Genomic DNA, 57,671 nt, shown 5'->3' with positions numbered 1-57,671 from the left:
CAAAAATTGCCACATATTTGGGGTTATCGTTGACCAATCCTTGCATAAACTTGACGAGGGAATAATTTACTGAGTCGAGGAATTTAGAGTTATTCTCAGGAACCATGCAAGCAATTCCTTCTCGTGAATAGGGACGAGGGGGAACAATAGCAAAACTATCTTGATTTTTTGCTGTTTGCAACCATCCCTCTAAAAGAATGCTATCCGATGCAAAAGCGTCAATTTTCCCTTCTTCCAAAGCAGCAAATCCTTCTGGTCTAGTTTTCAAATATACAAGCTTGGCTTGGGGTTGTATATGCTTGATTGCTTGTTCGTTGGTAGTTCCAGCCATCACACCCACACGCTTGTCAATGAGAGATTCAGGCGAACCTAAATTACTATCCTTTTTAATTAATATTTGTGTACCTGTTACACCATAGCTAACCGAAAAATCAACCTTTTTATCTCGCTGCCAAGTAAAGCTACTAGCATCACAGACAATATCAACTTCTCGGTTAATTATCTTGGAAATGCGTTCTGCTGGTGTCACTCCAACTAATTTCAGTTTGATTTTTTTGCCTAATTCTTTCTCTAACTGCTTCTGAATCAAAGTCAGCATATCCACAGAATAACCAGTAAATTTTCCTTGACTGTCAGCATAGGCAAAGGGTAAAGCATCTCTACTCGTACCAGCAGTTAATACTCCTGTCCGGGCTACTTTTTGCATCACAGTCTCTGCCCCTGCAACACCAGGCATTAAAGCTGGTAATATCAAACCGAATATCACAGGCGCAACATTTCTATATATCTTCGACTTAGTAACAGCAGGTAAACACGAGAAATTTATTTTGGTATTGACAAACATATTCAAATCTTTGGGCATCCACAGCATCAAAATAAAGAAATTATCTCTATCAATTGCCAAATCAGCAGTTCTAGAAATAATTCTTCACATTATAGTTCTGATTTGTGAGTAAGTATGTATATAGGATTAAGTATTGACAACTTCAAGTGCTATTTAATGCAACCAGTTGTAAAATCTTCATAACCGAAAAAACCACAAAATTATGAAGATTTTAATACAAGGTTATCGCTGGGTTTCAGGTATTTGCTGGACAAATTCAGCCACACAATGCAGTTATTTTTGTGACTGATGGTTTGCGGCCGATGACTGTCAATGCTACTGACACTCCAACTTTACAAGCCATTCGAGAACAGGGTGTTAATTTTCTTAAATGAGGCTTTGCATGGTGGTATAAATAATGTAAGTTTTCAGTCTCATATTTTAGAATCTGCACCGGCTGAAAATGGCTTAAAGACGGTTTTAAAATATTAAACTGAATACTCGTTACTTTGATGTTGCAGGATTTGTTGGTAGGACTTTGGGGTTGTAATTGTCTGAATCCTGATTCTGACAAGCTTTAGTAAAATCCGTTACAAAAAAATAACCATCTATACATTACCTGCTGAATAGAGATAAAATTGATAAGTATCCGGCATTTGCCCTCACGGAGATTGTAGCCTGATGTTGCTGTGCCTCAGAATTGAGAATTTTGCCCTTATTGACCAACTAGAGTTGGATTTTGGCGCTGGTTTAAATGTGTTGACAGGGGAAACCGGCGCGGGAAAGTCGATTATTTTAGATGCGATTGATGCGGTTTTAGGTGGTAAAGTTTCTAGTCGTGTGATTCGGACGGGGACTAGTCGCGCTTTGGTAGAAGGGACTTTTAGTATCAATCCTTTCCTGGCTGCTTGGTTGAATGAACAGGAAATTGATTTAATTGATGATAATGCTGTAGTTATTAGTCGAGAAATTGCCGTTACTACCAGTAATATTCGCAGTAGATCGCGGATAAATGGGGTGTTGGTAAATCGGCAAATTATGGGAAATTTGCGCGATCGCTTGGTAGAAATTACCGCCCAAGGGCAAACTGTACAAGTGGGACAATCTGCACAAGTCCGCGATTGGTTAGATGTATACGGTGGTGATTCTTTAATTCAACAACGCCAAAAGGTGGCTGTTGCTTTTAGTGCATATCAACAAGCACACCAAACTTTAGAAAAACGGCGCACTTCGGAACGGGAACGTTTACAACAACTCGATTTACTCACCTATCAAGTTCAAGAATTGAGTGCAGCGAATCTCGATGATCCGCAAGAAATGGAACAATTAACTCAGGAAATGCAACGCCTCAATCATGTTGTTGATTTACAACAAATGAGTTACAAAGTTTATCAAGCTTTATATCAAAATGAAGATGAAACTCCTACTGCTGCTGATTTATTGGGAGACAGTGAAACAATCTTAAATCATATTGTCGAGTTTGATTCTCGAATGCAACCGATGTTGGAATTGGTGAGAGATGCAGTAGCAGCAGTGATGGAAGTAGGCAGACAAATTAGCATTTATGGGGAAAGTTTAGAAGCTGACCCGCAGCGGTTGGAGGAAGTTGAGGAACGGATTCGGGAATTAAAACAAATTTGTCGCAAATATGGTCCAAATTTGGGAGAGGCGATCGCTTATTTTGAACGCATCCAAATAGAGTTAGCAGAACTTAATAACCATGAACAATCAATTGAGACTTTAGAACAACAAGAACAAGTTTGTTTACAATATCTCAATCAAGTTAATCAACAATTGACCCAACTGCGTCGTCAAACTGCGGCTAATTTAGAATCTCATTTATTGGCTGAACTCAAACCTTTAGCAATGGAAAAGGTAAAATTTCAAGTTGAAATTGCGCCTAGTTCCCCAACGGCTATGGGTGCAGATAAAATTACCTTTATGTTTAGTCCTAACCCCGGTGAACCAATACAACCGTTAACAGAAATTGCCTCCGGTGGGGAAATGAGCCGATTTTTACTAGCTTTAAAAGCTTGTTTTAATCAAGATGATGGCGCAGAAACAATGATATTTGATGAAATTGATGTGGGTGTTTCTGGAAGAGTTGCCCAAGCTATTGCTGAAAAATTACACCAACTGAGTCAAAATCAGCAAGTATTATGTGTAACTCACCAACCGTTAATAGCAGCAATGGCAGATCGACATTTTCGGGTGGATAAACAGGTGATTAATAAAAATGGTAATGCTGAACAGCGGACAGTTGTGAGAGTTACCTGTTTGGATAATTTAAGTACCCGCAGAGAAGAATTAGCACAGTTGGCAGGTGGAAAATCTGCAAATCAAGCGATCGCATTTGCCGAATCTTTATTATTACAAGCTGCTAACCACCGTCGTCAAGAACAAAGTTACACCAGGGAATAGGAAATATGGATAAATTGTGTTTATTGCGTAAGTCTTGCAGCATATTCCATTCAAATGAGGTACAAACTTGAATAATAAAACTCTTGTGGTGTGGGCATCTTGCCCGCTAGATGTGTACGCAAACTAATAGCTAATAGACATCAGATGGTAATTAAATGTGCATAACCTGAAACCCTTGTAGGGACAATTCATGAATTGTCCCTACACCTTTTTCACCAGAGGTCTAATAACTAGCCAATAAATACTTACTTGAGAATTGCAAAGATATTTGACAAATAGTAACTCTACTTACGACTTTTCTTAGAATAAAGATAATCAGAAAAATTCTGAAGTTTTTGAATTTTGAATTTTGAATTGGTATTACACAATTTTGAATCAATTTTCATCATCATCTTCAAAAAATGAGGTGTAGACAATGACTATCATTGCTCCACGTCGAGAAGAATTCGATTTCTTTGAACTATGGGATCGTTTTTGCGCTTGGATAACTAGCACAGAAAATCGTCTATATATAGGCTGGTTTGGCGTTTTAATGATTCCCACTCTATTAGCTGCCACCACTTGTTTTGTAATTGCTTTTATCGCTGCACCAGCGGTAGATATGGAGGGAATTAGAGAGCCAATTCGAGGTTCTCTCATGGATGGTAACAATATCATTACAGCCGCAGTAGTTCCAACTTCTGCTGCAATTGGTCTGCATTTTTACCCAATTTGGGAAGCAGCTTCCATTGATGAATGGCTTTACAACGGGGGACCATATCAACTAATAGTGCTGCATTTTTTGATTGGGATTTGGTGCTATTTAGGTCAATTATGGGAGTTAAGTTACCGTTTGGGTATGCGTCCTTGGATTTCCATTGCTTATTCTGCACCAGTCATAGCAGCTACATCAGTATTGCTAGTTTACCCAATTGGTCAAGGTAGCTTTGCTGACGGTTTACCCCTTGGGATAGCAGGTACATTTCACTTTATGTTGGCATTCCAAGGAGACCATAATATTTTGATGCACCCCTTCCATATGTTGGGAGTTACAGGAGTATTTGGTGGTGCATTATTAAGTTCCTTACATGGTTCGTTAGTAACATCTACCTTACTGCGAACAACGGACGAAAATGAACCTCCCAATGCTGGATATAAGTTAGGTCAACGTCACGTAACCTATAGCTATTTAGCGGGACATTATGGTTATTTAGGTCGCTTGTTGATTCCTTGGTTTGCAAGTCGAAATCACCGCTCCTTTCATTTTTTACAAGCTGCATTACCAAGCATTGGTATTTGGTTTGCCGCAGCCGGGGTAGTGAGTATGTCCTTTAATTTGAATGGTTTCAACTTCAATCATTCAATTTTAGATAGCCAAGGTGCAGTAATTAGAACGAATGCGGATATACTCAATCGAGCTAATATTGGTATTCAAGCAATGCACGCTCCTAATGTCCATAATTTCCCAGTTATTATGTCTAGCGGTGAGCCTATTCCTGTTAGCTAAGAGGGTGACTAAAAAACCTCTCTCCTTGCAAGAGAGAGGCTTTGAAAACCCTTTTTTCTAAGTCATAAGTTTTCAAACTTCCTGCAAAACTTGTAAAAATTGATTAATTTCTTCCCCAGTATTATAGTGTGCTAATCCAATTCTCAGAAAGCCCCCAGATGTTTCTACACCTAATCTTTCTGTGAGTTCAATAGCATAAAAATTACCATGCCAAGTAAAGATGCCTTTTTCTCCTAACATCTTCGCTACATCTACCGATGTTTTTCCCTGAATGCGGATAGAAACTGTTGGAGTTCTCCACACAAAACGGCTAGGTTCAGTAATACCATAAACCGTTACATCAGGAATTTCTAACAACCCAGAAATCAGCTTTTTACTTAATTCTCTTTCATATTGTTGAATAGCTGACATTGCAGCTACTAAAGCCGCACGACGACTGTGATAAGCAGATGCTAATTCATGGCTTGGTTGTTCAGGTGAAGTCAGAAACCGGGGACAATGAAAAGTAGTTAAACCTTCTCTATCCGCTTCTATTAAAGAATCAAGTAATTCATTATCTAAAGTTGGAGATACGTGACAACCTAACTTTGCTAAATAATTAATTGTTGCTACCAATCCCGCTAAACCTTCATGATTTAAAGTTCCAGTTTCCCATTTTGATGGAACTTCATTAGATGCAGGTCTAACTTTATCAGGAGAAAATCTCTCTAAATGTTCTCTTTTTCCATATAAAATCCCAACGTGGGGAGCAAAGAATTTATAAGCGGAACAAACTAGAAAATCACAATCTAAATGATGGACATTAATAGGTGCATGGGGAGCATAATGCACAGCATCCACAAAAACCAAAGCACCAACAGCATGAGCTAATTTAACTATTTTGGCGATATCATTAATTGTTCCTACAGCGTTAGAAGCATAAGTCACCGCTACTAATTTTGTGCGGGGATTGATTTTTGCTGCTAAATCATTTAAATCTAGGGTGCAATCATCAACATTAATATCCACAACGCGAACATTTACACCCTTTTCTTCTAAAGCATACCAAGGGGAAACATTAGCTGCATGGTCAAGTTTGGTAACAAGAATTTCATCACCTGGTTGCAGTTCTCTAGCAATAGCACGACTCACACTAAAAGTGAGAGTAGTCATATTCGCACCGAATACCACCTCATCATTATCGCATCCTAAAAAATCTGCGATCGCTGCTCGTGCAGAATTAATTACCGCATCAGTTCGCGCACTGGTAGCAAAATACCCATGAGCATTAGCATTCGACCTAACTAAATAATCACTGATCCCATCTAACACCGCACCCGGTACTTGAGTTCCACCAGGACCATCGAAAAAAATAGCTGGTTGTCCGTTAATGGTTTGAGTTAACGCTGGAAATTGAGAACGAATCCATTTTATATCTAGAGATTCCATATTATTTACCTACAATACGCTGTATCTCCATTTCTAGAATAACCTCTACCTCTACAATCGGCATCCTTATTTTTCGGTAAATTGCCAAACACCATCCCAATTTTCTGGCTTACCATTTTGTATCATATAATTCACCCGACTTAAATATAAATCTGCGGTTTTATCAACAGCATTTATGGCTAAAACTTTCTCAAAATAATCTTTGGCTTTCTCAAAATCCCCTTGACGATAATATTCTAAACCATGCTCAAAATCCGGCTGAGTTTGCAGTTTCACAAATCTCACTGTATCAATCTCTGCATCTAATACTTCATAAACAGAAATTGGTTCACTTCTACCTTTAACAACTACCCGATCTAAAAAGCGAATTTGATATTTATCAGAGTTACTAAGATTGTCTAATGCTTGTTCAGAAATCAATAAAGAGACACCATAAAATTTTGTCAATCCTTCCAAACGAGCAGTTAAATTCACATTATCAGATAAAGCATCACCCTGGATTCTGCTTTCTTCCCCAACCATTCCTAACATCATATTTCCCACATGAATACCAATGCCAATTTTAATAGGCAAATAGCCCTTTTTTACACGGTTTTTATTATATTCTTCTACCTGTTTTAGCTGAGAAATACTAGCAGCTATAGCATCATCAGCACCATCAGGAAAAACAGCCATCATTCCATCACCTAAAAATTTTACTATCAGTCCGTAATTGTTGCGAATTTCGGGACTAACTCGTTTTAGGTAAGCATTAACAAAATTAAAGTTATCCTGGGGTGTCATTCCTTCAGCAAAGGTAGTAAAAGAACGAATATCACTAAACATGACAGCCATAATTTTACTAACATGATCACCCAGTTGCACATCGGTAATGCTTTCTTTACGGAGAAAACGTAGATATTCATGAGGTACAAACCGCCCGTAAGCTTTTAATAAAGACTCTAACTGGCTGTTAGCCTTAGTGAGTTCTTTTTCCCTAGTTTTGACTGTTTTTACCATATTAGTAAACACTCTGGCTAATTGTCCTAGTTCGTCACTACGTTTAACAACTTCTTCTAAAATATCTGGTTGAAAAGCATCTCTTTCCACATCAAAAGCGGCAGTTGTCACCTTGCTAACCTGCTCAATATATGCTGCTTGACGCATAATTTCGGCTTTAAATAAAGCTTCGGCTTCTTGACGTTTAAGAAAGTTAACATAAGCCTTGGAATGATAACGAATACGGGCTATTAATTCCATTGCATTGGGCAATTTGACCAAGTAATCATTTGCCCCTAATTCAAATGCTTTAGCTTTAATGGTCGGTTCTTCTTTGCTGGAAAGAACAATAAGAGGAATATTGGCGGTATGACAATCTCTAGAACGTAAAAACTTGACTAATAATAACCCTTCCATTTGTGGCATTACTAAGTCTTGAAGAATGACTGTAGGTTGACATTCTTTAGCAACTTTAATGGCTTTGGTGGGGTCGTTACAGTAGTGAAAAATGATATCATTTTCTGGCTTGAGCATTCGATGAATAGCTTCACCGATGATAGATTGATCGTCTATTAATAAAACTGTAATTTTTTCTTCCATATTCCCTTCTTACTGTCACCTGTAATTTATCATCTGTCACCTATTCCCCATTCCCTGAAACTTGAAATCGAGAAGTTTCTGCTTTTAATAATTGTGCTGCATCTTCTAATTCTTCTAAAGCATTATTAGTTTCTCGCAGTGCATCAACTGTTTGCTCATAAGCTTCGCTTAATTGTGACATGGCTTCACTAATTTGTATTGCTCCTTGAGACTGTTCTTCCATACTTTCACAGACTTGTTCAAACTGTGGTGGTAAGCTTTCAACTTGATTAATAACTTTACCAATTTGATTACTAATTAAATTCACTTGTTTCGCACTATTATTAACTGAGTTAGTAAATTTATCCATTTCCATTACACCTACATAAACTGCTGTTTGCATATCTTTAACGATTTGGTCTATTTCTAAAGTAGCGATCGCAGTTTGATTTGCTAAACGCCGAATTTCTCCCGCTACCACTGCGAAACCTGCACCATATTGACCTGCTTTTTCTGCTTCTATGGCTGCATTTAATGATAAAATATCTGTTTGAGTAGCAAATTTATTAATTGTGACTACGACGTTATTAATATTACTAGCTTTTTTATTCATAATATCTAATTTAGAAGTGAGAGAATTGGTAGCGTCTATCAACTGCTGCATAGTAATTTTCATTGCTTGTAATTCATCTCTGCTTTGACTAGCGGCAGTGGATGTCATTTTAGTTATATCTTGGACTTTGTTGATCATGTTGAGTAAATATCTGGAGGTAGCAGCAATTTCTTGAGCAGTAGCAGCCACTTCATTTGTAGATGCTAATTGTTCGGTAACTGTTGCTTCTAATTGTTTACCAGAAGCGGCAATTTGTGTACTGGAGGTTGTAATTTTTACGCCTGAGTTTTGAATACTAAAAATTAAGGAATTTAAATCTTTATTCATCATATAAAAAGCATTTTGGAGTTTGCTAATTTCATCTTTAATTTCTGATAATTCAATTGGTGTAGTTAAATCACCATCGGCAATTTTTTGGGAAATATTCACTAATTCGGAAATTTTATGGGCGACTGTTTGAAAAGCCGTTTGTAGTTTAACTATTTCATTTTTCTCTTCAGCTTGCTGTTGGTCATAGTCCCTATTAGCTATGGTTTTGGAGACCTTGACTAATTCTTCAATAGGTTTAACAAACTGATTGGCAATAAAATTAGCTAAAAGAGCAACTATTAATGATAAAATTGCAGTAGCCATTAATAATACTTGTTGTAAATTATAAATGGGTTGATATGCTTCAGATAAATCTTTTTCGGAAATAATCGCCCAATTTATACCTTCAATTTTCAAAGGTGCGTAAGAACTAAGAACGGTTTTACCTTGATAATTTTGCTCAATAATCAGTGTACCTGATTGTTTTTTAATAGCTAATTTAGCAGCTTCTGTATTAATTTTTTGCAAGAAAATTGAAGTTTCTAGCTGTTCTACTAAACCGATAGTATCATCTGATATCCCCTGTGTTTTTAAGATATTGATATAAGCTTGCCTATCTTCTAGTAAAAGGCGGGAATTTGAACGCATGAATAAATCATCACCTATCATATAGGTTTCACCGGTATTTCCTAAACCATCATTTTGCCAGTTTTTATTACTAGTCAAAACTCGGTTAATTTGATCTATAGGTAATTGGATTGCTAGGATACCTACCAAATTTTCACCGTTGTAAATAGGTGCAGCAACAAAAGCAGCAGGAGCCATGTAAGATGCTTGATAAGGTTGATAATCTACTATATGAACTACACCCCGATTTGGATTTTCTTTAACTGTATTTACTAATTTAGCAAAGTTACTTTCTGCCAGTTTACCTGTATTTAAACTTGCACCAAAATCAGTTTCTTTATAAACTGTATAAACAATCTCATTAGTATAAGAATCAATCAAGAAGAAATCATAATAACCAAATTTTTTAATCAGATTTTGAAATAGTTGATGATATTTACCATGAATCTTACTATACTCACTTCCATCTGCTGCGGCTAGGAGTTGATCCTTTTTACCTACTGGATAGGGATTATTGGCTAAATAATGATATTGTAAATAACGAGCTACGTTAGTAGATGGTTTATATGCCGATAAATCAAGTTCTTTCAAGAAGGATTTCCTAAGGCGGGGTAAAAATTCATTTTGATAAAAACTACTGTTTTTATTATCCCATTCTGGGGAAATACTTTGTTTTTTAATGTCTTTAAAAGCCTGAGCCAATTCAATCATGGCTTCTACAATCATTCTATCTTCAGATAGAGTTTCTACATGGTGACGCAGGGTTTGAAAATAAAATTCTATCTGGTAAGATTTAGAATTTCTAACACTAGTTAATTGATTAAAAATTTGTGTTTTTAGAGATTCTCTTGCCCAACTTAAGCCTAAACAGCCAACCATAAAAATTGAGCCAAAGCTGACAAGCAAGAGTATTATTTGTAATTGAAATTTAGTGCTTAAATGCTTAAATTGTTTCATGTTAGTAATAGTTGTTTTATAATTTTAACTCCTATGTGATTTGATGGCAAAAGTTTGTAATAAGTTCGCTGCAATAGATTCCAAAGACAATATCTGAACAGCAGCATTCAACTCTACAGCAGCTTTGGGCATTCCGTACACAATGCAACTTTCTTGATTTTGGGCAATGGTATGCCAACCTTGGATTTTTAAAGCATTTAACCCTTCTGCACCATCTTTACCCATCCCTGTAAGTAAAATTCCCGTTCCTTTATTTTTCCAATGTTGGCCAAGACTTTTGAAAAATACATCAACAGAAGGACGATAAGGATAATCAAGAGGATTTTTGGTATACGCTAATGTTAAATCTGGTTTTAAATAGAGATGATCATTTGTTCCCGCTACTAAAACGATGCCTTTTTGTAAGCGATCGCCTGGTACGGCTAATCTAACTGGTAAGGGTGTTTGCTGGTTTAACCAGTCAGCAAAACCGCTGGAAAAATTGCCATCAACGTGCTGCACAATAGCGATCGCAGCATTAAAATTAGCTGGTAGTTTTGATAAAATAGCTGCCAGTGCTTTTGGTCCACCAGTGGAAGAACCAATTGCTACTATTTGCATAGATGTCAATAGTTTATTTTGAGATTCTAACTTGATTTTGCTGGGTACGGAACTTGTCTTGATTAACTTAGCAATTCTCGCTATTTTCCCCAGTAACTTATCAGTCATTTCGGGAAAGTTTTCTGTATCTATAACTGGAGTATCAACCGCATCTAAAGCCCCGTAACCCATTGCTGCATAAACTTTAGAAATATTATCTTGTGTATTTTTAGTAACAATAAGAATTGCACAAGGTGAATTTTTCATAATCTGGTGGGTTGCTTCTACCCCATCCATCATTGGCATCACCAAATCCATTAATATTAAATCAGGAGGATTTACCTGACATTTACTAATAGCTTCATGACCATTTTTAGCCGTCCAAATTAATTGATAATATGGTACAGCTTGGATAATCCGCCGTAGGGTATTTAATGCGACTAATGTATCATTGACAATGGCGATTTTCATATAGGGGATTGGGGATTGGGGATTGGGGATTGGGGATTGGGGACTGGGGATAAATAAATTCAAAATTCAAAATTAACAACTCTTGCCTTTTGCCTTTTGCCTTTTCCAACTGACAACTAATTAATGACTAATAACTAATGACTACTGACCAATTAAATCAATCACCGCATTAATCAAGGTGTCATCATGAAAACTACTTTTTGTCAAGTAATAATCTGCACCAGCTTCTAAACCCTGAATTCTATCTTCTTCCCTGTCACGATAAGAAATAATAATCACAGGTAAGTAATTTAAACGAGGATTACTTTTGATTTGCTTAACTAATTCAATTCCATTCATCCTGGGCATATCAATATCACTAACTACCAAATCATATTGATTAGTTCGTACCGCATTCCATCCTTCCACACCATTAACAGCCGTATCTACTTGATAACCACGATTTTCTAATAATTTGCGTTCCATTTCTCGGACAGTAATAGAATCATCTACTACCAAAATTTTGCGGCGTTGATTTATAGTTTCTAATTCAGCTTGCATCATCACCTTAGATAACTTTCCTCCTTTGAGGATGGCATCCATAGAACGCACAATATCGGAAATATCAACTATCAAAATGGGTGAACCATCTCCTAATAAAGCAGTAGCACTAATATCTGGAACTTTCCCCAAACGCGGATCTAGCGGTCTAACAACCAAATCTCTCTCACCTAAAAACTTATCTACTACTAAGCCATAGGTACTATTTTGGTCACTAATGACAACAATAGAAATTGAGCCAATTTGCTGTTTTACGGCTGGTAATTCTAACACCTGATGGGCAGCAATTAAACCAATATTTTGGTTATTCATTGTGAAATATTGACGATTTTCTACATCAGTAATTTCTGACCTTTCCAAAGTTACGATTTGATCAATTCGCGCTAAAGGAATAGCATAGGGTTTATCAGAAATTTCTACTAATAGTGTTCTGACTACCGACAAAGTGAGGGGAAGTTGAAAATGAAAACTTGTCCCTTTTCCAGCTTGGGAAGTTGCACGTACAGTTCCCCCTACTTCCTGTGCCATACTTTTGGCAATATCCAAACCTACACCCCGTCCAGAAATTTCTGTTAACTGTTGTGCTGTCGAGAAACCAGGTAAAAATAGAAATTCTATCAACTCTGCATCTGAGAGTTGGACAGCCATATCTGGTGTTACTAAATTCTTATTGATGATTTTCTGGCGCAACTGTTCCCGATTTATACCTTTGCCATCATCGCTGATAGTAATTGCTAACATTCCCCCACGATGAAAGGCTTCTAAACGAATTGTACCTTCAGGAGATTTACCAGAGGAAAGGCGTTCTTCTGGAAGTTCAATGCCATGATCGACAGCATTTCTGAGAATATGGGTTAAAGGTGCTTCTAATTTTTTGAGAATATCTCGATCAACAGGTGTAGATTTACCAATAATTTCTAATTTTACCTTTTTATTTAAGTTCCGTGCCAAATCCCGAATCATGCGAGGAAAACTTTGTAAACCATCTTCAAAAGGTCTCATGTGAGAATTAATTACTTCCCGATAAAGACGATCTGATAAACTAGCAGTACGACGCACATATAACTCTAATTCATTCAAGCGATCGCCTATATAATCAAGACATTCCTGTTTTTGGTGTCGCGCTTGTGCTAAATATTCTTTCCCCTCTTGCTCATATAAATTCTGATCAAGAGATTCCTGCAACTGTTCCAAACTGCGGGCAATTTCCACCATCCGAGATTTGAGCGACATCATCGAATCTGCAAAAGGTTGTAACCAGTTAGCCTCAATTAATGATTCCCCCGCTAAACCCATAATCCGATTTAAATTATCAGCACTTACCCGCACCACACGATCTTGATTGTTGGCAATATTTTCCACCCCACGAGTAGTAACTGGTGACTGGTGATTGGTGATTGGTGATTGGGGACTCTTTACTAGGGATTGGTGTTTGGGGATTGGTGTTTGGGGATTAACTATCCGTGCATCCGTGTCAAAATCAGTGTGTGCTTTCTGTTTTTTACCTTCCGGTTGCAAAATTGCCGCCACATCATCACGGATATTCGTAAAATCAACTTGATGTAGTCCTAACCAACCTGGTAATTCTGCATCATTTAATTGACTAATACTTTGCAGTAAGTCCACCCCTTGCAATAGCACATCTACATCATCGGGAGTTAAAATAATGGTTTTGCCTTGGGCAGCTACAAAACAATCTTCCATCACGTGCGCTAATTCTACCACCCCATCTAAGCCAACAATTCTCGCCGCACCTTTGATAGAATGAGCCGCCCGCATCAAAGCTTCTAATTCTTGTGCTGATTGGGGCTTGTTTTCTATGGCCAGCAATCCATTATTCAAAATGGTAACTTGCGCTTCTGCCTCCAATCGGAATAAATCCATCATCGAATCACCATTACCACTCATCGCTGGAAGTTCGACAGGCGAAACATAATGATCTGTTACCTGTTCTCTATCAGCTGTCACCTGTTCCCTATCACCTGTTACCTGTTCCCTAGTCGCTAAATTAGCAATGCTTTTCTGAGTAGTGTTCCAATCCCAAGCGTGATCTGTCATCCATTTATCTAAACTACCTTCAGCCGCTTTACTCATATTCAAGAGCAAATCACTGGCATGAAGTAAAGTATCAATTTCTTCGATCTCCAAGGTAATGCTTTGTTTCTGAACAGCAATTAAGCAATCTTTTATTAACTGCACTAAGTTGGCAGCTGCTTCCATTTCTACAATGCTGGTTGTTCCCCACAAGGAATGAGCCGCTTGTATTGCTTGCTCAATTTCATTCATTGAGAACGGCTGAGTTTTCAATACAGGAAGACATTGTTTCAGGATAGCAACATTAGTTTCCACTTCCTGACGAAACAGTTCTAATATGGTGTAGTTGCTCATGAGTAGATGACAGTTAATAAGTAGGGGAGCAGGGAGCAGGGGGAAGTTAATAACCCAATGACTAATGACTAATGACTAATGACTAATTACAAAATCTTGTGATTAAGTGTGTAAAACAATAAATCAGAATCAAGATAATTTACTTTTTTACCTTCCCAATAAACTATTCCTCTGGTATAACCTTCTTCCGATTTGGTAATAACAACGGGTGCATCTTGTAATTCGTTGAGATGAAAGCGGAAAATTCCATGTACTTCATCTACTGGAAACACCCATTTATCTTCTCCTTGTCCGGCTACAATCATACGTTGAATATTAATCAGTTTAACTGTGGAATTAGTCTTTGAACTTAGTTTTTTGTTGACATTTTCCTCAGTTGGTTGAATATGTAAAAGAGACTGGAGAGAAGCACAAAGTAGGGTTTCTCCACGAATGTTTACCAAACCTAAAAATAATTCGTTGCTGCGATGAGGTAGCGGTTGAATAACGCAAGGATGGGTAACTTCTTGCAGCATTCTTACTGGTAAGGCTAATCTCTCATTTCCCAGGCGAAATATAATAATAGAAATTGCTTCATTCGTGCGAATAACTGCTTCATTACTGTCGTAAATATCAGGAATAGCAGATGTTTCTTCGAGAATTTTCATCCAGTCTTCTAGATAATCTGCTGCTGGTTCTCTTTCTAAAAGACTATCGCCTACTGCGGCGTAAACTGCACATTCATAGCAATGGATGACGGCTGCTAATTCGCCACAAGAGCGATCGCCCATTACACCAATTTTATTCCAGCAATCATTGAAAATTGGCTGTTCTATATTGATATCGTTATCTTCTTTCATGAGCATTACCTTTTTTCTGCTCAATTTTTAACATGAAAATGGGAAATTTCTTCTCGTAATGATTGGGCTGCTTCTTCTAATTGCTCCAAAGCACCATTAGTCTCTCGTAAAGCATCAACTGTTTGCCCAGAAGCCTCCGTTAATTGCTCCATTGCTTCGCTAATTTGTGCAGCACCCTGAGACTGTTCTTCCATACTTTCACTTACCTGAATAAATTGCGGCGGTAAGCTTTGGACTTGATTGATAACTTTACCAATTTGGTTACTAATTTTATTCACTTGTTCAACACTATTATTCACAGAATTGTTGAACTTATCCATTTCCATTACACCCACGGAAACAGCCGATTGCATATCTTTAACAATTTGCTCAATTTCCAAAGTTGCGACAGCAGTTTGATTTGCTAACCGCCGAATTTCTCGCGCTACTACCGCAAATCCCGCCCCATATTCTCCCGCTTTTTCCGCTTCTATAGCTGCGTTTAATGACAAAATACTGGTTTGATCAGCAACTTTTGTAATTGTCACTACGACATTATTAATATTGCTGGCTTTTTTATTCATTATTCCTAATTTGGAAGTAATAGAATTTGTCGCTTCTGTTAATTGCCGCATGGTATCTTCCATTTTTTGCAATTCATCACGGCTTTCACTTGCACCAGCAGCAGTTAGTTTTGTCATATCTGCCACTTGATCCATCATTTTCACTAAATTTCTGGAAGTAGCAGCAATTTCTTGAGCAGTAGCAGCCACTTCATTTGTAGAAGCTAATTGTTCTGTAACTGTTGCTTCTAATTGTTTTCCAGAAGCAGCAATTTGTGTACTAGAAGTGGTAATTTGTACTCCTGATTGTTGAATACGTCGAATCAAGGCGTTTAAATCCTTGTTCATGGTGTAAAAGGCATTTTGCAATTTGCCAATTTCATCTGTTCCTTCTGCTTGCTGAATTTGTGTTGTTAAATCTCCACTAGATATCTTCTGGGAAATATTCACCAACTCACCAATCTTAGATGCGACTGTGTAAAAAGCAGTTTGTAGTTTACCTATTTCATCTTGTCCTTCAGATGATTGCATCTGTGTAGAAGAACTACTATTAGCTATAGACTTAGAAACTTTAACTAATTCTTCCACCTTTTGGACAATTGGTTTACTAAAAGCATATCCAAAGACAATGGCAGTCACTGGACCAATTACCAAAGCCAGTAACAACAAAAAGGAACCAGATGCAGCATCTTTTTGTGCTTGTTTATAAGTTTCCATACCAACTTTTTCATTGATGTGGATATTTTCAATTAGTAATTTTGTGGCTGCTTCAAATAAAGGGCGATTACCCAGTCCTTTTTGTCTTAATTGTGATAAAGAAGCATTTGCTCTTCTAACTAATTCTATTTCTGGACTATTGGCTTGATTTGATTTAATTAATTCTAGTTCCCTAGCAAGTGGACTAAGAATACCCATGCTTTGAAACTGTTGATTCATTTCCATCAATGTTTCATGATTCTTTTTCCACTCATCCCAAACATTCTGGAATTGAGCATATAATTTCTTTTCTTCATCAGTTTTCTCTGTTGCTTCGTATTCCTTAAATCCCTCATCAATTTGTTCCCATGCTTTTTTTATTCTTGTTACTTGAGCATTTCTTTGTGCTAGGTTGAGGTGGTCTTTTAGTAAAGCCCGTTCTGAAGATTCTATCTGGGTTTGTCCTTCATTAATTTTCCACAACCCTGAAATACTGGGAATAGTATTTGTACTCAAAACATTGATGGCATTACTGAGGCGTGCATTCACACTCCAGCCCACTAAAGCCACGATTAATACAATTAAACCAATAAATAAAAATCCACCGATCAAACGCACTTGTAAGCTTAAGCTTTTTAGCATCACTCCTCCTTGCTGATATTTATGTTAAAAAAATAGCTGTTGGTGATTGATTATTTCACAATTGTTGTAAACGTTGCCATCTTTGACGTAAAATATTTGCTTTTTCCTGATTTCCTTGTTGTTCTTTGAGTAAAGCTAAATGTAGTAAAGCCTGGGAATTTTTTGGATCAAGATAAACTGCTTTTTGAAAACACTCTTCTGCTTGTAATTCTAATCCTTGTGCTTGATAAACTTCACCAAGCAAAAGATATGCTTCTGCACTGGTGGAATGTTGATATATATAGTTTTGACATTGGGATATAGCTGCTGTTAAATTCCCTTGATCTGCTAAAATACGAATTGAGTCTAGATGACAATCTTGTATTTCTAGCAATGGTTGGATTTTCTTTACCTTTTCTGTATTTGGTGCAATTTGGGGTTTATTAATTTGATAACTTTCTACTAAAATTTTAGATTGGGGAATTACATAAGCCGGATAATTTAAATTAGTATTTTTAAGGTTTTCTGGAATTTCGGTTTTTTTCTGTCCTACAAATACACTATTCAAGCGAATTATATCAAAACCTAAATTAGCTAATTCTCCTGTTTCTGATGCACCGACAAATAACAGTCCTTGATTTTTCAATAAGCGGTGTAAATTTTTTAATGTGTTTTTGCGACCAGAACTATCAAAATAAATTAAAACATTCCGACAAAATATTATATCATAATGTATTCTATCTAATAACAAATTGGCCTCAAGTAAATTACCTTGACTCAAATTAACCGTATTTTTCACCTTTTCAGACAATTGATAACCTTTATCTGTAGATGTAAAATAGCGATTTTGAAATTCTAAATTATGACCCCGGAAAGAATTACGGCTATAAACTGCTTTTCTAGCTTTAGACAAAGCATTTTTACTAATATCAACTGCATCAATATGAAACTGATTAGGTAATAAACCCAGATCCAATAATGTCATAGCTAAAGAATAAGGTTCTTCACCAGTGGAACAGGGAACGCTTAATAAGCGAAATTTGCTATTAGAAAATTTATTTAACCATTGAGAACGGACATATTTGGCGAAAGCATCATAAGTTTGAGTATCTCGAAAAAACCAGGTTTCGGGAACAACAAGCAATTCAACTAATTCATCAAATTCTTGACTTGATTTGGTTAAAATATGTAAATAATCATCTACATTTACCCTGCATATCAAACAGCGATTTTCTACGGCTTTAACAATTTTGCGAGTACCAATAATATTCGCATCAAAGCCGATTTGACGACATAAGAGATTTTCAATTTTTGACCATATCATTAATATAACTTTCTCCTGCTGTTAATAAGTATGTATTTTCAACATCAGCAAACAATTGTTCTAAATGAATACGCTGAATAATTCCTTTTTCATCCATTAGCATTCCCCCTAAATATGGGGCTTCTTTAATGCGAATACCAGAGTCTACAAAATCTGTTTCTGGTCTGTTCAAGGTTTCTGTAATTCGTTCTGCTATTAAACCCAGGTGTTGACACCCATGATCTTGACGAGGGTAACTAACCATAATAATACGCGTGCTTAAACAAAAACGGCTAGATGTACCACGAATTAAATGACACAAATCAATTACTGGTACTATTTTTCCCCTGTAATTAAATAAACCAGCTACATATTCCGGGACATGATGTACTGTTCTCAAGCCGACTCTGGGGATAACTTCTACTACGCAGGAACTTTCAATAGCGTATAATTCTTTACTAACACAAAAGAGTAGCATTAACATGACAGTTTCCCTGTAAGCAATTGTAAATATGCAATTAAGTATAAATTATATGCAAGAATTCAGGAGTCATAAGAATTTAAGGAGGCAGGAGGACGAAGGCAGGAGGCAGAAGGTAATTGAGACTGGAAGCATAACTTTGCCGCGCCATCTGCTGTCACCCCTAATTTTGCGTTGGGCGAGATCGCACACCATTTTTACCAACTGGAAGCATAACTTTGCCGTAAGTCAAAATTGGAAGCATAAGCTTGCCGCAAGTTACAAATGGATTATAAACATGATTTCTTGGACACAACACTAAGGCTTGCACTAAATAGACATCTCCGGTAATTAAATGTGCGTGGTTTGAAACCCTTGTAGAGACGTTCCGCCGGAACGTCTCTACCATATTTCCCGGAACGTCTCTACCATATTTCCCGGAACGTCTCTACCATATTTCCCGGAACGTCTCTACCATATTTCCCGGAACGTCTCTACCATATTTCCCGGAACGTCTCTACCATATTTCCCGGAACGTCTCTACCATATTTCCCGGAACGTCTCTACCATATTTCCCGGAACGTCTCTACCATATTTCCGGAGAGGTCTAATGAGTGAATGTGTGTACATATCATCTGGTAGCGAACATTTATACTAAATATAGGAATCCATCTGGGGCTTGGATACGCTGATGTCTCATGGGAGGTAATGGTAGTTGGGCTAGAGACATGAAAGACGAGATTGAGCAGGATAAAAATCCTCATCGCTTTCGGTTTGTAGTTCCCCCTGAACAACCAATACCAAAAACTCAACAACCTTCACCAGGTTTCTAGTTCTGTGAGAGAAAACACTCACAGTATTAGTGATAGCCTTTTACATAATTCCCGTTGGCTAACGCTAAAAAGCATACTATACTGTTACGGTATATCCAAATATAAACACAGTAATACTCTGCAAAGCAGAATGTACTAAAGGATGCTGTAATGTCAGCGAATGAAGCCAACACTAGGACACAATTAATAGACCCCGCTTTAACCCTAGCAGGATGGAACATCAAAGACTCCAACCAAGTGGGGTTAGAAATTCCTGTGGATGGTTATAATGCCGAACCTTGGAACGGTGTTACTGATTATTGCTTGTATCAACCCAATGGGGAAGTTATAGCAGTGGTGGAAGCCAAACGCCAAAGCAGTAATCCTAAAATTGCCCAAACACAGGTAGAATACTACGTTAAAGAAATAGAAAAACATCAAAGTTTCCGCCCTTTTGCCTTTATGACGAATGGGGAGGAAATTTATTTTTGGGATGTGGGAAATTCTGCAAAACGGCAGGTGGCTGGCTTTTTTTCGCCATCAGATTTAGAAAATTTATTGTATATTCGTCAAAATAAAATTGCGTTAAGTTCATTACCAATTAATACCCAAATTGCTGGGAGAGATTATCAACAGGAAGCTATTCGTCGGGTTTGTGAAACATTTGATGAAGGAAAACGCCGTACTTTGTTGGTAATGGCTACGGGAACAGGAAAAACCCGCACCGCAATGGCGATTATTGATTTATTTTTAAAAGCTAATCAAAGTCGGAAAATCTTATTTGTTGCTGATAGGGATAATTTAGTCAAGCAAGCGTTGGAAGATGGTTTTATGGAACATATACCCCATGAACCATGCGACAGAATTTTCAGCTACAACATAGATAAAACTAAACGGCTGTATGTAGTTGTGGAAAAGACTTTGAGAAATTCCTATAAAAAATTTAGTCCAGCTTTTTTTGATTTAATTATTTTTGATGAAGCACATCGTTCTATTTTCAATCTCTTTCAAGAGGTAATGGAATATTTTGATGGGCGGATGATTGGTTTAACTGCCACACCCGCAGGTTTTATTGATAGGAATACATTTAATACTTTTCATTGTTTTGATGGTATTCCTACTTTTCTCTACACCTATAAACAAGCAATTGAAGAGAAGAATTTAGTTGATTTTAGTCTTTATCAAGCACAAACTAAATTTCAAAGTGAAGGTATTAAAGGCGCGAAACTTTCCGAAGAAGAACAGAATATATTGATAGCACAAGGACATGATCCAGATGATATTGATTTTTCAGGTACAGATTTAGAAAAAAAGGTGAGTAATAAAGACACTCTCCGCAAGCAGTGGGAAGAAATTATGGAAGTTTGCCATAAAGATGAATCAGGGCAACTACCAGCGAAAACAATTGTATTTGCATTGACTCAAAAACACGCTTTACGGCTATGTGAAACTTTTGAAGAAATGTATCCACAATATTCTGATTTGGTGCGCGTAATTACCCATAAAACAGAATATAAAGGCAAACTAACAGGGAATTTTAAAAAAGAGGATATGCCCCGCATTGCTATTTCTGTGGATATGCTAGATACTGGGGTAGATGTACCAGAAATAATGAATTTGGTGTTTATGAAACCTGTTCAATCACAGATAAAATTATGGCAGATGATTGGACGAGGTACAAGAAATCAAAAGGCTTGTAAAAAGTTGGAATGGTTGCCAAATCGGACAAAGCAGGAATTTTTAATTATTGATTTTTGGGAAAATGAATTTGAAGCTAAAGTACAAACAGAAGTAGCCCAAACTATTCCTGTACTTCAACGCATTTTTAACACTCGTTTGGATTTGCTGGAGTTATATTTACATGACCAAGAATCACCAGAATGTCAAACGATAATTGCAAGTTTGCGGGAACAAATAACCCAAATTCCGACAGATTCATTTACTGTCAAAAAGAAGATGGTGGATATTGCAGAAGTTTGGACAGATTTATTTTGGAATTACATTACTAAAGATAAATTAAAGTTACTACGGTTTAAACTTGCCCCTCTTTTGCGATTTGTGCCAGGTGTGGAGATAGCAGCAGCAACTTTTACAAGTAAAATTGAACGATTAAAATTAGAAATTCAAACGGAAGGGGCAAAACCGGATACTGTACAATCTATTGCTGAAGATGTGAGTCGTTTACCTGATTTTGTCCATCAAGATAAACGAAAACAAAATGCAATTAAGTTGTGTTTATCTTCACGATTGAATAATGCAACGGTGAAAGAATTGAATCAGATAATAAATGATTTAGCTGAAGAAATGAAAAATCGGCGACAACGCCCTAGTATTTTTTTAGAGTTAGATTTAGCTGATTTTGTGGCTACTCGCGGTTTTATTACTGTGGGTGAAGGTGGTGAACAAGTTTATGTGGAGGAATATAAAAAACGAGTTGAGGAAAAAATAAATGAAATTGTAGATAATCATCCTACTATTAAGGCTATTCAGGAAGGTGAAGCGGTTACAGATTGGCAATTGATTGAGTTAGAGAGAACTTTACGCCAAGGTTTAGGAGGTGGTAATATTCAGCTTTCTGAGTCGAATATTCGCAAGGCTTACGGGTTAAAGGCTAATAGTTTATTGGCATTTTTGCGGCATTTATTGGATTTGGATGCCATACCAGATTATGAGGAGGTGGTGAAGCGTCAATTTGAGGAGTTTATTGCCAAACATCAGTATAATGCTAATCAAATTAATTTTTTAAGGGCTGTGCAGAGTGTGTTTTTACAAAAGCGGAGGTTAGAGGTGGCTGATTTGTATGAGGGGGCTTTGGCTAGGTTTGGTAAAAATGCGGTTGATAGGTTTTTTTCTGATGATGAGGTGAATGATTTGTTGGTGTTTACGGAATTGTTAGCGGCTTAAAATTTATTTGTTCATTTATCTATTGATTGAGTTAGATTTAATAGCCAGGGAATAAATTCCCTGTCTAATAGCTAAAGTCGGTTAAAACCGACTAAATTGGGTTTTTATCTGATTCTTTTTTTGATTTTTGGGTAATAATAGAAATTTTATTTTTAATTTAGTTCAAGTTTTTGCTAATATCATGTGAGACAGAGATAACAGAGCCAGGGAATCAATTCCCTGTCTAATAGCTAAAGTCGGTTAAAACCGACTAAGTTAATTGGGTTTTTATGTGATTCTTTTTTTGATTTTTGGGTAATAGTGGAAATTTTGTTTTTTAATTTAGTTCAAGTTTTTGCTAATATAATTTCAGTCCGTTTCAACGGACTTGAGCTTTGAGATAGGGAATTTATTCCCTGGCTAAACCGACTAAACTGGCTAGATAATTAGACATTTATTAGTATTGTTTTAAAATTCATTATGGCTTTGTGGCGGTTGTATTATCATGTTGTTTGGGCTACGAAAAAACGCGAGCCTTTAATAACCAATGATGTAGAAGAAAAATTTTATGGTTATTTAATTGGGAAGGCAGATCATTTAGGGTGTATAATTCATGCTATTGGTGGAATGGAAGACCATATTCATTTTGTGGTTTCTATTCCTCCAAAATTGTCTGTTGCTGAATTTGTGAAAACTTTAAAAGGTAGTAGTGCTTACCATTATAATCATACTTTAGGTAAAACACAACAATTTGCTTGGCAAGAAGGATATGGCGTTTTTTCTTTAGGAGGTAAACAATTACAAGAAGCTATTGAATATGTAGATAATCAAAAAAAACATCATCAAAATAAAACGACAGTTCCATTATTAGAACAAGAAACAGATTTAGATAAACCACCAGAAAATAAAACAAAACCCAAAATACCAGAAAATAAATTTCCTGACTAAAAGCTAAAATCCCTTAAAACGGATTAATCTTAAAAAAATGAGAATACCAGGAAATAAATTTCCTGGCTAAAAGCTAAAATCCGTTAAAACGGATTAAATTCAAAAAAAATTAGTCGGTTTTAACCGACTTTAGCTATAAGACGGGGAATTTATTCCCTGGCTAAAATAAACGGCTAAAATAAATGGCTAAATCAATCACTAAATAAACGGCTACATTAAATCAAAAACCCTAATTAAAAATGCTAACCGACCCCAATTTAAAATCAAAGGTAGACCTCCTGTGGGATAAACTCTGGACAGGAGGCTTATCCAACCCAATGGATGCTATCGAACAATTCTCATTTCTCCTCTTCCTCAAACGCTTAGACGAATCCGAAGATTTAAACGAACGTCAAGCCAAACGCCGTAAAGAAGATTATCAGCCCAAAATACCCCTAGAAATGCGTTGGCGACATTGGACACAGATGAAAGCCGAGGATGCTTTAAATCATGTCAAAAATAAAGTTTTCCCCTGGTTAAAAGAAATGGGTAATTCTGACAACGAGGAAGAAAATGAGGAAGAAAATAAGGAAGAAAATAAGGAAGAAACCGATGAAAATCAAAGTTCCTTTAGTGAGTATATGCAAACTGCGGAATTTAAAATTAATAAACCCAGTTTGTTAATTGAAGCTTGTAAATCAATTGATGAAATGAAAATCTCTGAACAAAATCAAGATGTTCAGGGTGATTTATATGAGTATTTATTAAATAAATTAAGTATTGCTGGACGCAATGGACAGTTTAGAACTCCGCGTCATATTATCCGCATGATGGTGGAAATGGTAGAACCTAAACCGACTGATAGAATTGGTGATTTAGCGGCGGGTACTTGTGGTTTTCCCGTTAATGCTTATCAATATATTTTAGAAAAAAACACCAGTCCAGAAATATTATTTGATGAACAAGGTAATAAACGTTTAGTTGGTGATTTACTCACACCAGAACAACAGGAATTTTTGCAAACGGAGGCGTTTACAGCTTATGATAATGATTCGGGAATGACGATGTTACGCATCGGTTCTATGAATTTCATGCTGCATGGTATTGAACAGCCCCGGTTTTTTGCTAAAGATACTCTTTCTAAAAGGTTTGATGATGAAAAAACTCTCGATTTAGTATTAATGAATCCACCTTTTAAGGGTGCGGTTGATGCAGCAGATGTACATCCAAAATTGGCAGGTTTAAGCAAAAAATCCGAGTTGTTATTTCTACATTTGATTTTGCGGGTTTTAGATATGGGGGGGAGATGTGCGGTTATTGTCCCCGATGGGGTGCTGTTTGGTTCTAGTAAAGCGCACGTGGAGATTCGCAAAAAGATTATAGAAGAAAATCGCTTGGATGGGGTGGTTTCTATGCCTAGCGGGGTGTTTAAACCTTATGCGGGGGTGTCTACGGCGGTGCTGCTGTTTACTCGTGGGGGAACGACTGACCGCGTTTGGTTCTATGATATGGAGCATGATGGCTTTTCTCTGGATGATAAGCGTCAACCTGTGACAGAAAACGATATTCCTGATATTTTGCACTGTTGGAAAAATCGGTTTAATGCTGATGTTACTCAACAAAATGAGGAACGTTTAGCGGAGTTGAAAAAGCAAATTGCACCTTTAAAAGCGGAACGTTTGTTATTACATAAGGAAATTAATCGGTTAACTTTTGAAAATGCCATTGCACCGGCTGATGATGAAGCAACTCGTCAGGCTTTGGAAATGGATAAACAAAAGTTGGCGTTATTACATGAAAAAATCTCACCGTTGCAAAATGAAATTAATCAATTGAATCGTCAATTTTGGGTGACTAAAGCGCAGGTAAAGGGGAATAAATATGATTTATCTGCAAGTCGTTATCGTCAGGTGGAACAGGATGAGGTTTTTTATGATGTTCCCCAGGTGACGTTAGAAAGGTTGTTAAAATTGGAGGATGTTATGGGCGCTGAGGTGCGAGAATTGGAAAGGTTGTTATAGATTTATCGGTTTATCCATTGTCAAAAATGCCGGGGAATAAATGCCAGAATAAATGCTAATAAATGCCAGGGAATTAATTCCCTGTCTCATAGCTGAAGTCGGTTGAAACCGACTAAATATAATTTGGATGTTGATTTGATTGTTTTTTTGGGGAATAATGGCAATTTTATTTTGGAATTCAACCCGATTTTTTGGTAATCTTATTCTACATTTGAACCAGGAAATAAATTCCCTGTCTCATAGCTGAAGTCGGTTGAAACCGACTGAATATAATTTGGATGTTGATTTGATTGTTTTTTTGGGGAATAATGGCAATTTTATTTGGCAATTAAACCCGATTTTTTGGTAATCTCATTCTAGATTTGAATCAGGGAATTAATTCCCTGTCTCATAGCTGAAGTCGGTTGAAACCGACTGAATATAATTTGGATGTTGATTTGATTGTTTTTTTTTGGGAATAATGGCAATTTTATTTGGCGATTAAACCCGATTTTTTGGTAATCTTATTCTAGATTTGAACCAGGGAATTAATTCCCTGTCTTATAGCTGAAGTCGGTTGAAATCGACTGAATATAATTTGGATGTTGATTTGATTGTTTTTTTTTGGGAATAATGGCAATTTTATTTGGCGATTCAACCCGATTTTTTGGTAATCTTATTCTACATTTGAATCAGGGAATTAATTCCCTGTCTTATAGCTGAAGTCGGTTGAAACCGACTGAATATAATTTGGATGTTGATTTGATTGTTTTTTTTGGGAAGAATGGCAATTTTATTTGGCGATTCAACCCGATTTTTTGGTAATCTTATTCTAGATTTGAACCAGGGAATTAATTCCCTGTCTCATAGCTGAAGTCGGTTGAAACCGATTAAATATAATTTGGATGTTGATTTGATTGTTTTTTTGGGGAAGAATGGTAATTTTATTTGGCAATTAAACCCGATTTTTTGGTAATCTTATTCTACATTTGAACCAGGGAATTAATTCCCTGTCTCATAGCTGAAGTCGGTTGAAACCGACTGAATATAATTTGGATGTTGATTTGATTGTTTTTTTGGGGAATAATGGCAATTTTATTTGGCGATTAAACCCGATTTTTTGGTAATCTTATTTTAGTCCGTTTTAACGGACTTGAGCTTTTAGACAGGGAATTTATTCCCTGGCATTATTAGATGGTTAATGATTAAGCATTTTATTAACAAATAAAACGAATGAACTTATATAAAAAATGGCAGATTGTTGATCTCAAAGATATAACAATTAGCTTGGATTCGCGTCGTATTCCAATTGAAAGTTCTATTAGGCAAACAAAAAAAGGTAAATATCCATATTATGGGGCATCAGGTATCATTGATTATATTGATGATTACATTTTTGAAGAAGAAACTTTGTTAATTGGAGAAGATGGAGCCAATCTTTTAGCGAGGACAACTCCTATAGCTTTCAAAGCAGTTGGAAAATATTGGGTTAATAATCATGCTCATATTTTAAAAGTAACAGAAAAAGCTGACATTAACTTTTTATGCTATTTTTTTAATCAACTTGATTTAACACCTTACATTACAGGAAGCGCACAACCAAAATTAACTGCTGATAAACTCCAAAAATTAAAAATCCCTCTCCCACCATTACCAGAACAAAAGCAAATTGCAGCAATATTGGAAAAATGCGATCGCTTGCGTCGAACCCGTCGTTATTCCCTACAACTCAGCGAAACCTTCCTACAATCGGTCTTTCTGGAAATGTTCGGTGATTTAATCACTAATCAGATGGGTTGGCGTATTAAAAATTTAGATGATGTTGCTGATATTGCTTCAGGAGTAACCAAAGGACAAAAGTTTAATGGTAAACAAACTGTTCAAGTTCCATATATGCGTGTTGCAAATGTACAGGATGGTTATCTTGATTTAACAGATATCAAAATAATTGAAGCTTTACCACAAGAAGTAGAACAATTAAAGCTTCAAAAAGGTGATATTTTAATGACTGAAGGCGGTGATTATGATAAATTAGGTCGTGGTGCAATTTGGCATGGTCAAATTGAAAATTGCATACATCAAAATCATATATTTAGAGTAAGAACAAATAGGAAAATTATATTACCTGAGTTTTTTGCAAAATTACTTTTAACTCAATACACTAAATTATATTTTTTGCAATGTTCAAAGCAAACAACTAATTTAGCAACTATTAATATGACACAATTAAAAGCTTTACCTGTCCCTCTTCCCCCTCTCCCACTCCAAGAAAAATTTGCCCAAATAGTCCAAAAACACGATCGCATCCGCACCCAACAACGAGAAGCAGAACGCCAAGCAGAACATTTATTTCAAACCCTGCTACATCGCGCCTTTCGTGGTGAACTCACATCATCAGACTGCAATGAAGTAGACATATCCGCATTATCCGCAGAAAATCACCCACAACAGCCAAAACCAAAATCTACAGATAAAGCGGAAAACTTTCCTATCCCAGCCACCCAGCCACAAACAAACGCGCTACAACTAACCTTACCAGGCTTAGAATAACCAGATTAGTAAATACTAATACCAATTTTCATTGAGCTTGCACATTATTTTTACCCCTCATACAGTTGGACAAAACAAGACGTGAACTTGGACTGTAAATTTACGTCTGATTTGAATTGTTGTTGAAACTCTTGCTTATTTTGAATGCAATACAGGTTAGAGACACCGCATCCATGTGTCTCTATAATTAATCAGCTTGTTTTTTCAGTAGAGAAAAACTGGAAGCATAACTTTGCCGAATTAAATTGGAAGCATAAGCTTGCCATGGCGGCAAAGTTATGGGTAAAGTCACAAATAATTAGTCACTGTACACAAATAAAAATATGGACGTAACTGGATTCGAACCAGTGACCCCATCGATGTCAACGATGTACTCTAACCAACTGAGCTATACGTCCTTAGCCAAAGCAATTTCTATTGTAGCATATATATTTTAAAGGTCAAGAGCAAAATGCAACTAATGGCAAAAATTATTTAGTCCTCCTAGAACCTTCCACCACCTCCAACAAACTCCGCAACATCCAATAAGCAGAAGTTCCTCCTGGATCTTGATGTCCAATACTGCGATCGCCTAAATAACTCGCTCTTCCCTTCTTAGCCAACATCGGTATAGTTTCCTTTAACCCACCTTCTGCAGCACCTACAGCCACGCGTAAAGCTGCCACAGTTTCCATACCTTCATTTACAGCTTGCTCAAAAGCTGTCACAGCTGGAGATAGCACATCTACCATTGTCTTATCTCCTAACTGCGCCTTACCACGCTCAATTACTCCTTCTAACCCAGATTGGAGTAAATTTAACATATCTTTTGCAGTCAATTCTTGCTTACCAGCAGTAGCAGAACTGGCTCTTAAAAACCAAGTTCCATACAAAGGTCCACTTGCACCCCCTACGCTGGATATCAAAGTCATACTGACGGTTTTAAAAATGCTGCTGATGTCCTTACCCGCAACACTCGGTAAAATGCTTCTGACCTTTTTAAAACCTCTATCCATATTGATACCATGATCAGCATCACCTATGGACGCATCTAATTCTGTCAAATCTTCTTTATGATGCTCAATAACAGAAGCAAACACCTGTAACCATTCAACAATCTGCACCTGAGTAACCATTTCACACTCCCCAGCGTAAACTAGCAGTTTTAACTGGTGCATCCCATAACCGTAGCATCTCTTCGTCTAACTTCAGCAGCGTAATGGAACAACCTTGCATTTCTAATGATGTCATGTAGGGTCCAATTAGATTTCGCACTATTTGCAGTCCTTCCATTTCACAGATTTCTGCTAGTTTGCGGTAGACAAGATAAAGTTCAGAAATGGGAGTCCCACCCATACTATTAACAAATACCAGGAGGCGATCGCCTTTTTGCAAGGGTTTATTTAACAGTTCCACATCCATCCATCCCTCTTTGGCTTCGTCCCACTCCCGCACTGTGCGACTATAGGCGGTATCATCAATGAGCGATGCCTGCGGCGGGCAAAGCCAACGCATTAAAATTTCTGTAATCTCATCCCCTGACTTCATGGATACCCTTTCTCTTCCCGGTTCCCCATGAATTCCAATTCCTAATTCTATCTCCTTATCCCCCAAAGCAAAAGTCGGTGTACCCTTAGCAGGAACAGTACAAGAACTCAACGCTACCCCTACACTGCGTCCATGCAGATTTACCTTTCTACACAAATCCGCTACCTGCTGCAAATCATAACCTTGTTCCGCCGCCGCTCCACAAATTTTTTCTGCCAGTACCGTTGTTCCTACACCCCTTCTTCCTTGGGTATACAGGCTATCTTTCACCGCTACATCATCATCAATAATAATATTTAATGTACGGATACCCTCACTTCTGGCTAACTCCATAGCCATTTCAAAATTCATCACATCGCCACTGTAATTTTTCACAATATAAAGAATACCAGCACCTCCATCTACCTGCTGTGCTGCTGCTAACATTTGGTCAGGAGTCGGTGAAGTGAAAACTTCCCCAGGACAAGCAGCGTCAAGCATTCCCTTCCCTACAAAACCCGCGTGCATCGGTTCGTGACCACTTCCACCACCAGAAATAATTGCTACCTTTCCCTGTACAGGTGCATCGGCTCGATAGACAAAAGTAGGCTCATAATTTACCTTAATTAAATCGGTATGAGCCGCAGCCATTCCTGCTAGACTTTCCCTTACAAAGTCTTCTGGTTGATTAATCAGCTTTTTCATGATTGATGTTGGCAAAGGTGCTAAAACTCAGGATAAACTTTTACAGCACCAAAATTCAGCATTTTTGCTCATAGAAGGTAACAGGGAACAGAAAATACTGTTACTTGTCACTTGCTACAGCATTATTTAATTTCAAGTAACTATCAAAGGCATACCAAGCTAAAACATACCAGGGAATTACTTCTAATTGCAGACCTTTAATTATTAACTGTCTCACCGCTAAGATACTCAATCCAAACGGGAACAGGAAACGTAAATCAACAGTACCATCTGTCGCACGTTGAACTCGTTGGTTTAAGTCAATAACTGCATTAGATATACCCGTTGCTGCTTCAGTTTTCCCTTGGGTAATATCTGCAAAAATTACGCCTATATCACGTAGTGTGGCTAAAATCTCTGCTAAAGTGCCAGTTTGATCATCATGATGTATGAGAATGCTACCGTGATGGATATTAGTTCTCACTTGAGTAATGTGAGGTTGTGCTGTTAAAAAGTTGGCGATATGTTGCATTTTCTCAGCTTGACGGTTTTCAGATGCAACTCTCAACCGCAGTCTTCCTGGGGTATCACTGACAATTTTTGTAGCTATGAGATTAAATGATTTATTGAAAGTTTTTTTATCGGGAATTTGTAGCATATTTTAAACCTTTATAATATAGCATTTCCCAAGCTAGTGAGGTACAGAGTTTTTTAGTCTTAGGGAACAGGGAACAGGGAACAGGGAACAGAGAACAGTAAATAAATTAGGGTGTACCTCATGAGACTGAGAAAAGCTATAAAAAATTCATAATTCATAATTCAATACGGTACAGTTAAGAACAATTGATTTGTCTGCTGATAAAAAAGGTTTTTGATTTTCGTTACCGTGTATTAACTTTCCGACTAACTGAACCGTATTAATTCATAATTGACTATAAGCGGGTAAATCAACCCCCTTTAAAATCATGAATCATGAATCATGAATTACGTTCGCGTAGAGTGCCGTAGGCTCTATTACGAATTATGAATTAGGTTGATTTTCAGCCGCTGCTTCAAATGCTGGTGTGTGTTGTTCTTCGGCTATTTCTGCTCTAGCTTCAGCCACAATATCCTCCCACGTTTCACCCAATTCTGCAAAAGCTCCCTTGCTTTTTTCATAAGCAACAAGTCCACCTTTGATGATTGATTTGGCTATGGGTTTACCAATTCCAGCGACAACAGGAATTACCACAGGTGCAAGTAATACTGCGCCAATTCCGGCTATAATTCCAGGAGCGCCGGCATCTTCTACGAAATCAGTAATTTTTGCCATAATTAAATCAACCTCCAATATATTAGAGACTATCAAATAAGCTTTTCAATTTACTCTAATTTTATCAATTATTTCCTCTTACTGCTGGTAGAGGTTTTGTGATCCAATTTGGGATTTTGGATTGACCCCACGGATAAATCTGGGGACTTGTAGCATCAAGGAGTTATTGCTCAGGATTCTGAAGAAAGATAGCTATCCCCTATTCCATATCAGCTATCACTTGCTATACAGGTAAGTTGGCCATCAACCCCAAAGAATAAGACAAGGATGGAGGTTTTAAATCAGCCCATACATTAGAAATTTCTGGGGAAGCTACTGGAGAAACTTCTGGATGATTAATTGCTGTTATTCCTATTTCGGAAATGGGATTTGTAGATGAATTTGCTCGTAAAGCTAACTCCATTATTTCCACCCAATGGGATATACTAATTTCAGGAGATTGGTAAGCGATCGCTATTGATGCAGCCTGAGAATTTATCCGCACGTTAGTAACTTGATTATCTACTTTTAGTAAACTTTCTAACCTTTGTGCATAAGATGAATCTTGGGAAATTTGCGGAATATTAAATCTAATCCTTCCCGGAATTTTATGCACAACAGTATAAGCAATTTCAGTATTATATTTTTTATCTATATCTGGGATAGGTTGACTTTTTTCGGCTGACACAACTTCCGGTTCTAAAAAGTTAATCACCCTGCGCGTAGCATCTGCCGCTAGGATATAAACTGGAATTGCTGCTAAACCCTGTATTCCCATTCTCCCTGTGACAGCCAACCCTGTCATCAAGGGAATTAAATCAAGAGATTGCTTTTTCCAAAAATTCAGAAATTTCCATTCCTGAAAGGGGTCTTTTTTAACAGTAGTCATTTATTTAAAATAGCTACACAAGACTAGAAGTTAATCACAATAGGACTTACGCAAGATTGAACTCAAAACCTGATTCTTGCGTAGGGGTAATACCGCAACGGGCAAGCAAGCTACATGAATTACCCCTACTTCCGTTCTGTTTTGCGTAAGTCCTGCACAAATTAAATATAACTCCTAGCGTTGGTGTTAAGTCTCACTCTTGAGAGCTATTTTAAGAGAGATATCCCGGAGATAGATCCCCGACTTCTTAAAGAAGTCGGGGATCTGGGTATTGGGTATTAGACATCTCCGGTAATTAAATGTGCGTGGTTTGAAACCCTTGTAGAGACGTTCCGGCGGAACGTCTCTACCATATTTCCGGAGAGGTCTATTGCGTTTTTTAAGTCGAAGCTCCTTATCACTCTTAAGAGCGATTTTGGTTTAAGTATTGTTAACTATCCGTTGTTGATATTCAGCCTCAGTCATCAATTCCTCCGTAGATTCTACCCTATCTAAAAATACCTTGCCTTCTAGATGATCATACTCATGTTGAAAAATTCGAGCGACAAAATCAGTTAATTCTTGTTTTCCTCTCTTCCCATGCCGGTCAGTATATTCAATTTCAATTGCTTGATATCTAGGAACTAAACCCCTAATTCCGGGAACACTTAAACAACCTTCCCAACCTTTAGCAATTTCAGTGGAATAAGCAATAATCTTCGGATTAATCATTGCTGTAGGGTCCATTTCCGGTGCATCGGGATATCTAGAACTAGGACGGGAAGCAACAATAAATAAACAATAGGATTCGGCTACTTGAGGTGCAGCAATTCCCACACCATTAGCTTGAGAAACTGTAACTATTAAATCATCAATCAGTTTTTGAATATGCTCATCATCAATATTTTCCACCCAAGCAGCTTTTCGGCGTAATATCGGATTACCTAATTGAATAATTGGTACTTTTTCACTCATGGTTAAAACTCCTGTCAACATCGGTAAGCATTCAGCCGTCAGCTAATGACTGAATGCTGACAAATTAACTATCACGTCTAATGGGTAAAGGTGCAGGTCTGACTGTTAATTGAACAGTTCTCCCATTGCGGTCTACTTGCACTGGGAGAGGAGTACCAATCTGACTCTTTTCTACTAGCTTTTGGACTTCTTCCACTCTAGTCACAGGTTGGTTGTTGATGCTTTTAATAACATCCCCCGCTCTGAGTCCACCAACTGCGGCTGGTGATTCAGGAACAATTCTCACTAACAAAACTCCTTGATCTGCAACCAAATTTACTCTATCACCAAATCTACGAATTATTCTTTCCTTAATTTCTGGTGTGAGCGTCTCCATTTGTACACCCAAATAAGGATGATCTACTCTACCTTTGCTAATTAATTCTTGGGAAATTTTTTGCACCGTATTAATGGGAATTGCAAAACCTAAACCTTGAGCGCCTTGGATAATAGCTGTGTTCATTCCTATTACTTCACCACGAGCATTTAGCAGTGGTCCGCCAGAGTTCCCAGGGTTAATTGCTGCATCTGTTTGTAAATAATCCACCCGCTTATCAACAGCACCAATAGAACTACTAGAACGCTCTGTAGCACTAATAATTCCCGATGTAACAGTATTATTTAAACCCAGAGGATTACCAATAGCAATTACAGCTTCTCCTGGTTGCAAAGTATTGGAATTACCTAAAGCTAGAGTTGGTAGATTATTAGCATCAATTTGGATTACTGCTACATCTGTGACTGGATCTTCTCCTAAGACTTTACCGTTAAAAGTCCTTCCGTCTTTGAGTGTAACTGTAACTTGATCTGCACCATCTACGACATGAGAATTAGTCAAAATTTGCCCAGAGGAATTCATAATAAATCCAGAACCGCTACCCCTTTCTACCCTTTGTCTTTCCTGTGGGATTCTGTCACCAAAAAACCTGCGGAAAAATGGATCGGAAAATTCATTTGGTACTTCAGATGTGACGGTTCTAGCTGAATCAATGCGAACAACAGCACCTCCAACTTTTTGTACTACTCCGACGACAAAGTTAGGATCGCCAGTAGATGCGATGATAGCAGGAGGCATAATTACCGACGTGGGTGCAGTAGTCTTTTGGACTTGAGCAATGCTCTTTTGCGCTTCTAAGGTTCTGCTGTTCAAGCTAGAGCAGCCACTAAGAACTACTGCTGCTAACCCAGTCATTAACATCCACCCTTTTGCTTTGGCTCCCCTTGGGTGGCTCAAAACTCTGGTATAAATATATTTAGACACTGGTTTATGATTATTTGTCTTCATGATGTACTTTTTTCTCCGTGTTAGTCACTAGGTGGTAGGATATTGGCTACCTGGTTTAAACCAGAATGATTACAGTTTAAAGTTAAATTATTGCTTGCTCATATCTTCTATTGTGGTGATTAGCAGCAAAGGTGGTAAATTATGGAAATTCCCATAGACAATCTGTGGTGTCAGGTGTTAGAGCGTTTACAACTAGAGCTATCTCGTCCCACCTTTGAAACTTGGATTAAAACTGCTAGTGCAGAACAGCTAGAAAATAATTGCTTAGTGATATCTACTCCTAACCTATTTGCCAGAAATTGGCTTCAGAAATATTACATCAATACTATTGCTCGTGTGGTGCAAGATATTTTGGGTGTTCCTGTAGAAATTTACATTACTGTTGCTCAAGGTGATGAAGTTTCTCCGTTGGATAAACAAGAGGTTGGTTGGGAATTACCAGCAGTCAATCCCGTCACCTCAAATGTAGCTAAAAATCAACAAAAAAGTACAGACTTAAATTCTAAGTACGTTTTTTCCAGATTTGTGGTCGGTGCTAATAATCGTATGGCTCATGCTGCCTCTTTGGCCGTAGCAGAATATCCCGGTAGGGAATTTAATCCTTTATTTTTATGCGGTGGTGTGGGTTTAGGGAAAACTCATTTAATGCAGGCTATTGGTAATTATCGCTGGGAAATTTATCCTGATTCTAAAATATTTTATGTCTCGACAGAGCAGTTTACTAACGATTTAATCACAGCGATTCGTAATGATAGTATGCAAAGTTTTCGGGAGCATTACCGGGCTGCTGATATTTTATTAGTTGATGATATTCAATTCCTGGAAGGAAAAGAGTACACACAAGAAGAATTTTTTCATACTTTTAATACTTTACATGAGGCTGGAAAGCAAGTAGTGATTGCTTCTGACCGTCCTCCTAAGCAAATTCCTAGTTTGCAAGAACGGCTCTGTTCTCGGTTTTCAATGGGGTTAATTGCAGATATTCAACCGCCGGATTTAGAAACGCGCATGGCAATTTTGCAGAAAAAAGCTGAGTATGAAAATATTCGTTTACCCAGAGATGTCATTGAATATATTGCTTATAATTATACTTCTAATATTCGAGAATTGGAAGGGGCTTTAATTCGGGCGCTGGCTTATATTTCGATTTGGGGTTTACCAATGACTGTAGAAAATATCACCCCAGTTTTAGGTACTCATAGCCAGAAAATGGAAGCGACACCAGAGGTAATTTTAAATGTAGTCGCAGATTTTTTTAATCTATCAATTGAAGATTTAAAAGGGAATTCTCGGAGAAGAGAAATTAGCTGGGCTAGACAAATTGGAATGTATTTAATGCGTCAATATACAGGATTAAGTTTACCGAGAATTGGTGAGGAATTTGGGGGTAAAGACCATACAACAGTCATGTATAGTTGCGAAAAGATTAAACAACTGCAAGAAACAGACCGGACTTTAACTCAAACTTTACGTCAATTGAGCGATCGCATCAACATCAATAGTCGTTATCAAAAATAAGGCAGGAAGCAGGAGTCAGGAGTCAGAAGACAAGGAGGTAGGAGTTTTTTAATTACAAATTACGAATTACCAATGTTTTCCACAACCAATAGGCGAAGTAATCGCTTTGACATCTGAGCATTTAAGCTAGAATATTAAGCAAAGTATAAAAATTTATTAAAATTAACTGCAATTGTGGAAAAAATATGACCTTTTGTGGAAAAAATTGTGGAAAACTTCAAGATTTTTCAAATAATTGGTATTGAGTATAATTACCTTGTGGAAAACTAGGCTATGTTTTCCACAGCTTTTCCACAGATGCCAATCCCCAGTCCTCAGTCCAAAATTTGTTACTATAATCCTTCACCAGTTGAATCTCTACCATGAAATTAGTTTGCGCTCAAAGCGATCTCAGTACCAATCTTTCACTCGTCAGTCGTGCAGTACCATCAAGGCCTACTCATCCCGTACTTGCTAACGTGCTGTTACAAGCGGATGCACAAACTAACCAAGTCAGCTTAACAGCCTTTGATCTCAGCTTGGGTATCCGCACCAGCTTTAATGCTGAGGTAATTGAAGGAGGTGCGATCGCTCTTCCTGCTAAACTACTTGTAGATATCACCTCTCGTCTACCAGAAGGCGAAATCACCCTAGATGACGAATCAGCGGACAACACCGGAGAAGGTATAGTTGTCACCCTTAAACCTAAAAGCGGCAAGTATCAAGTCCGGGCAATGGGAGCAGAAGAATTCCCCGAATTACCTGTAATTGAAAGCTCGGAAGCAATTCAACTCACTACAGCTGCATTAATTGAAGGCTTACGAGGTTCATTATTTGCTACCAGTGCAGATGAAACCAAACAAGTCCTTACGGGCGTACATTTAACAGTTAAACAAGACACTTTAGAATTTGCGGCTACTGATGGACATCGCCTAGCCGTGCTAGAAACTACTAACGAGCGTCCCTTAGATGGTAATGAACAACTAGAAGTAACAGTACCAGCTAGAGCATTAAGGGAACTACAGCGGATGTTAGCTCATAGCTCTTCAGAAGAAACAGTAGCCTTATATCTTGATCAAGGTCAAGTTGTATTTGCTTGGCAAAATCAACGTTTAACTAGTCGGACTTTAGAAGGGCAATATCCCGCTTATCGGCAATTAATACCACGCCAATTTGAACGACAAGTAACACTAGAACGGCGACAATTTATCAGCACTTTAGAAAGAATTGCCGTATTAGCTGACCAGAAAAATAATATTGTCAAAGTCAGCATTGATAACGCCAATCAAGAAATTACTTTGTCTTGTGAAGCGCAAGATGTTGGTAGTGGTACAGAGTCAATGCCAGCACAAATTTCTGGTGAAGATATAGACATTGCTTTTAATGTCAAATATTTAATGGAAGGCTTGAAAGAGTTACCATCTTCCGAAATTCAAATGCACTTGAATCAAAGTCTAACTCCAGTAATTTTTACACCTTTAGGCGGGTTAAAAATGACTTATTTAGCTATGCCTGTACAATTGAGAAATTAATAGGTGACTGGGGACTGGGGACTGGGGACTGGGGACTGGGGACTGGGGACTGGGGACTGGGGACTGGGTGGGGAAAAATATTTTCCTCCTGACTCCTGACTCCTGTACGGGCGTATCCCTAACGGGACTGGAAGCATCAGCATTCGGGCGATAAATTATCAATTTTTATCCAGTTTATTTTCCGAATGCTTCGCCCCTACGACTAATGACTATATGTTTAATTGGGATTTCAATCCAGAATTCTGTACCTACATCTGGTTGTGAATCACATTTCAAAATTCCGCCGTGCTTATCTACCACAATTTGGTAACTAATTGATAAACCCAAGCCAGTACCTTTCCCTACTGGCTTAGTGGTGAAAAATGGGTCAAATATTCTGTCCTTGATAGCTTCTGGCATTCCTGGACCATTATCGCTAATATGAATGACTGCACTTTTCACATTGTCATTCATTACTTCCACAGTAGTAGAAATAGTAATTTTCCCTGTCTTGGGATCTTCTGCTGGATATTTTCTGTAAATTTCCAAAGCATCAATCGCATTACTCAAAACATTCATCAATACTTGATTGAGTTGTCCTGCATAACACTCTACCAATGGTAAATCGCCATATTTTTTGATGATTTGAATACCAGCAGATTCAGATCTTGTTTTTAAGCGATGCTGCAAAATCAGCAAAGTGCTATCAATGCCTTCATGGATATTCACTTCCTTCATTTCTGCTTCATCAAGACGTGAGAAATTTCGCAAAGATAAGACTATTTGCCGGATTCTATCTACCCCTATTTTCATAGAAGATAAACTTTTTGGCAAATCTTCTATGATAAATTCTAAGTCAAACTCTTCGGCTCTTTCTAAAATTTCTTCACAGGGTTTAGGGTATTTTTGCTGATAAATATCTAGCATACTCAGTAAATCTTTAGCATATTCATTAATATGGGTAAGATTGCCAGAAATAAAGTTAACGGGGTTATTTATTTCATGGGCAACACCAGCTACAAGTTGCCCTAAAGAAGACATTTTTTCAGTTTGAATCAGTTGGGTTTGAGTGTTTTGTAATGCATTCAGGGTTTGTGTTAGTTCTTCTGCTTGCTGCTGAGTTTTTACCAATAATTCAGCTTGTTGAATTGCTATTCCAAGTTGCGATGCAATCTGACTTATAAAATTAATTTCAGAGGTTTTCCATTGACGCGGCCCTGTATGTTGATAAGCACAAAGCAAACCCCAAAGTTTTTTCCTAATAAATATAGGAGCTAAAACAAAAGCATGAATTTGAAACTGCTCTAAATTATCGACATGACAGGGTGTAAATCCCATTTTGTAGATATCATCCACGGCAAAAGTTTCGTTATGGCGATATCTTCCTCCTTGCGTATCTTGTAAATAAGTATCATTCCAAATTGTATTGATTCCCAGTTTTGATTCATTAAACCAGTTGGGACTGGTGGCTTCAAAATCACCGACAAATTCACCACCCCAGTCAGCACTAAATTTATAAACAGAAACTCGATCAGATTTAATTAATTGGCAAACTTCTTTTGTTGTTGTTTTAAAAATAGTATCAATATCAAGAGACTCACGAATTTTATTTATGACTCCGAACACAGCTTGTTGTTGTTCTGCTGTTCTTTGCATTTCTAATGTTCGTTTATGGACCTGGTTTTCTAAATTTTCATTGAAATTTTGTACCTGTTGATAAAGTTCATGTTGCTGAATTGCCGAGGCAAAGTGTTTACTGATTTCTTCTGCTAGTTCAATTTCTTCATCTGTCCATTTTTGAGATTGTGATTTTTTAGATTCGCGCCACAAGTCAAAAGATAAACGGGGGTAAAGTTGTCTGTTGTCTGGGTCAAATTTACCAGCCCAAAGAGTTTCTGTGTCTATTTCATTACGGAAAATACTTAAATATCCCACTAATTCTTGTCGATAGTGCAAGGGAATCATTAAAATACTGCGAATTTTTGTAGGTTGAAAAACCAGTTGCACAATTCGTAAATTGGCATCTTGATAAATATCAGGAATTGCCCAAATGCTGTATTGACCAGATTTATAATGTTCCTGCCACACGCTATATTGTTCTAAGAGTGGATAGATATTTGGGTTGGGAATAATAGGTTGCTGTCCACATACATAAAGTTGAAAACAATTACTACCAGGAATTAAACATTCTGTTAAAGATTTAAAAATACTATGTTGGAAGTCAAAGGCATTATGTCTAATACATAACCTGCCACCAACACCGTTAAATGCTGCAACTGTGGCTTCTAAAGCTGGTTGTAAGACAATTGTTGGTAGTGAATGCAGGAGGGTAGCAATACGGTTAATAATAGCTTCTCGTTCGGCTTTGGCACGGGTTTGGGTGAGGAGATTACTTTGAGCGATCGCTACAGATAACTGCTCTACTACCATCTGCATTGCTTCTAGTTCATATTCTGCCACATCACGAGCTTGAGAATGATGAGATGCTAACAATCCCCAAAGTTGATCTTGATAAATAATTGGTGCCACAACTGAAGATTTAACACCCATAGCCGTCAAATATTCTACGTGACATGGATCTACGGGACGGTAAAGAATCTCTTCACAGGGAATTTCTCCTGTGTTTAGGTCACGCGCAGGACTTTGGCCAATTTCTCTGGACTCAACATTAACTACAGAACGCACCCGCGACTTAATAAACAGTTCCCGCGCATGGGGGGGAATATCATCAGCAGGAAAATTCAACCCCAATAACGATGGTAAACGATTTTCATAAATAGATTCAGCAATAACCTGACCGCTGCCATCATCATGAAATTTGTAAATCATTACTCGGTCAGTCCCTAATAAGGAACGAACCTCGGCTGTGGTGGATCTAATAATGTCTTCTAACTCTAAAGACTGACGGATGCGATTTGTAATCCGACGAAGTAGAGTTTCTTGAGCCATACCTGTTCGCAGGTCGAGTGGAGGGATGGAAACCATTTTTTTATACAATATTTAATATTTTACTATAGTCGATTATAAAGCTTAATAATATCTTCAGGTTGGGTTTAGAGCTTTGTCTTCAGTGAGACTACGGTGAAACCATAGACGTAACAATTATTAATTTTATTGTCAATGTCCGCATAATTATTGGCAGAGAACAGGAAATAGGTAACAGGTGACAGGTGACAAAAATAATCCAAAATCTAAAATTCAAAACATAGGGAATAGGGAGTATATATTTTTAGTTATACCTCCTGCCTTTTGCCTCTTGCCTCCTATCACCTATCACCTAAACTCTCACATTGTCAGCAAAACGGATTTTCAGATAATCATTATCCATTTTTGCCCCTGATGGTTGTAGTGCGGCCAAAGCCTGGGGTAAAACCAAGTTACGGCGATGATTACCAATAGTAATGTTTAATTCGTCGCCACTTTTACTTAGCTGAACTTGGTTTTTGGGAATGCCAGGTAAATAAATTTCCAAGCTGTATTGGTTATTTTCTTGCACAACTCTGATAGTGGTTTCTTTGTAATAAACCTGAGTGGGATCTTCATCAGGATAAAGAGTTTCTTTGAGTCTCTCTAATGCGGCTAACCCACACATTTCTTCAGAATAAAGAGGTACTTCCTTCACAGGTAAGGGGTGGAAGTTTTCATGAATTTCTTGGCGATATTGTTCTTGATTTTCTTTCCAACGTTGGAAGAAGGGATCTTCAACTTCTTTAGGAATAATGCGATTAGCGACAATTAAATCTGTTGCCACATTATACAAACTAAGATAAGCATGAGCGCGAAGAGATTCTTTAATCACCATTTTTTCGGGGTTGGTGACAAGACGGACTGAGGTTTGAGTATTGTCAGTCAATACTTTTTCCAGTGCTTCTATTTGTTCATAAAACTCATAAGGCGCATCCATCACTTCTTTATCTGGTAAAGAAAACCCAGCAATTGGTCTAAAAATAGGTTCAACCAAAGGTCTGAGTGCGACTGAGATATTTTGAAAAGGTTTGTAAAAACGCCGCATATACCAGCCACCAACTTCTGGTAAACTTAATAGACGTAGTGCGGTACCAGTCGGGGCAGAATCAATAATCAAAACGTCAAATTCCCCTTCATCGTAGTGACGTTTCATTCTTACCAAGCCGAAAATTTCATCCATGCCTGGTAAAATTGCTAATTCTTCTGCCTGTATGCCGTCTAAACCCCGTGCTTGTAAAACTTGGGTGATGTAACGCTTTACTGCACCCCAGTTACCTTCTAATTCTTGCAGTGCATCGAGTTCTGCACCCCACAAATTGGGACGGACTTGTTTAGCGTCGTGTCCCAATTCTAGATCAAAACTATCTGCTAGGGAGTGAGCAGGATCTGTACTTAAAACCAGTGTTCGATAGCCGAGTTCTGCACAACGGAGTCCTGTTGCAGCCGCGACGGAGGTTTTTCCTACGCCACCCTTACCTGTCATTAAAATTACTCGCATGAATGATTAGGTCCTGCCTGAATTTTGTTTACATTTATTTACATTATCCTTTGTTTACGGAAAATAGGTGTTGCTTCAGCACATTTAATCGGGAGCAATGCCAATAATCTATGTGGGAAATAATTAAACCTTCCGTATTGAGACGTAGTTCACTCCAACCTGAGATAGATATCCGTGGTTTCCAGGGTAGGGGGGAGTTCCAGCTAAGTGTCCACTCGCTTTTAATGATGTCTTCTTGACGTTGGATGTTATGCAAATCCATTTTTAAATTTAAGAATAAAGTCTGGATAAATTTAATCATCCATTTATAAAGTTCCAAACCACGGAATTTAAAAACAGCATCTTGAAAATAAACATCTGGTGCATAAATGCTGTATGTTTGATCCACGGGAAATCTTTGATAGTCGGCTTTGAGTATTTCGAGAATATCCATAATAAGCAATTCAAAATTCAAACATAGGGAATAGAACAATTCAAAATTAAGAACTTTTTTATCTTGCTTTTTACCCTCTTCCCTGTCACCTGTCACCTGTCACCTGTCACCTGTCACTTTGGGTGATTTCTAAATAAATATGCTCTAAACGTACAGGTTGACGAGAGATAGAATCAATGGGTATGCTATCAAATCTGTCCAGGATTTCTTTTAATTCTAGCGGTTCTGGTAGTAAAAAAGCTAAATCGCTACCATAACGCCGAGTTGTGAAACCATATTCTTCAGCTAGGGCGATCGCTTGTTCTTCTTGTGTAGTTTGTAATACTAACACTTCCTGACCGGGAATTAAAGTTTTTAACTCAGATAAACTCCCCTCAGCTAAAATTGTACCATTTTTCAAAATGCCAATTCGGTTACAGAGTTTTTCAGCCTCATCTAATAAATGTGTTGTTAATAAAATTGTCATTCCCTGATTTTTGAGTTGATGAATTAATTCCCAAATCTCATATCTTGCTTCAATATCTAACCCTGTAGTCGGTTCATCAAGAATTACTAACTGCGGCTGATGTACTAACGCAACAGCAATATTTAGTCGTCTTTGCATCCCACCGCTTAGAGTTTCTACGGGACTTTTAGCTCTATCTAATAAGTTAACAGCCTTAAGAGTTGCTTCGATTTGTTGTTTTTGTGTTTCTCGACCTAAACCGTAAATTTCAGCAAAGAATTTGAGATTTTCTGCACAAGAAAGAGTTTTATATAAGAGGTTTTCTTGAGGAGCGATACCAATTATTTTTTTTGTTACTTCCGAAATAGGTTGATGATTGATTGTAATATAACCACTGTCCGGATTAAGTAAATTACAAATAATATTGATTGTTGTTGTTTTCCCGGCTCCATTTGCACCTAATAAACCATAAACTTCTCCTGGCTGAATACTGAATGTCAAATTTTGGAGAACTTTTCGGCTTTTGTAGGACTTGTTTAAATTTTTAATTCTGAGCATATTCGTATTTTAAAGATGTTGATTTTATATCCTCCTAAAATTACCACAAAAAGTAAAGCTGTCCAAAAACCTTTACCCTCCTGCCTTCTATCTTCTATCTTCTGTATTATGCGTTGTCATAATGATAATTTTCAGCGTTGCGCTACTTTCTTAGGAACTGCACCCAACGGGAAAATTAAAGATATCTTGTTTGCCAAATAACACTTTTTGCGATATAAGTAAGAGTAATTACGCATTTGACTGAGTTTTCTGTTAAAATCAAGGCATTTGCGATCGCATTCAGACAAGATTGACTCATAAAGTTGATAGTAAAAAGGGCTTATGGTTAATTTTACAGTAGCTATCTGTACCTACAACGGAGAAAAACGCATATTAGATGTCTTAGAAAAATTGCGATCGCAATCTGGGACAGAAGAACTTGCTTGGGAAATTTTGATTATTGACAACAATAGCACTGATAACACTGCCGAGGTAGTACAGAAGTATATATCTAATTGGGGTGAAACCTATCCTCTGAAATATTGCTTTGAAGCTGAACAGGGACTGGCTTTTGCTCGGAGATGTGCTATCCGAGAAGCGAAAAGTGATTTAATCGGATTTCTGGATGATGATAATTTACCCTATCCTAACTGGGTAGCAGAGGCTTATAAATTTGGTCAAGCTCATGCAAATGCTGGTGCTTATGGGGGACAAATTCATGGAAAATTTGAAGTCGAACCACCTCCAGGATTTGAAAGAATTGCTCGCTTTTTTGCAATTTTAGAAGGAAATAAAACGTATTCTTATAACGAAAAATATCCATCAACTAAGAAAAGAATGTTTCCTCCAGGAGCAGGAATAGTCATTCGCAAAGAAGCTTGGCTAGAAAGCGTTCCTGAACAACCCTTACTGCCGCAAACAAATGAAGATTTAGAGATGCTAAATTATATTTGGCAAAAAGGTTGGCAACTATGGTTCAATGCGGAGATGGAATTAGATCATTTGATTCCTAAATCACGTTTTGAGAAGGAGTATTTAATAAAATTTTTCCGTCAAAATGGGCTATGTCGATATTATTATAGAATGTTGAATTATCAACCTTGGCAACGACCTATTATGAGTATTATATACATGATTAATGATTTCAGGAAAGCGATTACTTTTTATATTAGAAACAAGAATTACTTAAAAACAGATGTTGTTGCAATTGGAGAAATGGAACTTCTTTTAACTATATCTCTCAGCCCTTTTTATCAATGGAAAAAATAATAATGCTTAAATTGTTTTTTTGTTAAAAAATAATTAATTAGGAGTATCCCCAAATGTTACCCACACAAGTCCAATTAGAGAGTAAACCTTGTCCCATATGTTCTAAATTTGATGATGAAGTAATTTTAACGGGACGTGATCGCTTACATAATCTTCCTGGTAAATTTACAGTAGTTAGATGCCGCAGTTGTAGCTTGATGCGAACAAACCCCCGTCCAACACCAGAAACAATTGGCTATTATTATCCTGATGATTATGGACCATATCAGTTCACTAAAGTATCTAAAAATGAAAAACAAAATCTCCCATTAAGTCAAAAAATTACTCAACGAATTTTTGAATTTAATGAAAGAAGATTACCGAGTCTCCCACCTGGACGAATGTTAGAAGTGGGATGTGCTTCTGGTGATTTCCTCCATAAAATGGCTAATCAAGGCTGGGAGGTAGAAGGAATAGAATTTTCTGAAAAAGCCGCCCAAACAGCCCGTTCTTTGGGGTATAAAGTCCATATTGGTTCACTAGAAATAGCACCTAAACCTGAGCAAAAATATGACCTTGTAGTTGCTTGGATGGTTTTAGAACATCTTCATGATCCCATCCTCGGTTTGACAAAACTTCAGAGTTGGGTTAAACCGGGAGGATGGTTAGCTGTATCAGTTCCTAATATTGGCTCCTTAGAATTTAAAATTTTCAAAGACGCTTGGTACGCTTTACAAATTCCCACTCATCTTTATCATTATAATCCCAATACACTCAGTCAAGTTCTAGAACATAGTGGTTGGAAAATGGAGAAGGTACTCCATCATCGATTGCTAGATAATATAATTGCGAGTCTTAGTTACCTGTTAAAAGATATTAACATAAATCCACAGTTAAGCTCAAAACTCATTGATTATAGCACTACTAACAAATACAAGTATTTAAAGCATCGAATTTCTCGATTGATTTACCCATTATCCTTCACATTGAGCTTATGTGGTCAAACAGGAAGAATGACCGTTTGGGCAAAGAGAGTTAATTAGTCATTTTATTGATTATATGTCATTGAGATTTATTATGATTAAAGTAGCCGCCCTAACCGATAATCAAACACAATCTTCCTCTAGGTTTCGAGTCCGTCAACACATCGAGCTTCTTAGGCAATTGGGAGTTTATGTCACAGATTATTATTCACTAATTAGTGGCTATGAACTAACACCATCTTGGACACCTAAGTCTCTTCCATCTAATTATGAAAAACCTGTTAGATATTTTTGGCAGGGGGCTAAATTAGCTAATCGAATTCCTGGAATTATAGGAAGCTATCAGAGTGATATCACGTGGTTATTAAGGGGATTGTTACCTCATCATTTTACTTTTGAACCTTTATTAAAGCATCCTTTAGTATTTGATGTAGATGATGCAATCTGGCTAATTAATCATTCTAGATATTCATCAGATAGTAGCATAGGAATTAGGACAGCTAAATCTATTATGATGATTGCTAAACAAGCAGATATAGTTATTGCCGGTAACAATTATTTAGCACAATGGTTTGAACAGTGTAATTCTAATATAAAAGTTATTCCAACTGCTGTTGATACACAACGTTATCATCCCAAAAATCTATTATCTAAGAAATTAAAACCATTTACTATTGGTTGGATAGGAAGTGATATTCGTGATTTGCTAAGTGCAGAAATGTGGATAAAACGTTTTATGCTTGATTTTGTTGACTCAGAGTTACTGATTATAGCTGGACAAATTCCATTACTGAATAATTTACCAAGTGATCGAGTCAAATATATTCCTTGGTCTCCAGAAGTTGAAGTGGAAGCTATCCAGCAAATGGATGTTGGGTTAATGCCTTTAGAAAATTCTGAATTTAGTAAGGGAAAATGTAGCTTTAAAATGCTTCAATACATGGCTTGTGGAATACCTGTAATTGTTTCTAGTGTAGGTATGAATTTAGAAATTTTAGCATTAGGAGAAGTAGGAATAGGAGTCAAAGAACAAGAAACTGATTGGTATGATGCTTTAGTCATGCTTTATCAAAATAGAGAACTAGGTGATAAATATGGAATTGAGGGTAGAAAAATTGTAGAACAACACTTTAGCCAAACTGTTATTGTAGAAAAACTAGCGATTGTTTTTAGAGAATTAGTTTAGTATAAAAAGGATTCATTAGAGTCATGATTTCTGTTGTAATTCCTGTTTATAATGGTGAAAAGACAATTGAAGAAACTATTATATCTGTTATCAATCAGACATTTACAGATTTTGAAATTCTTGTTATCAACGATGGATCAAATGATGCAACTCTAGATGTAGTTAAACAGATAAAAGATAGCAGAGTAAAATTATTTTCCTATCCTAATGCTGGTCAAATAGTAAGTCGCAACCGTGGCTTAGAACTTGCTACAGGAAAATATATTTCTTTTATAGATGCCGACGATATCTGGACTTATGATAAACTAGAAGCTCAGTTTAAGGCATTACAAAATAAACCCGAAGCTGCTGTTGCTTATAGTTGGACTAACTATATTGATGAATCTAGTCAATTTTTACGTTCAGGTTTACATATTACTGTTAATGGTGATGCCTTAGCAAAACTATTACTCACTAATTTTTTAGAAAATGGATCTAATGGTTTATTTTTGACTCCAGCTTTAAGAGATTTAGGAGGCTTTGATTTTGATAAAGATATAGAGGGTTCAGAAGATTGGGATCTGTATCTGCGATTAGCGGCTAAGTATCCTTTTGTCTGTGTATCTGCACCGCAAATTTTATATAGAGTATCAACTAACTCATTCTCTACCAATATAAATAAAATGGAGAAATCAGGCTTAAAAGTTATCAAAAAAGCTTTTGAAAAAGCACCTAAAGATTTACAGCATCTAAAAAACCAGAGTCTAGCAAATTTATATATGTATCTCACTCTGAAATCTCTAGAAGGTTATCCAAAGCCTCAACAAAGCTTATTAGCTCTTAAGCTACTTGGACAAACTCTCAAATATCAGCCGTCTATCGCATGGAATAGACGACGGTTGACTTCAATTGCAATCCTGAAAAGTCTAGTGGGAATTTTCTTACCGGGACAAAAAGCTCAAGAATTCTGGAATTATATTAAGAAATTTCAGCAAAAAAAAGTAATATCATATTAATGCTTAATGCACAATTTATTTGAATCTAAAATATACAGATAATTAATATTCATGCAAATATTTCACCCAGGACTACGAGAACTATTACTAATAAATCAACATTTATCTAACCATAAAATCGGATTTGTCACTATAGAAAGACCTTTACCTGAGTGGTTTAAAAAATTCACTCAAGCAATTCCTAATTATTCAGTGGGTTTACAATTACGGCGTGAATATCGTCATTTTTTAATGGGATTACAAGCTTTATCCCTCAAAGATGTTGATAGTATTTATGTCATGGAAATTTATAACCAACATCTTTTAGCCCTGCTACCTATGTTAGTATCTACAGGGAAACAAGTATTTTTAGGTATTCATGGAAATCAATTATTTGCTCAGGAAAATAAAATCAAATATTTAGGATTTGTTTATCTACAAAAGTTTCTAGAGGCAAATCCTCAATTTAAAGTTGTTCTTTTAGAATTGGATGATGATTATGTTAGCGATAAGTTTAAATTTTCCGAATCTTCTAAGATCGTAATTCCCCATCCTATCATCAGTGAAGTTACTCCGAAATTACAACCAAGAGAAAGGTTAAAACAAGATGATAAAATTAAAATTGGTATTATCGGAATTCTTCGAGAAGATAAACCCATAAATAAAATTTTAGAGAAACTTAGATATTATGTTTCTCAACATTCCCAGCAACTAGAATTAGTTATTGGTACACCCATGAACCAAAAACCCAAATATCTAGAAAATTGCTCGGATATTACTTTTATTGATACCACAAAAGACGAAGATTATCTGCAAGCATTACAACAATTAGATATTTTAGTGACTGATTTTGATAAAAAACGTTATTATTATCGAGCTAGTGGAGTGATAAGTGATGCTGGTTCTTGTGGATGTTACATAATTGCTCCAGATTATCTCGTAATTAGACATCAAATCACATGGCCAGTTTCTATAGGTGCATCCTATTCTAGTTTAGATGATTTAGATCAATTAATTGAACAAGCAATTATTCATATTCGAGAAAAAGGACAGGATAATCATTGGCTTTGGAGAGAAAAGAGAAATGCAGAATATATTGCTAAATTACTCTTTCCCAATATCTAGTATTATCTAACTGACAACTGATAACTGGTAACTGATTTAAAGCCTCCTTTCTACCATCAACATCCGTTGATAAGATACCCATCCACAGGCTAACATGAACATGGCAAACCAGAATAAAAACCACAAGTGTAAGATGATATCCTGAAAATTATCACCATTAGCCCACACACCTAAAAGAGCTTCATTCATGTGATAAATTGGATTATATTTAGCAATATCTAAGAGAGTTTTCGGAAATAACGAAGTTGGTAAAAATGCCCCACCTAGAATTAATAAAGGTACTCCAAAAGCTGCTACCAAAGCATTAACATCTTCAATACGCCTAGCTAATTGTGTACCTAAAATAAAGCCTAGACCAACATAAGCAATGATACTTAATAAGATAATAATAAATCCTAATAAAATCGAACCTTTAAATGTCGCACCCCAAAAAGCCGCAATAGCATAAACTAAAAGCGTTTGTCCAATACCAATACAGCTATGAGCCAGAAAAATTCCCAAAAAATAAGATGTGCCACTTAAAGGAGAAATAAACAAGCGTTTCAGGGTTTGCTGTTCTCTTTCTGCAACTACAGTAGCGACACTCCCACCCAAACAACTAAAAAACAGTGCTGCTCCCACCAAGGTGGAAGGTGCAGCATTTTCAAAAGCCACGGCCATTGTGAGTTTTGCCCGTTCTGCCAAAATAAATCCGTTGAGGATTAAGATTGAGATCGGGAAAATACTCCAAAAAATTAAGCTGCGTCTACGGCGCAATAGTTCAATTAAGATGCGCTGAGTTACAGCTATAGTTTCACGCCAATATTTCATCTTGATTGGTTGATGTACAAATTTCACTATAATTTATATTATACTAAGCGTAGATTGTTATCTGTGCAGAGTAGTCAATTATTTAAGAATATATTATACTGTCCAATAATCTTGTAATTACCGAACCAAAATCTTGGAGCTTGTTCTGTAAGGCGAGCTTTTGTCTATAAAACTTGAGTATGCAATATGTTGAAAAACCACCATTAGCAATTCATTTATCTGGCCCTATCCAAATACGTCCTGAGAGGCTGAGTACAAAAATTTGTCCATTTATAGCCTTGATTTAACGCCCTTGTGCATCGTGAAAAGTTAATTGTGTTACCAATGAGCCAACTATTTAATCTACCAGAATCATCTACCATTTCCCGTCGTACACTGCTTAAGTTATTTAGTGTGGGTACGATAGTTGGAGCAACAGGATATTCTCGTTTTACTAAGCCAAAACCCTCAGTTTTTCAACAGGATGCTCTTGATTTACCCAAAATATTAAATAATAACAAAACCGTCGCAGTAATTGGAGGTGGTTTAGCAGGTTTAGCTTGTGCATATCAATTAGTTCAGCGAGGCTTTACCGTCACACTTATAGAAAAGTCTCCCCAACTTGGGGGAAAAATTGCCAGTTGGCAAATAGAAGCTGCTGGTGAAAATTTCCTGATGGAACATGGATTTCATGGCTTTTTTCCCCAGTATTATAACTTAAATAGTGTAGTGTCTGAACTGGGTATAAAGGATAATTTTCAATCATTAAATTATTATTCAGTTGTTTACCACAATTCTCAATATCAACCAGAGGTATTTCGTCCTAGTAATTCTGCCTTTCCTTGGAATATTATCGATTTAGCTATTGCTTCTCCAAATCGCTTACAATGGGGTATCAATCTTACTAAAATTAAACATTTACAAGTCTTCCAAGCAATTACAGGTTTTCAGAGAGAGAAGAATTATCAGCGTTTTGATAATATATCTGTTGCTGATTGGGTGAAGAGTGAATTTCCCCAAGGTTTATATGATTTGTATTTTCTACCTTTTGCCAAGTCTAGCTTAAATGCACCAGATTTAATGAGTGTGGGAGAACTAATGCAGTTTTTCCATTTTTATTTTTTTGGTAATCCTGAAGGATTGGCTTTTAATGGTACAAAAGATGATATGGGGACAAGTTTAGTCCAACCTATATCTCAAGCAATTCAGAAAAATGGTCAAATTATCACAGATGCAACTGTGAGTGAAATTGTTGCTGATGAAGGTAAGATATCAGGAATTAAATATTATGTCGGCAACAATAATCATAATGTGCCTTTTTGGGTAAAGCGTAACTCAGTTGTGAATGATAGCAAGATCGAATATTTTGGCGCTGCTGATGAACTTTATGCAGTCAAAAATAGTAGTCAGGAAGCAATTTCTCTCACTTGCACTCATCAAGGTTGTACTGTGCAAATAGCAGCAGATGGTAAATTTCATTGTCCTTGTCATGGTGCAGTATTTACATCTGATGGTAAAGTTGTTAAGGGTCCGGCACAAAGAGATTTATCTAAATTTAAAGTTGTAGAAAGACAGGATGATAATTTGCAGCTATTAGCCATTAATCAAGAATCATCATCTCCAGAAATAATTGCTGCCGATTATTATGTTTTAGCAACCGATGTACCGGGAGTACAACAACTATTTAAACGCATGACTGGGGATGTAGATAAAAAAGTGCGATCGCAAGTCGAAAACTTGAGTATTGCTGATCCTTTTGCTGTTTGTCGTTTCTGGTTTGATCAGGATTTTCCCTGGGAACATAGTAATTTTACTTCTTTATCTGGTTACAAACTCACTGACAGCATTACCCTTTATCACCGCATTCAAACCCAATTTATTGAATGGTCGAAAAAAACCGGAGGAAGTGTAGTAGAATTACACGCTTACTGTTACAAAGAAAAAGAATTTCCTAACCAAGAAGCTTTGTTAACAACCTTTGAACAGGAACTTTATGATATTGTTCCTGAGTTAAAACAAGCAAAATTACTACATCGGGAATTAGTCAATCAACATAACTTTTCTGGATATCCACCCAATAGTTATATAGAACGTCCAGAAACTAATACAAAAATGACTAACTTATTATTTGCAGGTGATTGGGTAAAAATGCCTTTTCCTTGTGGTTTAATGGAACGGGCTGTTAGTAGTGGATTGCTGGCTGCTAATGAAATTTTACATCGTGAAGGTTTGCAGCGAAGACCACTTTTAACAGTTAATCCAGAGGGAATGTTACAAATTTAATCAATCACTTTCTTCATCATTGGGGAAGCATAATAAAATAGAATCTGGAATTAATGGGCAATCTTAGAAAACAAAGCCAGTAAATCCCATGAAACCGGATGAATATGTTTTGATTATTAGCACTGGTCTATTTTTTGGGGATATATGGCGTTTAACTATTGCAGGAGTCAGGAGTTAGGAGTCAGGAGTCAAGAGTAAAACCCTTTTGTAGTGGGAGTTTCATTATCAATTAATGTCCTAACCACCCTGTCCATGGCTATAAGTAGGTAGGTGTTGAAAATTGTCGTTATGGCAAGGCAAGAGGGAAGAGACTTTACATTTTGTTACATACCTTGGTTTTTTCGAGCCGACTTACTTATTAATAACCCACAAAAACAGAACATAGATACTTTGTGAAAAAAGTATCTAGTTTTACAAAAATCAACGGTTAATTATTGGTATTTCGCAAGTATTCACCTAAATTTAAACCAATTACCCCAACAATTATTAAAAATATGGACATAACTTTTACGAGTGTGAAAGACTCACGAAACCAGACAATACCAATACTAGTAATTAAGATAGTACCAAAACCAGACCAAACAGCATAAACGATACTAACTTCCAGTTTTCTGAGAGAAAGGGTCAAAAAAGTTAAACAAAGCCCATAGAATACAAAGATTAAAATTGAAGGAACTATTTTAGTGAATTCTTCAGAAAGTTTCATGCAAGTTGTGCCAGAAACTTCAAACAGAATTGCTATCATTAGGTAAAGCCAACTTATTAACATACAGTGCAAAATTAGGGTTATTCAATTATCTCTAGAAAACCCAAAAATTTCTATAAGTAAAAGCCGTATGTTTTTGTTAATTCCAGCGATACCCAAACCTCAACTTCTCTAAGAAGTCGAGTATCTATACTAGGTAAAAAAATCTGCCATTGCTGCGGTAAACCCGGCAAATGAACTGTAATCCTTTGAAATAATAGAAACATAGAACCCTAAATTTTCAGCATTTGCGGCTGTATAGGGTCCAAAACAGGCAATTATAGTGTTTTCATAATCACTTTTTGAATCCAATATTCTCAAAAAACTTTCTATTTCTGCTGTGCTAGTAAAAGCAATAATATCTATCATTCCCTGACGAATTAAATTTAATTCAACTTCGTAAATATCTTTGTTTACATATTGTGTAATATAAGTAGATAAGCGAGTAACTTGCATACCCAATTTATTTAAATCATTAATCAAACTAGGTATAACATTTGGTTCAGGTAAACCCACAACTTCAGGAGCAGGTACTAGCACCGTTTGCTCATGAATATTGGGAATTTTAGATAATTCTGCGACAATTCCTGCTGGACTAGGTTCTGGGGGTATTAAATCAACTCGTCCACAAATAGATAATAAACTTTCAGAGTCTTTACCTAAAGCACATAATTTGCAATTCTGTAACACAGAAAGGGGAATATTTAAATCATGTAGACGCTGAAAAAAAGCATTGATTCCGTTTCTACTAGTAAAGATTATCCAATTAAATCTATCAAGATTATGTAAAGTAATATCTAAATGAGTATAGTCTGATAAAAAGCAGGTTTCGATAGTAGGCATGAGAACGGGAAGTCCGCCTTGTTTGATAATTTCTTCAGACAAACGACAAGCATAATTTCTGGGGGCTGTTACTAAAATTCTTTTGGCATATAGTGGTAATTCACTAGATGGTAACAGGAGGTTAATTTCACTAGAATTAGTTAGCATTTGTTATTTAAGAATATCTCCCAAAACAATCATACACAATCTCTATTATCCGAGAATATGGGAATTTTGATGATAAATTCAGAACCTTGTCCCAGATGAGATACACAGAAAATTTGACCCCCATGTTTTTCTACGATAATTTGATGGGAGATTGATAATCCTAATCCTGTTCCTTTTCCCACAGGTTTGGTCGTAAAAAAAGGATCAAATAGACGTTTTTGTATATTTTCCGGTATTCCAGGTCCATTATCAGCAATGCAAATCATGATTTGATTTTCTTGAGTTACTTCGCTGCGAATACGAATGAGCATATTTTTTTGATTCTTTGGGGTGATATGACCACCATCAGTTGATAATTTATAACTTTCAGAAACAGCATCAATGGCATTGGCTATGATATTCATAAACACCTGATTAAGTTGCCCAGCATAGCACTCTACTAAGGGCAGATTTCCATATTCTTTAATTACCTGAATTTCTGGAAGATCAGGTTTAGCTTTTAAATTGTGTTGAAGAATTGTCAATGTATTTTCTATTCCTTCGTGAATATCAACAAACTTTAATTCTGCTTGATCTAGTCGGGAAAAGTTGCGTAAAGATAAAATAATTTCATTAATTCTGGTAGCACCAACTTTCATGGAAGATAATAGTTTTGGTAAATCTTCCATAATAAAATCAATTTCAATTCCCTTGATTTTTGCTTGTTCTACTACATGAGAATAAGATGGCTCTTGTTGACAAGATTCCAGCAAGTATATTAAGTCTTTTACATATTCAGTTGCATAGCTGAGATTGCCATAAATAAAATTCATGGGATTATTGATTTCGTGAGCAATACCCGCTACCAGTTGTCCCAGAGCAATCATTTTTTCATTTTGTAGTAATCTAGTATAGTTGTGCTGAAGGTCACGAAAATCTGCTCGTGCTATGCGAACGCGTTCTTGTTCTTTTTGTAGTCGAGAAAGTGTTAAGACGTGGATTTGAGAGTAGGCTAAAAGCAACTGATGAAAATCAAGTAATCCATACTGACAAGATTCATCTGTAATGACAATTGGTTCATAGACAAGTTTAGGCGATCGCCCTAATGCCATCTGAGTCGCGTCTACAATTGGTGTATCCTCAGATAAGATAGATATCTCTGGTAGAAGAAAATTGTATAGATATTCGATAGGCCGACCTGCAAACAGTCCTAAACCATAAGGACGACTCATTTGTTCAAAAAATAACCTTCTTGAAATCATCCCTACACACTGGTGATTTCTAGTCAATATAATTCCTGGCAGCAAAGGTTCTTGATCAAAAAGTTCAGATAATTCATTTCCTGGATGATCTAGCTCGATTTGAACTGTCCAAACTGGTAGTTCCTCCAAGGTTGACTCTAATTTTAGATTCAACTCATCAGCATTTTTAATCCTATTATGCATTGCCAGCATTTTTACAATCCTTAATAAGCGTGTAATATTGACGGTCACAAAAACCCGCATTATTGCTAAATAGACAGTAGCAAAATCGACTAATAGCTCTTTTCGGTACGTAAAATTATAATCTTAGGTTTTTAGCCAAATTCGTGATTATTGGTCAAATCAAGCGATCTCCACACCTCTAATCACTAATTCATTAAACGAAGATGCAGAAAGAGGGCATCGTATCCTCAAGCTTGCACGAAATATTAGACTTTAAAGGAAACATATAGCAGAATCAATTTAATCTGTGGTCAGGGGATGGATAAATCCTACCATCTGCCCTTTAACTAAAAGTTAAGGATTAAAGCTAAATTCAGCCAAAATGTCCTAAATTTTTGATCTAGCTATATTTACTGACTTAAAAATTGAAATCACCAAAACAGCCTGTGTTTATGGTGTCAATATTACTTAATTGCCAATGAAATTAAAGGATTTTTATACATAAAATATAATTATTCCACAGTGATTCTCCATTGGGTTTACCATCCCGCCCAAATTCTCCTATACTGATAATGACGCAAATAATGTAGGAGGATGTCACTAGGACATTTCCTCAAAAACTCGTTTGTAAATATGAGCAATACCAGCAATTTTCGTCAAGCTTTCCGTGAAGCACAAAATCACGCCCTCGTTGGTCCCAACGTCATTGCTAACGCCCTTCCCTATGTTGGTGGTGGGTTAATACTCACCGCAATAGGAACCTATGGAGGTTTGGGAGTTATTCGTTCTAACCCTGGACTCTTCTTCCCCACCTTCTTTGGTGCTGTCGTTCTCGAATTAATTCTCTTCTTTGTTGCCCAAAACGTAGCCTCCAAAGGTAACAATAGCGTCGCCCTACCACTGTTGGCAATTTACAGCCTCTTATCAGGTTATACCCTGAGTGGCTTGGTGTTTGTCGCTTTGAGAACCCAAGGCGTTGGTATTCAGGGCATTGGCATAGCCGCCCTGGGATGTGGTATCACCTTCATTGCAGCCCGTCAAATTGGTTCTAACCTTTCAGAATCAGACGGTATGGCTTTAACCAAAACCATCTCTCTGGGCATCATAGCCTTGGTGGTTGTCTGCCTCACCCAATTTGTCTTGGCTTTATTTGGTGTTTATACACCTAATTGGTTAGAAATAGGCATTTCCGGTTTAGGTGTTTTTCTCTTCGCAGGAGCATCTGTAGTCGATTTCTACATCCTGCCTCGCACCTACCGCAATGATGAATATTTACCTGCTGCTTTATCGATGTACCTCACCTACATCAACTTATTCGTCTTTATTTTGCGGTTACTAATTGCTATCAATAGCCGCGATTAAGCAATTATCAACACAGTAAAAAAGGAAATTTAACTAAAATTAACCGTGGTTCATTCACATAGACCACGGTTTTTCATCGGAAGCCTATGACTGATAACTGTTAACTGTTAAAATCATCTCTATACCTCAGTAAGCAATTATGGAAGTTCTAGAACTCAAACGCGAAATCGAAACGTTGTCTGGCCGCCTGGGTAAAACCCAGGACTATCTTTGACGTACCCGCACTCAAAGCCAAAATTCATGACCTGGAACAAATATCAGCCCAGCCAGAATTTTGGGACGACCAAACCCAGGCACAACAAACACTACAAGAACTCAACGATCTCAAATCCCACCTAGAACAATATTATCAGTGGCACGCCAATTTAGACGATACCAGGGCGGTTGTTGAGCTATTAGAACTAGAAACGGATGAAGCACTACTGCAAGAAGCCGAAGCTACCATTACCAAGCTGAACCGTGAACTTGACCAGTGGGAATTACAACAGTTACTTTCTGGCCCTTATGATATTCAAGGCGCAGTTTTAACCATTAACGCAGGTGCAGGTGGTACAGACGCTCAAGACTGGGCATTTATGCTCATGCGGATGTACACTCGCTGGGCAGAAGACCACGGTTATAAAGTGACATTAGCTGAAGAATCAGAAGGTGACGAGGCGGGAATTAAATCAGCCACCTTAGAAATTACTGGACGCTATGCCTATGGTTACTTGCGTTCAGAAATGGGTACTCATCGCTTAGTGCGGATTTCTCCCTTCAACGCCAACGGTAAGCGCCAAACCAGTTTTGCTGGGGTGGAAGTCATGCCACAAATAGATAATACTGTCAAGTTGGAAATCCCAGAAAAGGATTTAGAAATTACCACAACCCGTTCTGGTGGTAAAGGTGGGCAAAACGTCAACAAAGTAGAAACAGCAGTGCGGATAGTTCATATCCCCACCGGTCTAGCCGTGCGTTGTACAGAAGAACGTTCCCAACTGCAAAACAAAGAAAAAGCCCTCGCCCGTCTTAAAGCCAAGCTGTTAATCATAGCCCAAGAACAACGCGCCCAAGAAATTGCCGAAATTCGTGGTGATATGGTAGAAGCTTCCTGGGGCAACCAAATTCGTAACTATGTCTTTCACCCTTATCAAATGGTCAAAGACTTACGTACAAATACGGAAACAACCGCCATTGGTGATATCATGAACGGCGAAATTGATGCTTTCATCCAAG

42 protein-coding genes and 1 tRNA gene (2 of these 43 running past the window's edge) are annotated in these 57,671 nt (G+C 37.1%); 17 read left to right on the top strand and 26 right to left on the bottom strand.

Annotated features, from left to right (window positions below):
• Positions 1–736 carry the 5' portion of an amino acid ABC transporter substrate-binding protein gene (locus H6G06_RS00645; RefSeq protein ID WP_422387040.1) on the bottom strand. The gene continues 119 nt to the left of window position 1, outside the view, so the window shows 736 of its 855 coding nt (coding positions 1–736); it begins with the start codon at positions 734–736; its stop codon lies beyond the left edge, outside the window.
• Positions 737–1,156: 420 nt separating this feature from the next.
• On the opposite strand from H6G06_RS00645, the gene H6G06_RS00640 reads away from it, so the two are divergent.
• The 3 genes from H6G06_RS00640 (at position 1,157) to H6G06_RS00630 (ending at position 4,730) form a co-directional block, all read left to right on the top strand.
• Entirely contained in the window at positions 1,157–1,315 is a 159-nt protein-coding gene (locus tag H6G06_RS00640) for a hypothetical protein (protein WP_190556081.1), read from the top strand.
• A 189-nt stretch (positions 1,316–1,504) separates the two neighbouring features.
• A complete protein-coding gene (gene recN, locus H6G06_RS00635; RefSeq protein WP_190556079.1) occupies positions 1,505–3,244 on the top strand; it encodes a DNA repair protein RecN in 1,740 nt (579 codons plus the stop codon).
• A 415-nt stretch (positions 3,245–3,659) separates the two neighbouring features.
• Complete coding sequence (locus H6G06_RS00630) at positions 3,660–4,730, top strand: photosynthetic reaction center family protein (protein WP_190556077.1); 1,071 nt, start codon at positions 3,660–3,662, stop codon at positions 4,728–4,730.
• A 72-nt stretch (positions 4,731–4,802) separates the two neighbouring features.
• Here the strand turns inward: H6G06_RS00630 and H6G06_RS00625 are convergent, their stop codons facing one another.
• The 9 genes from H6G06_RS00625 to H6G06_RS00585 all read right to left on the bottom strand — a co-directional run bounded on the left by H6G06_RS00625 (position 4,803) and on the right by H6G06_RS00585 (position 18,684).
• Complete coding sequence (locus H6G06_RS00625; protein ID WP_190556075.1) at positions 4,803–6,158, bottom strand: cysteine desulfurase-like protein; 1,356 nt, start codon at positions 6,156–6,158, stop codon at positions 4,803–4,805.
• A gap of 66 nt (positions 6,159–6,224) precedes the next feature.
• Complete coding sequence (locus H6G06_RS00620; protein ID WP_190556073.1) at positions 6,225–7,736, bottom strand: response regulator; 1,512 nt, start codon at positions 7,734–7,736, stop codon at positions 6,225–6,227.
• A 40-nt stretch (positions 7,737–7,776) separates the two neighbouring features.
• Positions 7,777–10,221: a methyl-accepting chemotaxis protein gene (locus H6G06_RS27160; RefSeq protein ID WP_242039561.1), complete on the bottom strand. Its 2,445-nt coding sequence runs from the start codon at positions 10,219–10,221 to the stop codon at positions 7,777–7,779.
• A 24-nt stretch (positions 10,222–10,245) separates the two neighbouring features.
• Complete coding sequence (gene cheB, locus H6G06_RS00610) at positions 10,246–11,271, bottom strand: chemotaxis response regulator protein-glutamate methylesterase (RefSeq protein ID WP_190556071.1); 1,026 nt, start codon at positions 11,269–11,271, stop codon at positions 10,246–10,248.
• Positions 11,272–11,412: 141 nt separating this feature from the next.
• A complete protein-coding gene (locus H6G06_RS00605) occupies positions 11,413–14,199 on the bottom strand; it encodes a hybrid sensor histidine kinase/response regulator (protein WP_190556069.1) in 2,787 nt (928 codons plus the stop codon).
• 86 nt (positions 14,200–14,285) lie between these two features.
• On the bottom strand, positions 14,286–15,038 hold the full coding sequence (locus H6G06_RS00600) for a chemotaxis protein CheW (RefSeq protein ID WP_242039560.1): 753 nt from the start codon (positions 15,036–15,038) through the stop codon (positions 14,286–14,288).
• Between the two features lie 20 nt (positions 15,039–15,058).
• On the bottom strand, positions 15,059–16,918 hold the full coding sequence (locus H6G06_RS00595) for a HAMP domain-containing methyl-accepting chemotaxis protein (protein ID WP_190556065.1): 1,860 nt from the start codon (positions 16,916–16,918) through the stop codon (positions 15,059–15,061).
• A gap of 55 nt (positions 16,919–16,973) precedes the next feature.
• Positions 16,974–18,221, bottom strand: a complete 1,248-nt coding sequence (locus tag H6G06_RS00590; protein ID WP_190556063.1) for a CheR family methyltransferase — start codon at positions 18,219–18,221, stop codon at positions 16,974–16,976.
• Positions 18,202–18,684 carry a chemotaxis protein CheW gene (locus tag H6G06_RS00585; protein ID WP_190556061.1) on the bottom strand — a complete coding sequence of 161 codons (483 nt, stop codon included), beginning with the start codon at positions 18,682–18,684 and terminating at the stop codon, positions 18,202–18,204. Before H6G06_RS00585 ends, H6G06_RS00590 begins: the two co-directional genes overlap by 20 nt.
• 959 nt (positions 18,685–19,643) lie before the next feature.
• Here H6G06_RS00585 and H6G06_RS00580 point away from each other — a divergent pair.
• The 4 genes from H6G06_RS00580 to H6G06_RS00565 all read left to right on the top strand — a co-directional run bounded on the left by H6G06_RS00580 (position 19,644) and on the right by H6G06_RS00565 (position 27,832).
• Complete coding sequence (locus H6G06_RS00580; RefSeq protein ID WP_190556059.1) at positions 19,644–22,376, top strand: type I restriction endonuclease subunit R; 2,733 nt, start codon at positions 19,644–19,646, stop codon at positions 22,374–22,376.
• 459 nt (positions 22,377–22,835) lie between these two features.
• A complete protein-coding gene (tnpA, locus tag H6G06_RS00575) occupies positions 22,836–23,303 on the top strand; it encodes an IS200/IS605 family transposase (RefSeq protein WP_190556057.1) in 468 nt (155 codons plus the stop codon).
• Between the two features lie 239 nt (positions 23,304–23,542).
• Positions 23,543–25,303, top strand: coding sequence for a type I restriction-modification system subunit M (locus tag H6G06_RS00570; protein WP_190556055.1), 1,761 nt, complete (start codon positions 23,543–23,545; stop codon positions 25,301–25,303).
• Positions 25,304–26,515: 1,212 nt separating this feature from the next.
• Positions 26,516–27,832, top strand: a complete 1,317-nt coding sequence (locus H6G06_RS00565; RefSeq protein WP_190556053.1) for a restriction endonuclease subunit S — start codon at positions 26,516–26,518, stop codon at positions 27,830–27,832.
• Positions 27,833–28,156: 324 nt separating this feature from the next.
• On the opposite strand, the gene H6G06_RS00560 is transcribed toward H6G06_RS00565, so the two are convergent.
• The 8 genes from H6G06_RS00560 to H6G06_RS00525 form a co-directional block, all read right to left on the bottom strand.
• Positions 28,157–28,230, bottom strand: a tRNA-Val gene (locus tag H6G06_RS00560).
• A 72-nt stretch (positions 28,231–28,302) separates the two neighbouring features.
• Entirely contained in the window at positions 28,303–28,947 is a 645-nt protein-coding gene (gene dhaL / locus H6G06_RS00555) for a dihydroxyacetone kinase subunit DhaL (RefSeq protein WP_190556051.1), read from the bottom strand.
• Position 28,948: 1 nt separating this feature from the next.
• Positions 28,949–30,043: a dihydroxyacetone kinase subunit DhaK gene (gene dhaK / locus H6G06_RS00550; RefSeq protein WP_190556049.1), complete on the bottom strand. Its 1,095-nt coding sequence runs from the start codon at positions 30,041–30,043 to the stop codon at positions 28,949–28,951.
• 100 nt (positions 30,044–30,143) lie between these two features.
• A complete protein-coding gene (locus tag H6G06_RS00545) occupies positions 30,144–30,680 on the bottom strand; it encodes an HMA2 domain-containing protein (RefSeq protein WP_190556047.1) in 537 nt (178 codons plus the stop codon).
• A gap of 363 nt (positions 30,681–31,043) precedes the next feature.
• The gene (locus H6G06_RS00540; protein ID WP_190556045.1) at positions 31,044–31,334 is read right to left on the bottom strand and encodes a DUF5132 domain-containing protein; all 291 of its coding nucleotides are present in this window, start codon (positions 31,332–31,334) and stop codon (positions 31,044–31,046) included.
• A gap of 223 nt (positions 31,335–31,557) precedes the next feature.
• Positions 31,558–32,202 (bottom strand): HMA2 domain-containing protein, encoded by a 645-nt coding sequence (locus H6G06_RS00535; protein ID WP_190556043.1) that lies wholly within the window; start codon positions 32,200–32,202, stop codon positions 31,558–31,560.
• A 420-nt stretch (positions 32,203–32,622) separates the two neighbouring features.
• Positions 32,623–33,156 (bottom strand): peptide deformylase, encoded by a 534-nt coding sequence (gene def, locus H6G06_RS00530; RefSeq protein ID WP_190556041.1) that lies wholly within the window; start codon positions 33,154–33,156, stop codon positions 32,623–32,625.
• Between the two features lie 64 nt (positions 33,157–33,220).
• On the bottom strand, positions 33,221–34,480 hold the full coding sequence (locus H6G06_RS00525; protein WP_190556039.1) for an HhoA/HhoB/HtrA family serine endopeptidase: 1,260 nt from the start codon (positions 34,478–34,480) through the stop codon (positions 33,221–33,223).
• Between the two features lie 141 nt (positions 34,481–34,621).
• Here H6G06_RS00525 and dnaA point away from each other — a divergent pair, with 141 nt between their 5' ends.
• Positions 34,622–35,998 (top strand): chromosomal replication initiator protein DnaA, encoded by a 1,377-nt coding sequence (gene dnaA / locus H6G06_RS00520; protein ID WP_190556038.1) that lies wholly within the window; start codon positions 34,622–34,624, stop codon positions 35,996–35,998.
• 362 nt (positions 35,999–36,360) lie between these two features.
• Positions 36,361–37,509: a DNA polymerase III subunit beta gene (dnaN, locus tag H6G06_RS00515; RefSeq protein ID WP_190556036.1), complete on the top strand. Its 1,149-nt coding sequence runs from the start codon at positions 36,361–36,363 to the stop codon at positions 37,507–37,509.
• Between the two features lie 174 nt (positions 37,510–37,683).
• Here the strand turns inward: dnaN and H6G06_RS00510 are convergent, their stop codons facing one another.
• The 4 genes from H6G06_RS00510 to H6G06_RS00495 all read right to left on the bottom strand — a co-directional run bounded on the left by H6G06_RS00510 (position 37,684) and on the right by H6G06_RS00495 (position 43,389).
• Positions 37,684–40,473: a GAF domain-containing protein gene (locus H6G06_RS00510; RefSeq protein WP_242039559.1), complete on the bottom strand. Its 2,790-nt coding sequence runs from the start codon at positions 40,471–40,473 to the stop codon at positions 37,684–37,686.
• 292 nt (positions 40,474–40,765) lie between these two features.
• Entirely contained in the window at positions 40,766–41,953 is a 1,188-nt protein-coding gene (locus tag H6G06_RS00505; protein WP_190556034.1) for a TRC40/GET3/ArsA family transport-energizing ATPase, read from the bottom strand.
• 43 nt (positions 41,954–41,996) lie between these two features.
• On the bottom strand, positions 41,997–42,386 hold the full coding sequence (locus H6G06_RS00500) for a C6orf136 family protein (RefSeq protein ID WP_190556032.1): 390 nt from the start codon (positions 42,384–42,386) through the stop codon (positions 41,997–41,999).
• 106 nt (positions 42,387–42,492) lie between these two features.
• Positions 42,493–43,389, bottom strand: a complete 897-nt coding sequence (locus tag H6G06_RS00495; protein WP_190556030.1) for an ABC transporter ATP-binding protein — start codon at positions 43,387–43,389, stop codon at positions 42,493–42,495.
• Positions 43,390–43,710: 321 nt separating this feature from the next.
• On the opposite strand from H6G06_RS00495, the gene hpsE reads away from it, so the two are divergent.
• The 5 genes from hpsE to H6G06_RS00470 are packed head-to-tail and all read left to right on the top strand — an operon-like array spanning position 43,711 to position 48,884.
• A complete protein-coding gene (gene hpsE, locus H6G06_RS00490; protein WP_190556028.1) occupies positions 43,711–44,637 on the top strand; it encodes a hormogonium polysaccharide biosynthesis glycosyltransferase HpsE in 927 nt (308 codons plus the stop codon).
• A gap of 53 nt (positions 44,638–44,690) precedes the next feature.
• A complete protein-coding gene (locus H6G06_RS00485; protein WP_190556026.1) occupies positions 44,691–45,659 on the top strand; it encodes a class I SAM-dependent methyltransferase in 969 nt (322 codons plus the stop codon).
• 16 nt (positions 45,660–45,675) lie between these two features.
• Positions 45,676–46,785 (top strand): glycosyltransferase family 4 protein, encoded by a 1,110-nt coding sequence (locus H6G06_RS00480; RefSeq protein ID WP_190556024.1) that lies wholly within the window; start codon positions 45,676–45,678, stop codon positions 46,783–46,785.
• A gap of 23 nt (positions 46,786–46,808) precedes the next feature.
• Positions 46,809–47,780, top strand: a complete 972-nt coding sequence (locus H6G06_RS00475) for a glycosyltransferase (RefSeq protein WP_190556022.1) — start codon at positions 46,809–46,811, stop codon at positions 47,778–47,780.
• Positions 47,781–47,831: 51 nt separating this feature from the next.
• The gene (locus tag H6G06_RS00470) at positions 47,832–48,884 is read left to right on the top strand and encodes a glycosyltransferase family 1 protein (protein ID WP_190556020.1); all 1,053 of its coding nucleotides are present in this window, start codon (positions 47,832–47,834) and stop codon (positions 48,882–48,884) included.
• 36 nt (positions 48,885–48,920) lie between these two features.
• Here H6G06_RS00470 and H6G06_RS00465 read toward each other — a convergent pair whose 3' ends face one another.
• Positions 48,921–49,694 (bottom strand): ABC transporter permease, encoded by a 774-nt coding sequence (locus H6G06_RS00465; RefSeq protein ID WP_190556018.1) that lies wholly within the window; start codon positions 49,692–49,694, stop codon positions 48,921–48,923.
• A gap of 324 nt (positions 49,695–50,018) precedes the next feature.
• Between H6G06_RS00465 and H6G06_RS00460 the strand changes: the two genes are divergently transcribed.
• On the top strand, positions 50,019–51,956 hold the full coding sequence (locus tag H6G06_RS00460; RefSeq protein WP_190556016.1) for an FAD-dependent oxidoreductase: 1,938 nt from the start codon (positions 50,019–50,021) through the stop codon (positions 51,954–51,956).
• A 427-nt stretch (positions 51,957–52,383) separates the two neighbouring features.
• On the opposite strand, the gene H6G06_RS00455 is transcribed toward H6G06_RS00460, so the two are convergent.
• The 3 genes from H6G06_RS00455 to H6G06_RS00445 all read right to left on the bottom strand — a co-directional run bounded on the left by H6G06_RS00455 (position 52,384) and on the right by H6G06_RS00445 (position 55,124).
• Positions 52,384–52,725 (bottom strand): DMT family transporter, encoded by a 342-nt coding sequence (locus H6G06_RS00455; protein WP_190556014.1) that lies wholly within the window; start codon positions 52,723–52,725, stop codon positions 52,384–52,386.
• Positions 52,726–52,854: 129 nt separating this feature from the next.
• Positions 52,855–53,691: a uroporphyrinogen-III synthase gene (locus tag H6G06_RS00450; RefSeq protein ID WP_190556012.1), complete on the bottom strand. Its 837-nt coding sequence runs from the start codon at positions 53,689–53,691 to the stop codon at positions 52,855–52,857.
• A 29-nt stretch (positions 53,692–53,720) separates the two neighbouring features.
• Positions 53,721–55,124 carry a sensor histidine kinase gene (locus tag H6G06_RS00445; RefSeq protein WP_190556010.1) on the bottom strand — a complete coding sequence of 468 codons (1,404 nt, stop codon included), beginning with the start codon at positions 55,122–55,124 and terminating at the stop codon, positions 53,721–53,723.
• Positions 55,125–55,727: 603 nt separating this feature from the next.
• Between H6G06_RS00445 and H6G06_RS00440 the strand changes: the two genes are divergently transcribed.
• Positions 55,728–56,456, top strand: a complete 729-nt coding sequence (locus H6G06_RS00440) for a Bax inhibitor-1/YccA family protein (RefSeq protein WP_190556008.1) — start codon at positions 55,728–55,730, stop codon at positions 56,454–56,456.
• A gap of 139 nt (positions 56,457–56,595) precedes the next feature.
• Positions 56,596–57,671 (top strand): peptide chain release factor 2 gene (gene prfB / locus H6G06_RS00435; protein WP_190556005.1). Its coding sequence is split into 2 segments (ribosomal slippage): positions 56,596–56,667 and positions 56,669–57,671, totalling 1,119 coding nucleotides; it runs 44 nt beyond the window's last position; the frame shifts between segments, so codons are not numbered across the junction.

It is taken from the genome of Anabaena sphaerica FACHB-251, from assembly GCF_014696825.1.
Taxonomy (GTDB): Bacteria; Cyanobacteriota; Cyanobacteriia; order Cyanobacteriales; family Nostocaceae; genus RDYJ01.
The sequence above is the reverse complement of the archived record's forward strand: the minus strand, read 5'-3'. Positions and strand labels throughout refer to the sequence as shown.

What these genes read in the sequence shown, in the direction of transcription:
- H6G06_RS00640 (WP_190556081.1), top strand. Translation starts at nt 1,157, where the DNA reads ATGCTACTGACACTCCAACTTTACAAGCCATTCGAGAACAGGGTGTTA.
- recN (WP_190556079.1), top strand. Translation starts at nt 1,505, where the DNA reads ATGTTGCTGTGCCTCAGAATTGAGAATTTTGCCCTTATTGACCAACTA.
- H6G06_RS00630 (WP_190556077.1), top strand. Translation starts at nt 3,660, where the DNA reads ATGACTATCATTGCTCCACGTCGAGAAGAATTCGATTTCTTTGAACTA.
- H6G06_RS00625 (WP_190556075.1), bottom strand. Translation starts at nt 6,158, where the DNA reads ATGGAATCTCTAGATATAAAATGGATTCGTTCTCAATTTCCAGCGTTA.
- H6G06_RS00620 (WP_190556073.1), bottom strand. Translation starts at nt 7,736, where the DNA reads ATGGAAGAAAAAATTACAGTTTTATTAATAGACGATCAATCTATCATC.
- H6G06_RS27160 (WP_242039561.1), bottom strand. Translation starts at nt 10,221, where the DNA reads ATGAAACAATTTAAGCATTTAAGCACTAAATTTCAATTACAAATAATA.
- cheB (WP_190556071.1), bottom strand. Translation starts at nt 11,271, where the DNA reads ATGAAAATCGCCATTGTCAATGATACATTAGTCGCATTAAATACCCTA.
- H6G06_RS00605 (WP_190556069.1), bottom strand. Translation starts at nt 14,199, where the DNA reads ATGAGCAACTACACCATATTAGAACTGTTTCGTCAGGAAGTGGAAACT.
- H6G06_RS00600 (WP_242039560.1), bottom strand. Translation starts at nt 15,038, where the DNA reads ATGAAAGAAGATAACGATATCAATATAGAACAGCCAATTTTCAATGAT.
- H6G06_RS00595 (WP_190556065.1), bottom strand. Translation starts at nt 16,918, where the DNA reads ATGCTAAAAAGCTTAAGCTTACAAGTGCGTTTGATCGGTGGATTTTTA.
- H6G06_RS00590 (WP_190556063.1), bottom strand. Translation starts at nt 18,221, where the DNA reads ATGATATGGTCAAAAATTGAAAATCTCTTATGTCGTCAAATCGGCTTT.
- H6G06_RS00585 (WP_190556061.1), bottom strand. Translation starts at nt 18,684, where the DNA reads ATGTTAATGCTACTCTTTTGTGTTAGTAAAGAATTATACGCTATTGAA.
- H6G06_RS00580 (WP_190556059.1), top strand. Translation starts at nt 19,644, where the DNA reads ATGTCAGCGAATGAAGCCAACACTAGGACACAATTAATAGACCCCGCT.
- tnpA (WP_190556057.1), top strand. Translation starts at nt 22,836, where the DNA reads ATGGCTTTGTGGCGGTTGTATTATCATGTTGTTTGGGCTACGAAAAAA.
- H6G06_RS00570 (WP_190556055.1), top strand. Translation starts at nt 23,543, where the DNA reads ATGCTAACCGACCCCAATTTAAAATCAAAGGTAGACCTCCTGTGGGAT.
- H6G06_RS00565 (WP_190556053.1), top strand. Translation starts at nt 26,516, where the DNA reads ATGAACTTATATAAAAAATGGCAGATTGTTGATCTCAAAGATATAACA.
- dhaL (WP_190556051.1), bottom strand. Translation starts at nt 28,947, where the DNA reads ATGGTTACTCAGGTGCAGATTGTTGAATGGTTACAGGTGTTTGCTTCT.
- dhaK (WP_190556049.1), bottom strand. Translation starts at nt 30,043, where the DNA reads ATGAAAAAGCTGATTAATCAACCAGAAGACTTTGTAAGGGAAAGTCTA.
- H6G06_RS00545 (WP_190556047.1), bottom strand. Translation starts at nt 30,680, where the DNA reads ATGCTACAAATTCCCGATAAAAAAACTTTCAATAAATCATTTAATCTC.
- H6G06_RS00540 (WP_190556045.1), bottom strand. Translation starts at nt 31,334, where the DNA reads ATGGCAAAAATTACTGATTTCGTAGAAGATGCCGGCGCTCCTGGAATT.
- H6G06_RS00535 (WP_190556043.1), bottom strand. Translation starts at nt 32,202, where the DNA reads ATGACTACTGTTAAAAAAGACCCCTTTCAGGAATGGAAATTTCTGAAT.
- def (WP_190556041.1), bottom strand. Translation starts at nt 33,156, where the DNA reads ATGAGTGAAAAAGTACCAATTATTCAATTAGGTAATCCGATATTACGC.
- H6G06_RS00525 (WP_190556039.1), bottom strand. Translation starts at nt 34,480, where the DNA reads ATGAAGACAAATAATCATAAACCAGTGTCTAAATATATTTATACCAGA.
- dnaA (WP_190556038.1), top strand. Translation starts at nt 34,622, where the DNA reads ATGGAAATTCCCATAGACAATCTGTGGTGTCAGGTGTTAGAGCGTTTA.
- dnaN (WP_190556036.1), top strand. Translation starts at nt 36,361, where the DNA reads ATGAAATTAGTTTGCGCTCAAAGCGATCTCAGTACCAATCTTTCACTC.
- H6G06_RS00510 (WP_242039559.1), bottom strand. Translation starts at nt 40,473, where the DNA reads ATGGTTTCCATCCCTCCACTCGACCTGCGAACAGGTATGGCTCAAGAA.
- H6G06_RS00505 (WP_190556034.1), bottom strand. Translation starts at nt 41,953, where the DNA reads ATGCGAGTAATTTTAATGACAGGTAAGGGTGGCGTAGGAAAAACCTCC.
- H6G06_RS00500 (WP_190556032.1), bottom strand. Translation starts at nt 42,386, where the DNA reads ATGGATATTCTCGAAATACTCAAAGCCGACTATCAAAGATTTCCCGTG.
- H6G06_RS00495 (WP_190556030.1), bottom strand. Translation starts at nt 43,389, where the DNA reads ATGCTCAGAATTAAAAATTTAAACAAGTCCTACAAAAGCCGAAAAGTT.
- hpsE (WP_190556028.1), top strand. Translation starts at nt 43,711, where the DNA reads ATGGTTAATTTTACAGTAGCTATCTGTACCTACAACGGAGAAAAACGC.
- H6G06_RS00485 (WP_190556026.1), top strand. Translation starts at nt 44,691, where the DNA reads ATGTTACCCACACAAGTCCAATTAGAGAGTAAACCTTGTCCCATATGT.
- H6G06_RS00480 (WP_190556024.1), top strand. Translation starts at nt 45,676, where the DNA reads ATGTCATTGAGATTTATTATGATTAAAGTAGCCGCCCTAACCGATAAT.
- H6G06_RS00475 (WP_190556022.1), top strand. Translation starts at nt 46,809, where the DNA reads ATGATTTCTGTTGTAATTCCTGTTTATAATGGTGAAAAGACAATTGAA.
- H6G06_RS00470 (WP_190556020.1), top strand. Translation starts at nt 47,832, where the DNA reads ATGCAAATATTTCACCCAGGACTACGAGAACTATTACTAATAAATCAA.
- H6G06_RS00465 (WP_190556018.1), bottom strand. Translation starts at nt 49,694, where the DNA reads ATGAAATATTGGCGTGAAACTATAGCTGTAACTCAGCGCATCTTAATT.
- H6G06_RS00460 (WP_190556016.1), top strand. Translation starts at nt 50,019, where the DNA reads ATGAGCCAACTATTTAATCTACCAGAATCATCTACCATTTCCCGTCGT.
- H6G06_RS00455 (WP_190556014.1), bottom strand. Translation starts at nt 52,725, where the DNA reads ATGTTAATAAGTTGGCTTTACCTAATGATAGCAATTCTGTTTGAAGTT.
- H6G06_RS00450 (WP_190556012.1), bottom strand. Translation starts at nt 53,691, where the DNA reads ATGCTAACTAATTCTAGTGAAATTAACCTCCTGTTACCATCTAGTGAA.
- H6G06_RS00445 (WP_190556010.1), bottom strand. Translation starts at nt 55,124, where the DNA reads ATGCTGGCAATGCATAATAGGATTAAAAATGCTGATGAGTTGAATCTA.
- H6G06_RS00440 (WP_190556008.1), top strand. Translation starts at nt 55,728, where the DNA reads ATGAGCAATACCAGCAATTTTCGTCAAGCTTTCCGTGAAGCACAAAAT.